This window comes from Phenylobacterium sp., assembly GCF_037968635.1.
Lineage (GTDB): Bacteria > Pseudomonadota > Alphaproteobacteria > Caulobacterales > Caulobacteraceae > Phenylobacterium.
The window spans coordinates 55486-111939 of the sequence record NZ_JBBKVV010000120.1 but is presented as its reverse complement, the minus strand read 5'-3'; the positions used below and the strand labels follow the sequence as shown (position 1 = coordinate 111939).

General features: G+C 67.7%; 49 protein-coding genes and 1 pseudogene (2 of these 50 cut by a window edge). 21 read left to right on the top strand and 29 right to left on the bottom strand.

Annotation, left to right across the window (positions count from 1 at the left end):
* A protein-coding gene (locus AAC997_RS14820; RefSeq protein ID WP_340646472.1) for a carboxylesterase family protein crosses the window boundary here: on the bottom strand, positions 1-1512 show its 5' portion. Its footprint begins 84 nt before the window's first position; only the first 1512 of its 1596 coding nucleotides appear in the window; it begins with the start codon at positions 1510-1512; its stop codon lies off the left edge, out of view.
* A gap of 101 nt (positions 1513-1613) precedes the next feature.
* Here AAC997_RS14820 and AAC997_RS14815 point away from each other — a divergent pair, with 101 nt between their 5' ends.
* From AAC997_RS14815 to AAC997_RS14805, 3 genes are read left to right on the top strand one after another with little or no spacing between them, the layout of a single operon-like run.
* On the top strand, positions 1614-2372 hold the full coding sequence (locus tag AAC997_RS14815; RefSeq protein WP_340646471.1) for an IclR family transcriptional regulator: 759 nt from the start codon (positions 1614-1616) through the stop codon (positions 2370-2372).
* Positions 2369-3763, top strand: a complete 1395-nt coding sequence (locus tag AAC997_RS14810; protein ID WP_340646470.1) for an MmgE/PrpD family protein — start codon at positions 2369-2371, stop codon at positions 3761-3763. The genes AAC997_RS14815 and AAC997_RS14810 overlap by 4 nt, the downstream gene beginning before the upstream one ends.
* A gap of 37 nt (positions 3764-3800) precedes the next feature.
* Entirely contained in the window at positions 3801-4577 is a 777-nt protein-coding gene (locus AAC997_RS14805; protein ID WP_340646469.1) for a hypothetical protein, read from the top strand.
* Here AAC997_RS14805 and glpK read toward each other — a convergent pair.
* The gene (glpK, locus tag AAC997_RS14800; protein ID WP_340646468.1) at positions 4574-6073 is read right to left on the bottom strand and encodes a glycerol kinase GlpK; all 1500 of its coding nucleotides are present in this window, start codon (positions 6071-6073) and stop codon (positions 4574-4576) included. The two genes, AAC997_RS14805 and glpK, sit on opposite strands and share 4 nt — an antisense overlap.
* 202 nt (positions 6074-6275) lie before the next feature.
* Between glpK and AAC997_RS14795 the strand changes: the two genes are divergently transcribed.
* The 3 genes from AAC997_RS14795 (at position 6276) to AAC997_RS14785 (ending at position 8811) form a co-directional block, all read left to right on the top strand.
* On the top strand, positions 6276-7403 hold the full coding sequence (locus AAC997_RS14795) for a DUF2336 domain-containing protein (RefSeq protein WP_340646467.1): 1128 nt from the start codon (positions 6276-6278) through the stop codon (positions 7401-7403).
* A gap of 31 nt (positions 7404-7434) precedes the next feature.
* Entirely contained in the window at positions 7435-8220 is a 786-nt protein-coding gene (locus AAC997_RS14790; protein ID WP_340646466.1) for an NAD kinase, read from the top strand.
* 108 nt (positions 8221-8328) lie between these two features.
* A complete protein-coding gene (locus AAC997_RS14785; protein ID WP_340646465.1) occupies positions 8329-8811 on the top strand; it encodes an Hpt domain-containing protein in 483 nt (160 codons plus the stop codon).
* A gap of 41 nt (positions 8812-8852) precedes the next feature.
* On the opposite strand, the gene AAC997_RS14780 is transcribed toward AAC997_RS14785, so the two are convergent.
* Both AAC997_RS14780 and spbR read right to left on the bottom strand, forming a co-directional pair.
* Positions 8853-9638 carry an NUDIX hydrolase gene (locus AAC997_RS14780; protein ID WP_340646464.1) on the bottom strand — a complete coding sequence of 262 codons (786 nt, stop codon included), beginning with the start codon at positions 9636-9638 and terminating at the stop codon, positions 8853-8855.
* A 42-nt stretch (positions 9639-9680) separates the two neighbouring features.
* Positions 9681-10829, bottom strand: a complete 1149-nt coding sequence (gene spbR, locus AAC997_RS14775) for a pole-localized protein SpbR (protein ID WP_340646463.1) — start codon at positions 10827-10829, stop codon at positions 9681-9683.
* A gap of 179 nt (positions 10830-11008) precedes the next feature.
* Between spbR and AAC997_RS14770 the strand changes: the two genes are divergently transcribed.
* The 3 genes from AAC997_RS14770 to AAC997_RS14760 all read left to right on the top strand — a co-directional run bounded on the left by AAC997_RS14770 (position 11009) and on the right by AAC997_RS14760 (position 14864).
* A complete protein-coding gene (locus AAC997_RS14770; protein ID WP_340646462.1) occupies positions 11009-12820 on the top strand; it encodes an ATP-binding protein in 1812 nt (603 codons plus the stop codon).
* Positions 12821-12961: 141 nt separating this feature from the next.
* On the top strand, positions 12962-14158 hold the full coding sequence (locus AAC997_RS14765) for a CoA transferase (protein ID WP_340646461.1): 1197 nt from the start codon (positions 12962-12964) through the stop codon (positions 14156-14158).
* Positions 14159-14186: 28 nt separating this feature from the next.
* Positions 14187-14864 (top strand): DNA alkylation repair protein, encoded by a 678-nt coding sequence (locus AAC997_RS14760; RefSeq protein ID WP_340646460.1) that lies wholly within the window; start codon positions 14187-14189, stop codon positions 14862-14864.
* Between the two features lie 26 nt (positions 14865-14890).
* Here the strand turns inward: AAC997_RS14760 and AAC997_RS14755 are convergent, their stop codons facing one another.
* Both AAC997_RS14755 and AAC997_RS14750 read right to left on the bottom strand, forming a co-directional pair.
* A complete protein-coding gene (locus AAC997_RS14755) occupies positions 14891-15715 on the bottom strand; it encodes a transglycosylase SLT domain-containing protein (RefSeq protein WP_340646459.1) in 825 nt (274 codons plus the stop codon).
* A gap of 63 nt (positions 15716-15778) precedes the next feature.
* Positions 15779-17569 (bottom strand): ATP-binding protein, encoded by a 1791-nt coding sequence (locus AAC997_RS14750; protein WP_340646458.1) that lies wholly within the window; start codon positions 17567-17569, stop codon positions 15779-15781.
* A 240-nt stretch (positions 17570-17809) separates the two neighbouring features.
* Here AAC997_RS14750 and AAC997_RS14745 point away from each other — a divergent pair, with 240 nt between their 5' ends.
* Entirely contained in the window at positions 17810-18496 is a 687-nt protein-coding gene (locus AAC997_RS14745; protein WP_340646457.1) for a TonB family protein, read from the top strand.
* Positions 18497-18510: 14 nt separating this feature from the next.
* Here AAC997_RS14745 and AAC997_RS14740 read toward each other — a convergent pair whose 3' ends face one another.
* The 7 genes from AAC997_RS14740 to AAC997_RS14710 form a co-directional block, all read right to left on the bottom strand.
* Positions 18511-19680, bottom strand: a complete 1170-nt coding sequence (locus AAC997_RS14740; protein ID WP_340646456.1) for an acyl-CoA dehydrogenase family protein — start codon at positions 19678-19680, stop codon at positions 18511-18513.
* A gap of 10 nt (positions 19681-19690) precedes the next feature.
* On the bottom strand, positions 19691-20722 hold the full coding sequence (locus tag AAC997_RS14735) for an FAD-dependent oxidoreductase (protein WP_340646455.1): 1032 nt from the start codon (positions 20720-20722) through the stop codon (positions 19691-19693).
* Between the two features lie 41 nt (positions 20723-20763).
* Positions 20764-21543: an ABC-2 family transporter protein gene (locus AAC997_RS14730; protein WP_340646454.1), complete on the bottom strand. Its 780-nt coding sequence runs from the start codon at positions 21541-21543 to the stop codon at positions 20764-20766.
* Entirely contained in the window at positions 21540-22337 is a 798-nt protein-coding gene (locus tag AAC997_RS14725) for an ABC-2 family transporter protein (RefSeq protein ID WP_340646453.1), read from the bottom strand. Before AAC997_RS14725 ends, AAC997_RS14730 begins: the two co-directional genes overlap by 4 nt.
* Positions 22327-23304 carry an ATP-binding cassette domain-containing protein gene (locus AAC997_RS14720; protein ID WP_340646452.1) on the bottom strand — a complete coding sequence of 326 codons (978 nt, stop codon included), beginning with the start codon at positions 23302-23304 and terminating at the stop codon, positions 22327-22329. Before AAC997_RS14720 ends, AAC997_RS14725 begins: the two co-directional genes overlap by 11 nt.
* Positions 23305-23537: 233 nt before the next feature.
* Positions 23538-24542 carry a hypothetical protein gene (locus tag AAC997_RS14715; protein WP_340646451.1) on the bottom strand — a complete coding sequence of 335 codons (1005 nt, stop codon included), beginning with the start codon at positions 24540-24542 and terminating at the stop codon, positions 23538-23540.
* A gap of 173 nt (positions 24543-24715) precedes the next feature.
* Positions 24716-25312, bottom strand: coding sequence for a TetR/AcrR family transcriptional regulator (locus tag AAC997_RS14710; RefSeq protein WP_340646450.1), 597 nt, complete (start codon positions 25310-25312; stop codon positions 24716-24718).
* Positions 25313-25460: 148 nt separating this feature from the next.
* On the opposite strand from AAC997_RS14710, the gene AAC997_RS14705 reads away from it, so the two are divergent.
* Together AAC997_RS14705 and AAC997_RS14700 are read left to right on the top strand one after the other, a co-directional pair.
* Complete coding sequence (locus AAC997_RS14705) at positions 25461-26252, top strand: enoyl-CoA hydratase (RefSeq protein WP_340646449.1); 792 nt, start codon at positions 25461-25463, stop codon at positions 26250-26252.
* 56 nt (positions 26253-26308) lie between these two features.
* The gene (locus AAC997_RS14700; RefSeq protein ID WP_340646448.1) at positions 26309-27772 is read left to right on the top strand and encodes an NAD(P)/FAD-dependent oxidoreductase; all 1464 of its coding nucleotides are present in this window, start codon (positions 26309-26311) and stop codon (positions 27770-27772) included.
* Here AAC997_RS14700 and AAC997_RS14695 read toward each other — a convergent pair.
* Both AAC997_RS14695 and AAC997_RS14690 read right to left on the bottom strand, forming a co-directional pair.
* Positions 27769-30216: an ATP-binding protein gene (locus AAC997_RS14695; RefSeq protein WP_340646447.1), complete on the bottom strand. Its 2448-nt coding sequence runs from the start codon at positions 30214-30216 to the stop codon at positions 27769-27771. The genes AAC997_RS14700 and AAC997_RS14695 overlap by 4 nt on opposite strands.
* Before the next feature lie 92 nt (positions 30217-30308).
* A complete protein-coding gene (locus AAC997_RS14690) occupies positions 30309-31286 on the bottom strand; it encodes a LysR family transcriptional regulator (RefSeq protein ID WP_340646446.1) in 978 nt (325 codons plus the stop codon).
* 104 nt (positions 31287-31390) lie between these two features.
* Between AAC997_RS14690 and AAC997_RS14685 the strand changes: the two genes are divergently transcribed.
* The 5 genes from AAC997_RS14685 to AAC997_RS14665 all read left to right on the top strand — a co-directional run bounded on the left by AAC997_RS14685 (position 31391) and on the right by AAC997_RS14665 (position 34004).
* Positions 31391-31951, top strand: coding sequence for a hypothetical protein (locus AAC997_RS14685; protein WP_340646445.1), 561 nt, complete (start codon positions 31391-31393; stop codon positions 31949-31951).
* Complete coding sequence (locus AAC997_RS14680; protein WP_340646444.1) at positions 31951-32583, top strand: GNAT family N-acetyltransferase; 633 nt, start codon at positions 31951-31953, stop codon at positions 32581-32583. Before AAC997_RS14685 ends, AAC997_RS14680 begins: the two co-directional genes overlap by 1 nt.
* Complete coding sequence (locus AAC997_RS14675; RefSeq protein WP_340646443.1) at positions 32580-33104, top strand: isochorismatase family protein; 525 nt, start codon at positions 32580-32582, stop codon at positions 33102-33104. The genes AAC997_RS14680 and AAC997_RS14675 overlap by 4 nt, the downstream gene beginning before the upstream one ends.
* A complete protein-coding gene (locus AAC997_RS14670) occupies positions 33101-33352 on the top strand; it encodes a hypothetical protein (RefSeq protein ID WP_340646442.1) in 252 nt (83 codons plus the stop codon). Before AAC997_RS14675 ends, AAC997_RS14670 begins: the two co-directional genes overlap by 4 nt.
* 241 nt (positions 33353-33593) lie before the next feature.
* The gene (locus AAC997_RS14665) at positions 33594-34004 is read left to right on the top strand and encodes a helix-turn-helix domain-containing protein (RefSeq protein WP_304829072.1); all 411 of its coding nucleotides are present in this window, start codon (positions 33594-33596) and stop codon (positions 34002-34004) included.
* Here the strand turns inward: AAC997_RS14665 and AAC997_RS14660 are convergent.
* From AAC997_RS14660 to AAC997_RS14620, 9 genes and pseudogenes are all read right to left on the bottom strand, one after another.
* Entirely contained in the window at positions 34001-34807 is an 807-nt protein-coding gene (locus tag AAC997_RS14660) for an RNA methyltransferase (RefSeq protein ID WP_340646441.1), read from the bottom strand. The two genes, AAC997_RS14665 and AAC997_RS14660, sit on opposite strands and share 4 nt — an antisense overlap.
* 9 nt (positions 34808-34816) lie before the next feature.
* A complete protein-coding gene (locus AAC997_RS14655; protein WP_340646440.1) occupies positions 34817-36928 on the bottom strand; it encodes a M13-type metalloendopeptidase in 2112 nt (703 codons plus the stop codon).
* A gap of 120 nt (positions 36929-37048) precedes the next feature.
* Positions 37049-38065 (bottom strand): sugar kinase, encoded by a 1017-nt coding sequence (locus AAC997_RS14650; RefSeq protein ID WP_340646439.1) that lies wholly within the window; start codon positions 38063-38065, stop codon positions 37049-37051.
* 104 nt (positions 38066-38169) lie between these two features.
* Complete coding sequence (locus AAC997_RS14645; RefSeq protein WP_340646438.1) at positions 38170-40950, bottom strand: TonB-dependent receptor; 2781 nt, start codon at positions 40948-40950, stop codon at positions 38170-38172.
* A 371-nt stretch (positions 40951-41321) separates the two neighbouring features.
* Positions 41322-42896, bottom strand: coding sequence for a L,D-transpeptidase family protein (locus tag AAC997_RS14640; protein ID WP_340646437.1), 1575 nt, complete (start codon positions 42894-42896; stop codon positions 41322-41324).
* 81 nt (positions 42897-42977) lie between these two features.
* Positions 42978-43733, bottom strand: coding sequence for a 2-dehydro-3-deoxy-D-gluconate 5-dehydrogenase KduD (gene kduD / locus AAC997_RS14635; protein ID WP_340646436.1), 756 nt, complete (start codon positions 43731-43733; stop codon positions 42978-42980).
* Between the two features lie 5 nt (positions 43734-43738).
* The gene (kduI, locus tag AAC997_RS14630) at positions 43739-44584 is read right to left on the bottom strand and encodes a 5-dehydro-4-deoxy-D-glucuronate isomerase (RefSeq protein WP_340646435.1); all 846 of its coding nucleotides are present in this window, start codon (positions 44582-44584) and stop codon (positions 43739-43741) included.
* A gap of 67 nt (positions 44585-44651) precedes the next feature.
* A pseudogene (locus AAC997_RS14625) lies at positions 44652-45128 on the bottom strand (glucuronate isomerase); the annotation flags it as partial.
* Between the two features lie 105 nt (positions 45129-45233).
* A complete protein-coding gene (locus tag AAC997_RS14620) occupies positions 45234-45608 on the bottom strand; it encodes a GFA family protein (RefSeq protein ID WP_340646434.1) in 375 nt (124 codons plus the stop codon).
* 65 nt (positions 45609-45673) lie between these two features.
* Here AAC997_RS14620 and AAC997_RS14615 point away from each other — a divergent pair, with 65 nt between their 5' ends.
* Together AAC997_RS14615 and AAC997_RS14610 are read left to right on the top strand one after the other, a co-directional pair.
* Positions 45674-45991, top strand: a complete 318-nt coding sequence (locus AAC997_RS14615) for a MazG nucleotide pyrophosphohydrolase domain-containing protein (protein WP_340646433.1) — start codon at positions 45674-45676, stop codon at positions 45989-45991.
* The gene (locus AAC997_RS14610; protein ID WP_340646432.1) at positions 45988-46488 is read left to right on the top strand and encodes a GNAT family N-acetyltransferase; all 501 of its coding nucleotides are present in this window, start codon (positions 45988-45990) and stop codon (positions 46486-46488) included. The genes AAC997_RS14615 and AAC997_RS14610 overlap by 4 nt, the downstream gene beginning before the upstream one ends.
* Here AAC997_RS14610 and AAC997_RS14605 read toward each other — a convergent pair.
* Complete coding sequence (locus AAC997_RS14605) at positions 46485-47969, bottom strand: NAD(P)/FAD-dependent oxidoreductase (RefSeq protein WP_340646431.1); 1485 nt, start codon at positions 47967-47969, stop codon at positions 46485-46487. The genes AAC997_RS14610 and AAC997_RS14605 overlap by 4 nt on opposite strands.
* 106 nt (positions 47970-48075) lie before the next feature.
* Between AAC997_RS14605 and AAC997_RS14600 the strand changes: the two genes are divergently transcribed.
* Positions 48076-48975 carry an aminoglycoside phosphotransferase family protein gene (locus AAC997_RS14600; RefSeq protein ID WP_340646430.1) on the top strand — a complete coding sequence of 300 codons (900 nt, stop codon included), beginning with the start codon at positions 48076-48078 and terminating at the stop codon, positions 48973-48975.
* Positions 48976-49008: 33 nt separating this feature from the next.
* On the opposite strand, the gene AAC997_RS14595 is transcribed toward AAC997_RS14600, so the two are convergent.
* Both AAC997_RS14595 and AAC997_RS14590 read right to left on the bottom strand, forming a co-directional pair.
* Positions 49009-51147, bottom strand: coding sequence for a malate synthase G (locus AAC997_RS14595; protein ID WP_340646429.1), 2139 nt, complete (start codon positions 51145-51147; stop codon positions 49009-49011).
* Positions 51148-51276: 129 nt separating this feature from the next.
* Positions 51277-52686, bottom strand: coding sequence for a short-chain fatty acyl-CoA regulator family protein (locus AAC997_RS14590; RefSeq protein WP_340646428.1), 1410 nt, complete (start codon positions 52684-52686; stop codon positions 51277-51279).
* A 145-nt stretch (positions 52687-52831) separates the two neighbouring features.
* Here AAC997_RS14590 and AAC997_RS14585 point away from each other — a divergent pair, with 145 nt between their 5' ends.
* Positions 52832-54424 carry an isocitrate lyase gene (locus tag AAC997_RS14585; RefSeq protein WP_340646427.1) on the top strand — a complete coding sequence of 531 codons (1593 nt, stop codon included), beginning with the start codon at positions 52832-52834 and terminating at the stop codon, positions 54422-54424.
* Positions 54425-54821: 397 nt separating this feature from the next.
* On the opposite strand, the gene AAC997_RS14580 is transcribed toward AAC997_RS14585, so the two are convergent.
* Both AAC997_RS14580 and AAC997_RS14575 read right to left on the bottom strand, forming a co-directional pair.
* Positions 54822-55445, bottom strand: a complete 624-nt coding sequence (locus AAC997_RS14580) for an NUDIX domain-containing protein (RefSeq protein ID WP_340646426.1) — start codon at positions 55443-55445, stop codon at positions 54822-54824.
* Between the two features lie 53 nt (positions 55446-55498).
* Positions 55499-56454: the 3' portion of a serine hydrolase domain-containing protein gene (locus AAC997_RS14575; protein WP_340646425.1), read on the bottom strand. 238 nt of this gene lie beyond the right edge of the window; only the last 956 of its 1194 coding nucleotides appear in the window; its start codon lies beyond the right edge, outside the window; its stop codon occupies positions 55499-55501.

Genomic DNA, 56454 nt, shown 5'->3' with positions numbered 1-56454 from the left:
TTGCCGATGCGGGTCACTTTCGGTGTGCGAGGTGGTGTCGAAGAGCATCACCGTGCGCTGGTCCAGGTCGTAGGGGCGCCAGGCCGGGATCGCCGAGGTGTTGGGATCGCCGGTGCGGGCGAAGGCCAGCCAGGCCTGGCTCATCTGGCGCGCCATCGCCGCCGTCTCGTCGCTGGCCTCGCCCACCATGTGGCGCGCCTTGGACACGTTGTCGAACATGAAGGGCAGGTCCAGCGAGTGCGGCGTGATGCGCCGTCCGCCCTCCACCGGCGTCCGCCACATCAGGCGGTAGGACCAGACCGGCCCGGCCCCCTGGGCGGCCTTCAACTCGGTCTGCAGGACGCTGTCGCGCCAGTAGCCCCGCGCCGTGGTGATCTTGAAGAACAACTCGGAGGGCGAGGCGCCGGGGCTCCCGGTCCGGAAAGTCTCGACCAGGCCCGCAATGTCGGCCTCCGGCACGTAGCTCTTGAGCCTCGTCACGAGCCCGGTCTCGTCGAGGCTGAAGGTGGACTCATCGGCGCTGCCCACCTGGTTCGACAGCTCGGTGCGGCAGGTGCCGATCATCATCGGGATCTGGGCGGATACGGCCGGAGCCGACGGGTCCCAGGGGTGGGCGTCAAAAACCACATCGTCGATAGTTGGTGAGAAGCGCGCGGGGTGCTCGCGCATCAGCGCGCGATTGCCCTTCACAAGGTCCACAAAGGGCAGGTCCTGTAGCTTGCGCGCGTCGACCCGGGCCAGGCCGAGATGGGCCAGCAGCCGATCCAGTTGCTCGTTGGCCCGGTCGCGCGGGGTCAGACGCAGGTGCGAGCCGCTCTGGACGATCCCCCGATGGAACAGCCCCTGGGCCCCCTTGGCCGCCATGGAGATGCTCACCTTCCGGCCGCCCCCCGACTGGCCGTAGATGGTGACATTGCCCGGGTCGCCACCGAACCTGGCGATGTTGTCGCGCACCCACTTCAGACCCGCAATGATGTCGAGATAACCGGCGTTCGCGGAACCGGCGAAGTCATCGCCCAAGGCGTCCTGCAGCATGAGGTGGCCGAAGACGTTCATGCGGTGGTTCAGGCTGACGCAGACCACGTCGCCCTTCGACGCCAGATTGACCCCATCATAGAGCATGGAGGAGCCGGACCCGGCCTCGAAGCCGCCCCCGTGCAGCCAGACCATGACCGGCCGGCGGGCTTCATCGGCGCCCGGCGTCCAGACATTGAGGACCAGGCAGTCCTCGCCCATCTCCGGCTTGTTGCCGGGATAACCGCCGTCGGACAGCGTGCTGCGGGTCTGGGGGGCGGTCTGGCCGTAGAGGGTCGCCTCGCGCACGCCGGCCCAGGGCGCGACCGGTTGCGGCGCGCGAAAGCGGTTGGCGGCCCCCGTGGGCGCGCCATAGGGAACGCCACGGAAGATCGACACGCCGCGGAACTGCTCCCCGCGAACCTTGCCGCGGGCCGTTTCGACCACGGCGCTCTGGCCGACGGCCGCGTCCACCCCAAGCGCCATATCGCTGTCCATGACTCACTCCCTCGACCTTAGTTCCGTCATACGGAACGATGTTCCATTGACAGAATGGTCGACCCCAGGGCAGATCATGTCAACCAAGGGAGAGGCGCACGATGAAGGCGGAGTTGGTCTCGGCGACGGACGGCGTGGTGCCACGAACCTTCGCGGTGCTTGAGACCCTGACCCGGTCGCCCGAGCCTATGCGGCTGTCGGCTCTGTCGCTCCGACTGGGGCTGCAGAAGAGCACGGTCCATCGCATCCTCGCCGGGCTCATCAGTCTCGACTATGCCCAGCAAAACGCTGAGACCGGCTGCTATTCCGCCACACTGAAGCTCTGGGAGCTCGGGGCCAATGTGATCACCGAGCACCCCATCAAGCGGGCCGCCTCCGGCTTTCTGCAGGAACTTCAGCGCGTCACCGGCGAGACCGTCAGCCTGATGATCCGGGCCGGAGATGATGTTCTCTATCTCGACAAGATGATCTCTCCGCGCCCCATACGCTTCACCACGCGCATCGGCAGCCGGGTCCCCGCGCCGCTGACGGCCGGTGGCAAGGCGATCCTGGCCCACGCCGGCGACGCCCAGGCCGTGCTGGAGCGCACCGCGGCCAGCCGACGGGACAAGCGCCCCCTCGATGTTCCGGCGGCGATGGTCGAGTTGGAGCAGGTTCGAGAGCGCGGCTACGCCATGGCCAGTTATCAGCCCGGCGTTGTGGGCTTCGCCGCGCCGATCATGACCAAGGGGCTTGAGGCCGCCGCCGCGATCTCGGTCTCCGCGCCCGCCGAACGGGTGGACGAGAAGGCTCGACGGGCGATCATCGAGCATCTGCTTTCCACATGCGCCAGCATGGCGGAACAGGTGGGACGGCTTTGAGCGCTCGCGAGGACGACATCGCGTCCGTGGGACCGGCGCTCAGCGCCTACATCGCCGGCAGTCAGACAGCCGCCATGCCAGAGGACTTCCTCAGCCTCGGGCGGCTGCACATCCTCGACACCCTGGCCTCCATCGTCGCCTGCCGCGACCTGGACCCGGCCCGGCTGGCGCGGAACTTCGCACTCAGCATGTCCGGCGACGCGCGGCGCAACGCGGCCACGATCCTCGGGACCTCCGAGGTCGCTGCGATCGGCGACGCGGCCTTCGCCAGCGCCATGGCCGCCCACGGCGCCGAGATCAACGACTTCATCCCCTCGGCCTTCGTGCAACCGGGACCGGCCGTGGTCAGCGTGGCCCTGGCGCTCGCCGAACAGCGCGGCCTGTCTGGCGAGGCGGTGCTGCGCGCCGTGATCACCGGCTATGAGCTGGCCGGCCGCGTGCCCAAGGCGCTGGGGATCGGCAATCTGCGGCGGGCCGGGATCGCCAATCATGGGGTCGGGCCGGTGTTCGGGGCCGGCGCCGCCGCGGCATCCCTCATTGGCCTGCCGGAAGACCGCATCGCCGACCTGATCACCTATTGCGCTCAGCAGGCGGGCGGGTCCTGGCAGTGGCTGCTGGACGTGGAGCACGTGGAGAAGTCCTTCGTGTTCGCCGGGATGGGCGCCCGGGCCGGTCTCAACGCCGCCCTGATGGTCGAGGCGGGCTTCACCGGCGTCCGCGACAGCCTGGACCACCCCGAGGGCTGGATGCGGTCGAAGATCTTCACCGGCGGCGACGCCGACCGGGCGGGCCTGATCGAGGGGCTGGGGGAACGCACCGAGCTGATCCACACCGCCTACAAGCGCTATCCGGTGGGCGGCCCCACCCAACCGGCGGTGAAGGGCCTGCTGGAGCTGTTGCCGGACCTTCCGGCCTCGGCGGTGGAAAGTGTGCGGATCGAGATGCCGGGACGCTGGCAGGCGTTCCGCGACGCCGCCATGCCGGCCCTGAACCTGCGCTACCTGACGGCCATCATGCTGATCGACCGGCGGCTCGACTTCGTCTCGGCGCAATCGCTGGAGCGGATGGGAGCAGACACCGCCGTCCACGCCCTGATGGCCAAGGTCGATGTCGTCCACGACCCCGCCCAGGAGACGCCGCCGGGACAGCCGCGCACGGAATCGGCCCGCGTCATCGTGCGCCTGACCGATGGGGTGATCCGGGAAGTCTATGTCCCCCATGTCACCGGCTTCCCGTCGCATCCGATGCGCGCGGACGAGGTCGAGGCCAAGGCCTTGGAGCTGATGGCGCCGAGCCTGGGGGCTGAACGGGCGAAGACCGTTATCGAGGCGATCGCCGGTATCGAGGCGCTGCCGCGCGCAGGGGTCCTGGCGCAATTGATCGCAATCTGACGGCCGCGAAGACGGCAAGGCTCACAAGGGGAACACCATGGAATTCATCGGCGAGAAGACTGAAGACGGCGTCACCCGGCGTGAGTTCCGGCTGAACGTGGACGGCGACACCGTACCTGGCGTCATCTGGGCGCCGGAAGGCGCCAAGGGGTCACGCCCCCTGATCCTGCTGGGTCACGGCGGCTCGCAGCACAAGAAGGTCGCCAACCTGACCGCCGCCGCCATCAGCCACGCTCAGACCTTGGGCTATGCGACGCTCGCCATCGACGCGCCGGGCCACGGCGACCGTATCACCCGAGAGCAGGCGCAGAAGGCTCTGGCCGCCGCCGCCGAGGCTGGCCGCAAGGCCCAGCAGGGCGAGCGCCCGCCGACGGCGGCGCGGCCCACCCGCGACGCCGGGGTGGCGGTGAAGCATGTGGCGGAATGGAAGGCGGCGCTGGACGCCGCCCAGGCCCTGGACTTCGTGGGTTCAGGCGGCCGGGTGGGCTATTGGGGCGTGTCCATGGGCACCCGCTTCGGCGTGCCCTTCGTCTCGCAGGAGCCGCGGATCACGGCGGCCATCTTCGGCCTGTTCGGCGCCTTCCCGGGCTTGGAGGACCACAAGGCCGCCGCCGAGGCGATCAAGATTCCGCTGACCTTCGTCTACCAGTGGGAGGACGAACTGATGACCCGCGAGCAAGGCCTGGCCCTCTTCAACGCCTTCGGGTCATCGGAGAAGACCATGCACATCAATCCGGGCCGGCACGTCGAAATCCCCGCCCACGAGCGTGACGGCTGGCTGGCCTTCTGGAAGCGCCACCTCGGGCAGGGCTAGCCCTCGGTTCGCACTCTGGCCACGGCGTCGAGCCAGCGGGCATAGGCCGCTTCGCGGCCGTGCCCGTCCAGCTTCGGGTCGTGGCGCTCGGTGGCGGGCCGCGCGGCGGCTGCCTCCTCGACGGTGGCGTAGACCCCTGCTCCCAGGCCCGCGAACAGGGCCGCGCCCAGCGCCGTGGTCTCCTGATAGGTCGCACGCCCCACCGGCACCCCGGTGAGGTCGGCCAGCCGCTGGCTGAACCAGGATGAGCGCGACATGCCCCCGTCGATGCGGATCTCGACCGCCGCGCCGAAGGCGTTCGGCGCGTCGGCGCGCATAGCCTCCACCAGGTCCCGGGTCTGCAGGGCGCAGGCGTCGAAAGCGGCCTGGGAAATCTCCGCCAGGGTGGTGTCGCGGGTCAGGCCAAACAGCGCTCCGCGCGCATCGGCGTCCCACCATGGCGCGCCCAGGCCGGTGAAGGCCGGGACCATGACCACGCCATGGTCTTCCTTGGCGCTCTGGGCCAGGGCCTCGATGGCCGAGCCGCCCCCAGGGACGTTCAGCCCCTCATTGATCCATTGCAGGGCGGCGCCGGCGATGAAGATCGAGCCCTCCAGGGCGTAGCTTGTCCTTCCGTTGATGCGGGCGGCCACCGTGGTCAGCAGCTTGGCCCGCGACAGGGGCGCGACCTCGCCGGTGTTGACCAGCATGAAGCAGCCGGTGCCGTAGGTGGCCTTCATCTCGCCGGGCCTGATGCACCCCTGCCCCATCAAGGCGGCCTGCTGGTCGCCGGCCACGCCGCGGATGGGGATGGCGCGGCCCAGCAGGGCGGCGTCGGTCTGCCCATAGTCGGCGGCGCAGTCGCGCACGTCGGGCAGCAGGGACGCGGGCACGTCCAGCAGGTCCATCATCTCCTCGGACCAGCGCTGCTTCTTGAGGTCGAACAGCAAGGTGCGCGAGGCGTTGGTGGCGTCGGTGGCGTGCACCTTGCCGCCGGTCAGCTTCCAGATCACCCAGGTGTCCATGGTGCCCACCAGCAGGTCGCCGGCCTGGGCCCTGGCCCGCGCGCCCGGCACATCCCCCAGCAGCCAGGCGATCTTGGTTCCAGAGAAGTAGGGGTCCAGCAGCAGGCCGGTGATCTCGGTGACCCGGGGCTCGTGCCCCGCGCGCCGAAGCTGTTCGCAGGTGGCCGCCGTGCGGCGGTCCTGCCAGACGATGGCCCGGTGGATCGGCTCGCCGGTGACCTTGTCCCAGATCACCACGGTCTCGCGCTGGTTGGTGATGCCGATGGCGGTGATGTCCTCGAGGGGACGGCCGGACTTTTCGATCGCCTCCTTCATCACCGCGACGCTGGTGGCGAAAATCTCATCGGCGTCATGCTCCACCCAGCCGTCGGCGGGATAGAACTGCTCCAGCGGACGCCCGGCCTCGGCCAGGGCCCGACCTTGAGCGTCAAACAGGATGGCTCGTGTGGAGGTGGTTCCCTGGTCCAGGGCCAGGATCAAAGGTTCGGCCATTTCGCCCCCCGGTACTCAACAAGCTGCGCCATTGCGCCACATTCATGGCCGCCACCCGAGCCCCTATGGGGCTCAAACTCTTAGAGTGAAAGCTTGGCAGCCAAAACCTGTTTCCACTTTTGGCCGCCACGCTTTTGTAACCATGTTTTCATACGGTTCTGAGCAGAATCAGCCCCGAGCTATTCCCAGCAAGGAAACGGGTTTGAGCGTAGCCGCCAAGACCGAAGAGATACTAGGTCTCGCCAGGAGCCGCGCCGTCCAGGATCGCGAGCGCCTGCTGCTGGCCATCGTCGACCTGTGCGACGCCGGAGAAGGCGCCGAAGTGGTGATGAGTTCACCGCCGGTCCAGGCCCTGCTTTCCTCCATCTTCATGAGCCTGGTGGTGGAGGCCGAGCGCGACATCCGCAAACGGCTGGCCGAGAAGCTGGCCACCGCCGAATGGGCGCCCGCCGCCCTGATCAACGTGCTGGCCCTGGACGACATCGAGATCGCCCGCCCGATCATCAGTTCCAGCCCGGTGCTGCAGGACCCCGACCTGGTGCGCCTGCTTACCGAGGCCACTATTGAGCACCAGATCGAGGTGGCGCGCCGCCCCAATCTTGGGCCCCCCGTGGTCGCGGCCATCCTGCAGCAGAACGAGCCGGCGGTGCTGACGGCGCTGGCCGGCAACCTCGCCGCCCAGATCGGAAACCCCGAACTGACCGCCCTGGTGCAGGCCTCGCGGCGGATCGTGTCCCTACGCTCGCCCTGCGCCCACCATCCGGGCCTGACCGACGACCTGGCGCGCGAACTCTATGTCTGGGTGGGCCAAGCCCTGCGCCAGGCGCTCACCGCCCGGTTCCGCCTCGACCCCGAGGCCATGGACGCCGCCATCGCCGACTCGGTGCGCGAGGCCCACGGCGGCGTCATCTCCGAGCATCCCGAACAGCCGGAGGTCTGGCAGCGCGAAGGTGAGAAAGAAGAGATGGAGCGTCGGCTGCTGGCCAAGCTCGACATCGCCGGCCAACTTCGCCCAGGCTACCTTCTCAGGGCCCTGCGGGAGAACAAGCTATCGCTGTTCATCGGCGGGCTGGCGACGCTCGGCCGCTTCGATCCCGAGCATGTGCGCCGCTCCGTCGATTCCGATCGTCCCGAACTGCTGGCCCTGGCCTGCGCCGCCGTGGGCATCGACCGCAGCGTCTTCCCCACCATCCTGGCCCTCGTCCGTGAGCTGAATGGTGGCAGGCCCGGCGGCGGCCAGGAGGGCGAACGTCGCGCCGTGGGCGCCTTCGGACCCTTCGCGCCGGACATCGCCAACGCCGCCTTCCGTCAGGCGGCCGGCAGGGTTTGACAAGACCCGCGTTTCTCGCGCACCTCGCGCCATGTTCAAGGCTGAGCCCTTCGTGACCCGCCTCGCCTTCCTGGCCAGCGACCGCCTCGAGGCCCAGGAAGCGCGCGAGGCCCTGATCGCCCGCTATGGCGACGCCACGCTGGACGAAGCCCAGGTCGTCGTGGCCCTGGGCGGGGACGGCTTCATGCTGGAAACCCTGCACGACCAGATGCGCGGCGGCCACAAGCCGATCTACGGCATGAACCGCGGCTCCGTCGGCTTCCTGATGAACGAGTACTGCGAGGACGGCCTTCTGGAGCGGATCAATGTCGCCGAGAAGGCGGTGATCCACCCCCTGACCATGACCGCGGTCGACACCCACGGAAGGCCGCACAAGGCCCTGGCGATCAACGAGGTTTCCCTGCTGCGCCAGACGCGTCAGACCGCCAAGCTTCGCGTCTCCGTCGACGGCAAGGTGCGGTTGAACGAGCTCTCCTGCGACGGCGCCATGGTGGCGACGCCGGCGGGATCGACGGCCTATAACCTCTCGGCCCACGGGCCCATCATTCCCCTGGACGCCAAGGTTCTGGCGCTGACGCCGATCAGCGCCTTCCGCCCCCGGCGCTGGCGCGGCGCCTTGCTTGCCCACACCGCCAGGGTCAGCTTCGACATCCTTGAGGCGGACAAGCGCCCGGTCAGCGCCGTGGCCGACAACCTGGAGGTCCGCGACGTCTTGGAGGTTCACATCGCCGAGGATCGCGAGATCAGCATGTACATGCTGTTCGACGCCGGACGCAGCCTGGAGGAACGCATGCTCGCCGAGCAATTCTCGGTCTGAGTATGGCCCATGAGCCAGGGCGACATGACCATTTGGTCGCACCCCCGCCTCATTCGTTGTTAACGCCTACGATCTAGGTTTCTGTGGACTAAGTTCAGGAGCCGAGTCGTGAGCCAAGAGAATTCCGGTCAGGTGATTCAGGTCCCCAACACGCTTCGTCTGAAGGTCGGGGGCCGGTTCGGCGCCATAGATCCCGGCGCCATCGCCAAGGCCGAAGCCGCGTTGAAGAGCCTGTCGGGCAACTTCGCTCAATGGTTGAACGACGAGGTTATCAAGCTCGAAGCCGCACGCCAGCGCGTGAAGGCTGAGGGCATGACCCCGGAAACCATGGAATTCCTCTACCTTCGCGCCCACGATCTGAAGGGCCTGGGCACCACCTACGAATTCCCGCTGATCACCCGCATTGGCGCCTCGCTGTGCCGGCTGATCGACGACAAGGACAAGCGCATGCAGGCGCCGATCGCCCTGATCGACGCCCACATCGACGCGATCAAGGCGGCCGTCCGCGACGACATCAAGACCGACGATCACCCGGTGGGCAAGATCCTGATCGAAGCCTTGGAATCCAAGGTCCGCGAAACCGGACTCTAAGGACGCTACGTCCCTCTCCCCTTGCGGGAGAAGGAACTCCGTCACATCACATTGGCCAGCGGTTCGGCGACGACGCCGTAACCGGCGTCGACCGGCAGGGTCAGCACGCGGCCCTCGGGGCGATCCTCGATCTTTGGCAGGACGGTGACCAGGGTCCGGCCCTGGGCGCGGGCCACGCAGTCGGCGGCGCTGTTCGCCTCGGCCAGCAGCTGCACGTTCATGCGGGTGGGGAAGATCACCTTGCGCGCGCCGGCGTCGGCCAGGCGCAGCACTTCCCTGGGCTCGATCCATTCTGCGTCGACGGTTTCGCGCCCGTCGCAGGCGGCCAGTTGGTCGGCGGGCGCCAGCGCCGCATAGAACCAGGTGTCGAAGCGCTTGGGGGTCAGCGGCGGAGTGATCCAGCGTGCGAAGATGGTCAGCGCACGCAGATCCAGCTTGGCGTCTAGCGCCTTGACGACATCCAGGAACGCGGTTTCGCCGCGGTCCACCGCCTGGCGCACCTCCAGCGGTGCGATCTGGTCGCCCATCGGCGAGCCGTCGGTGTGGGAGGCCAGCAGAATTCCTGCCTCTTCAAAAACTTCGCGGATGGCGGCGATCCGCAAGCCCCGCTGCTCGGCGTCGAAGTCGGCATGGCCCAGGGTGTGGTCGGCCCAGGCCGGGTCATGGTCGCCGGCGTGTGACTTCCCGCCCGGAAACACCAGGGCGCCCGAGGCGAAGTCGATCTGGTGGTGCCGCTTGACCATCAACACCTCGAAGGCGGGGTCGTCGCGCAACAGCAGGATGGTGGCGGCGGCTTTGATATCCGCGTCGGGGGCGATCTCGGTCATGCCCCAGCTTGAGAGCGCGGCCGCCCTCGCGCAAGCCCGAGGTTAGGCGCTCTCGGAAAGACGAACGGACTTCCGGGACTCGTGGGAGATGCGGTCCATCTTCTCCAGCAGGTATTCGACATCCTCGCGGGCGGCGTTGGCGGGCTGGGTGAGGAAGCGTTGCAGCATGCGCTCCTGGAACCGCTCGCGATCCTTGGCGCCGCCGTCGAATTCCATGGAGTGGAAGGTGTCCACCCCCGCGCGGAAGGCCGGGAACAGACGGGCCGGCAGCCCTGCCCGCTCGTAGATGGCGCGCAGGCCCAGCGGCCCCGCGTCATGAATCATCAGCCAGGTCCGGTGGTGCGGTACGCTGGCCAGCTCGGCGAGGCTCCACTCGAAGAAGGTCATGTGGCCGTGGGCCAACGACCTCAGCAGCAGAGACGCATTCAGCCGCTCGTGCTTGTGCAGGTGGCTGACGAAGCTCTTCACGTCGGGCGCGCGGCCGGCCTGGTCCACCAGGTCAATCGTCGCCCGCTCCTTGGCGCCCATGGCGATCTCAAGCGCGAGGTCGGGCGAGAGCGCATGGTGGTTCAGCAGGTGGTCACGGACCTCCTCACTGACCAGGTCGATCAGCTTCTCGGTCACCGCCAGGGGCAGGGCGGCGCGATAGGCGACAGCGGCCAGGACACGCTCGGACTTCTCGAAGCGTTCGATCACCTTGGCCAGCGCCCGATCGGCGAAGTCGGCGTTGTCGTTGGCGCAGGCGGCTTCCACCGCGCGCTCGACGCCATACTCAACGATAGCGTTGGTGACGGTCTGGGAAACCCGGGGACGTTTCGCGATCACCACCTGGCGCACGGGACCACCCAGGCGGACGATCTCGGCCAGATCCTCATCGGTAAACACCGGCGACGCCGACAGGATCGGCAGGGAAATGCTCTCGACGTCCTTGGCCAGGCGCAGGGCGACGTCGCGCGGAACAATGGTGGAATTCTTCAAGGTGACGGCCAACGCCCGGCGGACCAATTCACCGGCGTCAGCAGCCATGACCCGCAGGATTTCCTGGGCCTGAATCCGTTCCTCGTCCGTCAGTTCGTAACGGTCGATGTTCCGGCACAGCTTGTGGGCCGCCACGGCCCGCTCGTCCGGAGTCGCGCCCTTGACCAGAGTGCGAATGTCTTCGTCCGTCAGCGCCGCCCGCGTGGTCGCCATACCTGCACCTGTCCCCGCCCCGGAATCATCGGAGTCCGTCCCCCGTTATAATGACTGGTTAGGCTTAATGATCGGTTGCCTGGCGCCGATCACCGGAAGCTGTGGATTAACGCTACGCGGTAACCTCGCGCCAACCCTGAACCACTACCTTACGTGGCGATATCTTCCCGAGGCGCCCCATGGCCACGACCACAGATGATCGGACGGCCGAACCCCTGCGGGGCGGCCAATCGGCGACACAGCAGGCTTTGGAGGCCCAGACGGCTCTCCTGCCTTATGCGCTGGCGGTCTTCGCCGTCAGCCTGCCGGCCTACGTCTGGGCCGGCAGCCACGCGGTGAACGCCGCCTGGATGACCGGAACCTTTGCGATTTTCGCCGCCGCCTGGGGCGCTTTCTATGGCGTGGTCAACTGGCTTAAGGACCCCGAGGCCGCCAACAACACGGTGAAGCGCGGCCGTGTGCAGATTCTGTCGGCCCTGATCTGGGCGCTGGCGGTGGCTCAGATCGCCGCTTTCTCCAACGGCGCCGGCGCCGCCCGCGAGCCGCTGTTGATGACGGCCCTGGCTGCGTCTGTCGTGATCATCTTCTTCGCCTCCCCCTGGCTTCCCAGCCTGCTGATCGTGGGGCCCGCCGCCGCCGCGGGTCCGCTGATCGCTCTGTTTTCCCGCCCTGAGGATCATGCATTGGCCAACAACGCCTGGGGCGCCATCGCGCTGGCCATGGCGCTGGCCTTGATCCTCAACCGCATCCTGCGCCGGCAGTTCTCCATGGCTGCGGAGCGCGAGATCCTGATCGCCGACCGGGCGGGCAAGGTCGAGGAGGCGCGCCGCCTGGCCCAATCGAAGTCCGACCTGGTGGCGACCCTCAGCCACGAGATCCGCAATGGCCTGACCGGGGTGGCCCACGTGCTGGCCGCCGCCGCTGGGCGAAACGGCCGCGGCGCGCCGTCCCGCGAGCAGCTTACCGCCGCCCTGGACGCCGCCAATGACCTGATCGCGGTGCTGAACACCACCCTCGATTCCGAGACCGCCGAGGCCGGCCGCCTGTCGGTGGACACCAAGCCCTTCGATCCCGTCGCCCTGCTGCGCGACCTGGTGCTGCTGAACCGCCCCAACGCCTCGGCGAAAGGTCTGGAGCTGACCCTGCACGTGCCGGCTGAACTTGAGATCGGCCACACCGGCGCCGCCCTGGCGGACGCCCATCGGGCCCGCCAGATCATCGCCAACCTGATCGGCAACGCTGTGAAGTTCTCAGTCCGTGGCCGGGTTGAGGCCCGCGTCGAGATCACGGCCACCGGACGCCTGGCGGTCGAGATCGCCGATACCGGCCCGGGTCTGACCGCCGACGAACTGGATCGCGCCTTTGAACCCTTCGCCCGCGTGGAGCGGACCAGCGCCGGCACCTCGGGCGCGGGGCTGGGCCTGTCGCTGGCCCGCCAGCTGGCCCGCCTGATGGGGGGCGACCTGACCGCCCATAGCGCCGTGGGCGTCGGCTCCTGCTTCCGCCTTGAACTGCCCTATGACGCGCAGGCCGTGGCCGAGCGCGTTCTCGAGGCCGTGGAAGCCGCGCCTCCTGAGCCCGCTGAGCGCCGCACCCTGAAGGTGCTGATCGCCGAGGACGACGCGCTCAACGCCGCCATGCTGCGCGCGGTGATCGAGCAGCTGGGCCACCAGGTGGTTCACGCCGTCGACGGCCGCCGCGCCTTCGAGCTGGCCAAGATCTGTGAATTCGACCTGGTGATGATCGACGGGCGTATGCCCAACATGGACGGCCCCGAGACCATCGCGGCGCTGCGCGGCCTGGAGGGCGCCGCCGCTGGCGTTCCCATCGTCGCGGTGATCGGCGGTGACGCAGAGGAAGCCAAGGAATGCACCGAGGCCGGCGCCGATGCGGTGCTGCGCAAGCCGGTCAGCGTGGCGGCCGTGGCCCGCGCCGTGGCCGACGCCGTCGCCGTGACCCGTAAGGACACCCCTGCGCGCCTCACCGCTTGAGCCATGAACAGCGAACCGATCCGATGACATCGGATCGGTTCGATTCTTGTTTGGTCGCGCAATTTTCCTACGAACCGGCATCCACTTCGTTGGATTGCGCTCCGCGCCCGGTATGATCCCCAAAACAGGTGGGGAAGACGCGTGCTGCTCAAGGGTCTGAAGGTCGTCGAATTCGCCTCCTATATCGCCGCGCCCGGCGCGGCGGGCATCCTGGCCGACTGGGGCGCGGAGGTGATCAAGGTGGAACGGCCGCAGGGCGATCCGATGCGGCACGTCTTCGCCGACGCCAAGAGCGAGCTGACCGGCAATCCCACCTTCGGCATGGACAACCGCGGCAAGCGCGCCGTGGTGCTGGACATCGCCAAGCCGCAGGGCCGCGACGCCCTGGCCCGCCTGGCCGCCGAGGCTGACGTCTTCCTGACCAATGTCCGACCCGCCTCGCTGAAGAAGTACAGGCTGGACGAACAGACCCTGCGGGCCGCCAATCCCCGGCTGATCTACGCCGTGGTCACCGGCTATGGGCTGGAAGGCCCCGACGCCCACCTGCCCGGCTTCGACGTCACCGCCTTCTGGTCGCGGGCCGGGGTCGCCCGCATGCACGCCCCAAAGGGCTCCGACCCCTTCATCCTGCGCACCGGGGTCGGCGACCACACCACCTCGCTCGCCACCACCTCGGCGATCCTGGCGGCCCTCTACGAGCGGGAGAAGACCGGCGAGGGCCGGTTGGTGGCCACATCGCTGCTGGCGACGGGGACCTATGTGGTGGGCTCGGACCTGGCGGTGCAACTGGTGTTCGGCAAGCTGGCCTCCAACCGCGCCCGCACCGACCCCTTCGATCCCCTGGCCAACTTCTACAAGAGCCGCGACGAGCGTTGGTTCGTGCTGAACCCGCGTGGCGGCGGCGGCGATTGGCCGGCCCTGGCCAAGGCCTGCGGGCGCCCCGAACTGCTGGAGGACGAGCGCTTCAAGGGCGGCAAGGCGCGCAAGGCCAACAACCGCGACCTGGTGTCAGAACTCGAGGCGGCCTTCGGGGCTTTCGATTTCGAGGAGATCGCCCGGCGGCTGGACGAGGCCGACCTGGTCTGGGCGCCCGTCCAGACCCCCGCCGAAGTCGCCGCCGATCCGCAGGTGGAGGCCGCCGGCGCGCTAATCGCAGTGGAGGACGGCCACGGCGGAACCTATCGCTCGCCCAACTCTCCCGCCCAATTCCCCGGCGTGGCCACGATGCAGCGGCCGGCGGCTCCGGGCCTCGGAGAGCATACCCGCGTGGTGCTGGGTGAGATCGGCTATTCCGAGGCCGAGATCGACTCGATGATGGAAAGCGGCGCTGCGGCCTGAAGATGGTCGCCGACTGGAGGACAGGCGCATGACGCCAAGTGAGGTGCTGAAGAAGCTCGAGGCCCTGGGCAATGACAGGGTGCGCACGCTCAACATCCGCAGCGGCGCCGACGAGAACCAGTACGGCGTCAAACTCGGCGACATCCGCGTCCTCGCCAAGGCCATCAAGACCGACCATCACCTGGCCCTGGAACTATGGGAAACCGGCAACCTCGACGCCCGACTGCTGGCGATTCTGCTGATGAAGCCCAAGCTGCTGTCGGCGGACGCGCTTGACCGCCTCGTCCGCTCCAACGCCGTGCCGCAAGTATCGGACTGGCTCAACGCCTACATCGTCAAGGCGCACCCGGAGAAGGAGGCGCTGCGCCGCCGCTGGATGGACAGCGACCATCCCATGGCGGCGCGGGCAGGCTGGAGCCTCACGGCCGAGCGGATCTCCAAGGCCTCCGACGGGCTCGACATGCCAGCGCTGCTGGATCGGATCGAGGTCGAGCTGCCGGTCGCCGGCCCCCTACCCCAGTGGACCATGAACAACACTCTTGCGGCCATCGGCATCCATCACGCCGACTATCGCGATCGCGCCCTGGCGATCGGCGAGGCGCTGGGGGTCTATCGCGACTATCCGACCTCGCCAGGATGCACATCGCCCTTCGCGCCGATCTGGATCAACGAGATCGTCAAACGGCAAAATGCAAAGACCAAATAGGCGAGAAGTCCTTCCTCAGGAGGTCTTTAGCTCTTGCCGTCGCGGGCGTCCGACAGCACTCGCAGCATTTCGCTTGAGAAGATGGAACCGGTCAGGCGCGAGCTTGAGCCGTCGCGGTCGGGACTCTGGCTGCCGCGCAGGATCAGGTCCACCAGGGCGTCCTGCTCCTTCAGACGCTCGGTTCGGCGGGCCGAGGCGTACTCGATGAAGCCGTCGTCGGCGGGGGCGGGCCGGCCGGAGGTCGCCGCGCCGACGCCGCCAGTCCGGGTAAGGTTGGCATAGACCTCTGCCACCGTGGCCGGCCGACCCTCGCGGTAGAAGATGGAGCGGTTGGCTTGGGCCGCCTCTGGGAACAGGCTGGCGGCCGATGCGCCGGGGCGGCTGTTGGCGGCCTCGATTAGCCGAGCCGACCCCTGCGGGCCCAGGAAGTGGGCGGCGTAGAGTTCACCCGCCGTAGGGGTGCGCCCCGTCCGGCCCTTCAGATACGAGGCGTGGTCGGAGGCTAGCTCGCCGGCCATCAGGGACGAGGCATGGGCGTCCAGCCGCAGGTCCATCACCGCCTTGCGCGCCTCGGCCCCGCTGACCGAATAGCGGCCGTCGGAACCCTTGCGGATCAGGTCAGCGTAGCGGGCATAGCCGTACTTGGAACCGTGCTGCTTGAGGGTGGAGAGCCATGTCTGTTCAACGAACTGAAACAGGCCGGCGGCCGACGATGACGACGCCTTGGCGCTGGGATTGTATCCGCTCTCGCGGTTGGCGGTCTTCATGAGGAACGTGAAGTCCACGCCCGTCGCATTGGACGCACGTTGGATGGCGGCTTCGACCGCGCCCCTCAGACCCTGGATCGCCATGGATCCTGGTTTGAACCGACATGGTTAACGTCGCGCTAACCATAGCGCGACCGACCCGCGCAGTCAGGCGGTGGCGGCCTTTGGGTCGCTGTCAGCGGCCTGGTTCAGGCAATCCTCGAGAATCGCCAACAGCCGCGGCAATTCGATGGGCTTGGCGATGAAGTCATCCATGCCGGCGGCGAAATAGGCGTCGGTCTCGTGGCTCAGCACGCTGGCGGTCACGGCGATCATCGGGGTGCGCGCCCGGCCGCCGGTCTGCTCCCGCGTACGGATTTCCCGGGTGGCCTCCAGGCCGTCCATGCCCGGCATGTGGATGTCCATCAGGATGGCCGACCAGGCGCCGGCGTCCCAGGCTTCGATGGCCGCGGTCCCGCTATCGACGGTCACGGTATCTATTCCGAACTGCTCCAGCAGGGTGCGGATCACGAGACGGTTGGTGGGATTGTCATCGACCACCAGCACCCGCAGGGCATCGTCAAAGCTGGGCTCGGCGTCGGGCTTATCGAGCGTCGTTGGGGTTTCCGCACGGGCCAGGTGGACGGTGAAGCTGAAGCAGGAGCCCTCCCCCAACTCGCTGGTGAAGTCGATCTCCCCGCCCATCAGGGCGAGAATCTCGCGGCAGATGGAGAGGCCCAGCCCCGTGCCCCCGAACCGACGCGTGGTGGAGGCGTCGGCCTGGACGAACTTCTCGAACAACTGCGGCGCGCGCTCGGGCGCGATCCCCGTGCCGGTGTCGGTGACGCTGACCTTCAGGAAGTCGCCGTCGGCATCGATCAGGGCGGTGACCGCGCCGGCCTCGGTGAACTTCAACGCATTGGCCAGCAGGTTGGAGATCACCTGTCGCAGCCGCACCTCGTCGCCGCGCCGCCACCCCTTGGCGTCCGGCGTGATCTCAAGGCTGAACGCCAGGCCGCGCTCCCGGGCCAGGCCCCCATAGAGGGCGGCGAGGTCCTCGGCGAAGCCCGTCATGTTGAACACCGACGGCGACAGCTCCAGCCGACCGGCCTCGATCTTCGAGATGTCGAGGACGTCGTTGATGATCCCCAGCAGGGCGCGGCCGGAGTCCTGGATGGTCACCAGGCGGGCCCGTTGCGGTTTGGACAAGGGATCGGCGGTCATCGCCTGGGCCATGCCCAGCACCCCGTTCAGGGGCGTGCGCAGCTCGTGGCTCATGGTGGCCAGGAACTCGGTCTTGCTGCGGTTGGCGGTGTCGGCGATCCGGGCCAGGTCCTGGGCCTGGATACGCAGGGCCTGATTGGTGGCCAGCTCCTGCTCGATCTGGCGGTTCAGGGCCTCGGCGGCCAGACGCGCGCGCAGTTCGCGCATGACCACGCCCCGGGTCATTGTCGAAAGGCCGATGGCGCCGAAGGCCCCGGCCAGACCAACAAAAGCGTACTGACCGGCGGCGCCCGGACCGGCTTGCCCCGCGAACATCACCAGCGCCGTCAGCGCCAGGACGACAGACGGCGCAAGAATGCGGACGCTAGGCCCCACGGTGGCGAAACCCAGGGCCATGATGACAAAATAGACCAGCTTCGGCGCTTCAAAGTGGATGGCCAGATAGGCCACCACATTGGCCAGCATCAGCGCATTGGTGGCCAGCGCCCCCAACTCCAGGGTCAGGTGCGATGGGCCGGGATTGCGGAGCAGGCGATGCACGCCAAGGCAGACCACCGCCGAGACCGCCGACAGGCCCATCAGGATCGCGAGCGACGACCCCGTCTCGTAGAACGGATGGCTGGCGGTGATGATCACATAGTAGATCCCCACCGCGATCATATAGCCGCGAACCACCGGTCGATAGACGGCCGCCAACTCCTGCGATGGCAGCGGCTCGACGGCTCTTGAGAACATCTGTGATTCGCGTCCTAGATTTCAGAAGACCTTAAGTCCAAGGCGTTGCGGCGTCATTAATGCTTTGCGGGCCCCATTTTGGTTACCAGCGAATACTTGCGACGAAGCGTCGCACTTGCTTGGTTGTGAGAGCCCGACCTGACCTTCAAGAAGACACGGTTTAGCTTCCCCAAGGTCAAGCCTCCGCCACGATCGGCGCGCGACCCTGTTGTTGGTGACGATAACAAAAGGGAGGTCGCCATGGTCGTCCAACAAACGTTCCCCGCAGGCCGCGCGGGCAGTCCCAAGGCCCGCCGCGCCATGACTGCGGCGATCGGAGTCTCCATCGCGGCCCATATGGCCCTGGTGGGCTATCTCGCCGTCCAGCGGTTCCAGGCGCCGCCGTCCGAACTCGCACCTGTCGAAGACCCCGGCTTCGTCGTGCAACTGTACAAGCCAGACCCGAAGCCCACCCCCGAGACCAAACCGGAACTGCACCTGCGCGACACACCGATCGCGATCAACAAGCCGGACCTGAGCATAGCCGCGCCGCCGACACCGACCCCCGACAGGGTCGTCGGGGGCCCGCCGCCCACCACAATCGCCCAAACCGCGACGCCAAAGCTGATCGAGGTCCCGCAGGCCCCGCCTGTGATCAGCTCCCCCAATTGGCTGAGAAAGCCCGGCGCCCGCGAGTTCGCGCGGTTCTATCCCGACGGCGCCATGCGTCGGAACCTCGAGGGCGGCGCGACGCTGGCCTGCCTCGTGGGGGGTGATGGCGCGGTCAGCGCCTGCCAGGTGGTGGCCGAAAGCCCCGACAATGCCGGCTTCGGCCAGGCGGCGCTCAAGCTCGCGCCCTATTTCCGCATGAGCCCCCAGACCCGTGATGGCCAACCGGTGGACGGCGCCATCGTGCGCATACCGATCCGGTTCAACCTGGGGAACTAGCCGCTCGGGCCTGCTCAGTAGCTCTTGGGCAGGCCCAGCACGCGCTCGGCGATGTAGTTGAGCACCATCTCGCGGCTGATGGGCGCGATGCGGGCGATCATCACTTCGCGGAAGTAGCGTTCGACGTCGTATTCCTTGGCGTAGCCCATGCCGCCATGGGCCAGGACCGCGGCCTCGCAGGCATTGAAGCCGGCCTCCCCGCCCAGGTACTTGGCCGCATTGGCCTCGGCCCCGCAGTCGCGACCAGCGTCGTAGAGGGCCGCAGCCTTGAACGCCATCAGGTTGGCGGCCTCAAGTTCGGCCCAGGATCGCGCCAGGGGATGGGCCACCCCCTGGTTCTGGCCGATGGGCCGGCCGAACACGATGCGCTCCTTGGCGTAGGTCGCCGCCTTGGCCAGGGCCGCGCGGCCCAGGCCAACGGCCTCGGCGCCGAACAGCACCCGCTCGGGATTCAGTCCCTCCAGCAGGTAGTAGAAGCCTCGCCCCTCCTCGCCGATCAGGTCGCCCGCGGGGACCTCCAGGTTGTCGATGAAGACGCTGTTGGACTCCACCGCCTTGCGGCCCATCTTCGGGATCACCGTGGCCGAGATCTTCGAGCGGTCGAAGTCGGTGTAGAACAGGCTCAGTCCCTCGGTGGCCTTCCTCACCTGATCCTTCGGCGTCGTGCGCGCGATGATCAGCATCTTGTTGGCCCGCTGAGCCATGGTCGTCCACACCTTGCGGCCCGAGATCACATAGCCGTCCTTCGTGCGCACCGCCCGGGTGGTCAGGCTGGTGGTGTCGAGTCCCGAGTCTGGCTCGGTGATGCCGATGCAGATCTTGTCCTCGCCGGAGATCAGCCGGGGGATGGCGCTCTGCTTCAAGGCTTCGGACCCGAACTTGGCGATGGGCATGGGCCCGAAGATGTTCAGATGCATGGCGCTGGCGCCGGAGAAGCCCGCGCCAGACTCCGCCACCGCCTGCATCATGATGGCCGCCTCGGTGAGGCCCAGGCCCGCGCCACCAAGCTCAGTCGGCATGGCTGTCCCCAGCCACCCGCCGGCGGCCATGGCGGCCACGAAGGCTTCGGGGAAATCGCCTGTCTCGTCAGTGCGCCGCCAGTACTCGGCGTCGAAATCGGCGCAGACCCGGGCGACGCTGTCGCGGATCGCCTGCTGTTCGTCGCTCAGCCAGAACGCGCTCATGATCACCGTCCTATTTGTTCTCGAACCGCCCCGGATCGAGCCGAGCGGCATAGGGACCAAGGTCCCCCTCCGTCACGCAAGCCACGATGATCTTCGCCACCAGCGGCGCCAGCAGCCATCCGTTGCGCCGCGCGCCCACCGCCAGCAGCACCCCGTGGTGACGGCCACGCCCAACCATCGGCAGGCCGTCCGGGGTGGCGGCCCGGACACCGGTCTGGGCGGTGATCCTGGCGTCCCTCACAGAGGGGAAGAGGCGCGCGCCGGCCTCCTGCAATCCAGCCACCTGATCTGCCTCGATAGCCAGGTCTCCCGCGCCAACCTGCATGGTGGCGCCCAGGGTCAGGCCGCCCGGCGCGCGGGTGACATAGGCGCCTTCGCCCCGAACGACGATGCCGTCATAGGGTGCTCCGTCGGTGCGCAGGATGTGGCCCTTGATGGGGGCGAGCCGTCCCAGCAAGGGGGCCATGACCGCCAGGTCGCGCCCCAGGCCGGTGGCGATCACCAGCCGCTCGGCGCCTTCGAAGCCGTCGGCGGCGCGGGGGTGGAAGCTGACACCTGCGGCTTCGGCGGCCTTGCGCAGCGCCACCAGGGCGGCGCCGGCGTCGATGCGCCAGTCTTCGCGGGTCAGCAGGCCGTGTCCCAGGCCCGGCGCGAGCCCAGGCGCCAACCCCACCATGGCGGTGCGCGACAGCTCGGTGGGATGCAGGCCCAGCTTGCGGATGCCGGCGTCTGCGGCGTGCAGGAAGGCGGCGTCACCCACGGCCATCGCGCCGGCCCGATCCACCGTGATCCCGATCCGCGCCTCCAGAGCCGGCCACAGGTCGCGGGCCGCCAGCATCAGATCGAAGTGCGCTCGCGTCTCGGCGTCCAGCACAGCCTCGAACACCGGGGCCAGCATGCCGGCGGCGACGGCCGAGGCGTTTACGCCCTGCGGGAACGGATCATAGACCGCCACCAGCGCCCCGGCGTCGGCCAGGGCGAGGGCCGTCGTCAAACCGAGCGCGCCGGCGCCCGCGACCGTGATCCTCGGCTTGCGGCTCATGGGTCTAACCAGCGGGCTTCGGTCGCGAAATCAAGTCATTCTCATATCGAAGGCGAGGCGCCGCGCCGGTAGCGGGCGACGCCCAGGTGGAACAGACCGACCGCGATCGCGGTGTAGACCACCGCTCCGAACACCACCACCGCCAGGGCCTGGCCGCTGGGATGGCGCACCATGCCCATGGGCGCCAGCACCACGAAGCCGGCGGGCAGGATGGTGAAGGCGATGGTCTTCACCGCGCCGCGATAGATCGAGCCCGGATAGCTGGAGAACAGCAGCATGAAGTCGGTGAGCTCGCGGGCGAAGCTGCGGGCGCCTGCCGCCCAGAAGGCCAGGCTGGCGAAGCTGATGCTGGCGCAGACATAGACGGTGGTCCCCGCCGCGATGGCCAGCAGCAAGGCGGGCAGATCGGCCCATTCCAGCTTCGCGAAGACCCCCAGCACGAAGATCGCCCCCGCCAGGTCGCCCCAGGCCGTGGCGATGCTTTCCCGGGCCAGCAGGCGCGGGATCAGGGCCTTCGGCTGGGTCAGCAGGGCGTCCAGTTCGCCGCGCAGCAGGGTGGCGGCCAGGTCGCGATAGCCGCCGAAGAACACCCCGGAAATCCCCACCACCGACATGGTCAGGCCAAACAGCAGGGCCATGTCCTGCAGCCGCCAGCCGCCGATCGAGCGGAACCCTGCGAAGAACAGCACCCACAGGGTCAGGAAGAAGATGTCGTTGACGATCATGCCCCCCACCTGGATCGCGAAGTTGCCCCGGTCAGAGAAGGAGGTGCGGATCGCCGCGGCTGACTGGGCGGCGTAGAGGCGCAAGCTGCCGATCATACCCCGCCCTCCCGCAATACCTTGGCCAACCCCGCGCGCCACAGCGCCAGGCACAGCAGGCTGAGCAGCACGATCCACAGCGCCTGCCAGGCCGCCGCCTGCAGGAACATGGCGCCTGACGGATGCAGCGCCTGGACACCGGCCCAATAGAGGTGGGCGGCGAAGGGCGTGGCCTCGGCGATCTTCCGCAGCCAGTCGGGATAGAGAGTGATGGGGGCGAATAACCCGCCCAGCAGGAACATCAGCTTCTGGATCACCAGCATCACGGGCAGGATCCGCCGGGTCCAGAAGGCGCAAAGCCCGGCCACCGCGTAGAGCAGCATGCCCACGGTCACGGCCAGGACGCCCAGGACGAACAGATAGGGATAGGTCGCGGCAGGCGGTCCCTGCCGGCCGGTCACCAGCAACCAGGCCACCGCTGTGACGCCCAGCGCCGCCAGCCGCACCAGGGTCCCGCCCAGACTCTGGGCCAGGCTCTGCAGCAGGTAGAACTTGGGCCGCAGAAGGTGGGGCTCAAGCCCTCCCGAACGGATGTCGTCCTCGAACCTCAGGTGAACGGAGGGCAGCGACAAGGTGATCCACTCGGTGGCCAGGACATAGAGCACAAGGCCGCCGGCCGGCAGGGCGATGGCCCCGGCCACGCGCTCGTCCGCAACCTTGTCCCACAGGGCCGAGAGCACGGTCATGATCAGGATGTAGAACAGGCAGCGCCCGGCCAGCACCGTCCAGCCGGCCATGGCCTGGCCCGCCCCGATCCTCAGAGCCACCGCCGCGGCGATCAGGTCACGCCGCATGGGTCGAGGCGTAGATCTCGGCGATCACCTCCTCCATGGGGGGATCCTCGATGGTGACGTCCTCGATGCCACCATCGGCCAGGGCCGCGGCGATCACCTGCTCCACACGGGTGAGCTTGGTGTCCACCTCCAGGATGGTGGCGTGGGCCTCCGAGGCGCGGCGCGTGACGCCCGGCAGATTGAGCGACACACCCTGCCCCGCCGACTGGAAGGTGATGATCTTGCGCCCCAGGAACCGGCGGCGAAGCTGGTCCGTCGGCTGGTCGACCACGATGCGGCCCTGGTTGACGACGATCACCCGGTCGCAGACCAGCTCGATATCCCGGGTGTCATGGCTGGTGAGCAGCACCGTCTGGCCGTGGTCGCGGGCGTGCTCGCGGATGAAGTCGCGGATCGCGGCCTTGGCCGTCACGTCCAGGCCGATGGTCGGCTCATCCAGGAACAGCAGGTTGGGACCGTGCAGCAGGCTGGCGGTGATCTCGCACCTCATCCGCTGGCCAAGCGACATGCGGTGGACGGGCTGGTCCAGCAGGTCGGCCAGGGCGAACCGCTCCGTCAGTTCCCCCAGCCGCCTGGCGAAGGGCGCGGCTTCCTGGTCGTAGATGTGGCGCAGCAGGGCGAAGCTCTCGCGGGCCGGCAGTTCGCCCCACAGTTGGGAGCGTTGACCGAACACCACGCCGATCTTGTAGGCCAGGGCCTTGCGCTGCTTCCAGGGCGTCAGGCCCAGCACGCTGGCCTCGCCCGAGGACGGCTCCAGGATGCCCGACAGCATCTTCAGGGTCGTGGACTTGCCCGCGCCGTTGGGGCCGATGATGGCGACGCGCTCGCCCACCCCGATCTCGAAATCGATGCCGGCGACGGCCTCGACCGTCACATGTTCAGGGGAGAAGGCCTCGAAGAAGCCGCCGCGCCGCTTAGCGTAGCGATAGGCCTTGGAGAGTGACTTGACGGTGATGACGGCGGACATGGCGGGCTTCGATTTCTGAGAGGGTCGATGGGTCTGGCGGAGAGCACGTAAGCGGCGTCGGAGCCCAATTGAGCTCTTTGCCGCACGGCATCTGGCCAAACAGATTGGTCATCGTCTCAGGTCGTTGAAGCGCGCGAACAGGTTCGCGGAACGGCGTCATGCATAGACGGCGATTCTGGAATTCACAACCGGGGCGCAACGAAAGCTGCAACCTGTGTGGCTTTCACGCACGCCTATGCCTCAGGCGCCGGTTCCAGCGCCCGCAGCATCGCGATCTGCGCGCCCCAGCCGAAGGGCGTAACCGCTAGGAAGATGAGCGCCAAGACAGCCTCCGCTGGACTCGGGGCCCATTTCCCCATGGGCAGGATCGCATTCAACCCCTCGCTCAATGGAAGTGTCATCACATGCGGGACCAGCACCACCACCGCCAGCGGCAGCAATGCCGCGCGGGTCAGACGCCAACTCACCAGGGGCGCAATCCCTCGTCCTAGTCCGGCGCGCGGCGCAAGCAACATCAGCCGGCCAAACACGTAGAGCATCGCGCAGGCGAGCAGGGCGAAGAAAGCCGCCATCGCGGTGACGCTGTCGGTCATGTTGATTGCGCGGCTGCCGACGAAGGAGACCAGCTCGAAGGCCAGTTCGACAACGACGAGCAGGAGCATAGCCCCCAACACCCTGATTTCCACTGCGCCGAACTGAATACCAAGGGGTCCAAGCGCAAGGTCCGTCCGCCCAGGCTCAAGTGTCTGCCCGCCCAGCCTCCACGCGGCGCCCATGGCCACGACCATCAGCAGGAACAGACCTGCCAGACCCAGGAGGTTGAGGAACCCCATCTCCGTCCGAAAGCTCATCACGGTCACCCCGGCCACGAGGACCAGGAGGACAGCCGGCCCTGGCGCGCGACGCCAATAGCGGCCCCAAAATCCCCACGACTGCCGCAGCATCGGCCCGAGCGGAACGCGCCGGGCCGCGCGTCCTGCGGTAAGGTCATGCAGCGCCGCGCCGCCCACCAGAAGCGCGATCGCGAAAATCACCGTCAGCGGCTTAGGTATGTACGTCTCCATAACCAGAGACTCCAGCCCCAGCCGCCCGGTGTTCTTCATCTGCGGCGGAGCAGCCGGCACCTCGGCAAGTGCCGGTTCGACCGGCGACGTCCCGGCGACGGGGGAAGCTTCTGGCTGAGCCAGGGCCGAGCCAGGCGCAAGGCACAGGGCTATCGCCAGCAGGATCGCGCGCATGGATCGCCCCGTTCGTTTCCCCGCCGTGACGATGGCAGGCGCCGGATCGCGCCGCAACCGCCGGTTAGGTGGCTGAGCAAGCCACCCGGCCTTGCGCTACGAGCGTATGGTGGGCGGGAGACGCCGCTCATGGCGGCGAGGTCCTGCTGGCGCAGGCGGATGATCAAGGTCGCCTAGCGGCGGCGGAACAGGGCCTCCAGGCCCTGGATCACGTCCTCCATCAGCCCGCCCTCGGTGTCGGCGGGGTCGGCCAGCATCATCGAGGCCGCGCCGTGGCCGCAGGCCCAGACGGCGAGCGCCACCTTGTGGATCAGGTCGGGGTCGCGCTCCTGCTGGTTCGGAGAATTGGCGATGGCGGTCTCGATGACCGCGAAGGCCTTGTCGCGGGCGGCGGCCACCTCGGGATCGGCCAGGGCGGCGGGGTCGAACATCAGGGCGTAGAGCGCCGGCTGGGCGCGGGCGAAGCCGAAATAGGCGAGCGCCGTGGCGCGGATCGGAGCCTCTGCGGCGGCCGTGGCGGCGGCGCGCAGGGCGGCTTCGAACTCACCAAACCCCTCGGCCGCCAGTCCCGCCAGCAAGGCCTGCTTGGAGGTGTAGTGGTGATAGACCGAGCCGGGTGCGATCCCGGCCCGGGCGGCCAGGGCCCGCAGGTTCAACTTGCCGATCCCGCCGCTCTCCAGCAAGGCGCGGGCCTCGTCCAGCAGTTGGGCCCGCAGGTTGCCGACGTGATAACCCCGGCGCCGCGTCGCGCCCACGGACGGCCACGGCATCAGCGGCCCCTCCCCTGGCGCAGGTCGGCGGAACGATGGCGCATACGGACTCCCAAGAATAGGTGATCATTGTTCATCGCGTTTCACGCGATTGTCGAGGCACGATAGCCGTCGCAGTTTGCGGCAGCGGTTCTGGGAGGAGACGGCCATGTCGGGCGAGGTGCGGATCGAGATCGAAGCGCGGGCCGGCGGCGCGTGCGTGGCCCACGTCACACTGGACAATACGGGCAAGCTGAACACCCTGAACAGTGCGCTGATGAAGGAATTCGCCGCGCGGATCGGGGCCTTGGCCAAGGACGAACACCTGCGCGCCGTGGTGCTGACCGGGGCCGGAGACCGGGCCTTCATCGGTGGGGCCGACATCGACGAGATGGCGGGTCTGGACGCCGGCACGGCGCGCGCGTTCATCACCCGTGTCCACCGATGCTGCGAGGTTCTGCGCGATCTGCCGGTCCCGGTGATCGGGAAGATCAATGGCTATGCCCTGGGTGCGGGGATGGAGGTGGCCGCGGCCTGCGATCTGCGGGTCGCCGCCGACAGCGCCGTTTTCGGCATGCCAGAGGTGAAACTGGGCATCCCCTCGGTGGTGGAAGCCGCCCTGCTCCCGTCCCTGGTGGGCTGGGGCCGCACCCGACAGATGCTGTTGCTGGGCGAGACCTTCAGCGCCGCCGAGGCGCAGGCCTGGGGCCTGGTGGAGGCCGTGGTCCCCGCCGCCGGCCTCGACGTCCAGGTCGAAGCCTGGATCGAGAGCCTGCTCGCCGCCGAACCCGCCGCGGTTCGCTTGCAGAAGGCGCTGATCCGCCGCTGGGAGGACCTGCCGATGAGGGACGCCATCGCCGCCGGGATCGACGCCTTCGAGGCCGCCTGGACCACCGCAGCGCCGGCCAAGTCGATGGCTGATTTCCAGGCCGCCCGCGCGGCGAGACGAACTAACCGTTGATCACCTAGGGCGCCGCCGCTAGCCTTTCCCTAACGACAGGTCGGGAAACGGAACAGATGGGCGCGGACTTCAAGGTCGCCATATTGGGCGCGGGCTTCGCAGGCCTCTGCATGGGGCTGAAGCTGCAGACCAAGGGCGAGGCGTCCTTCGTGATCCTGGAGAAGGCCGGCGGCGTCGGCGGCACCTGGCGGGAGAACATCTATCCCGGCAGCGGATGCGATATTCCCAGCCACCTCTATTCCTATTCCTTCGAGCCCAATCCCGATTGGCCGGAGATCTTTTCCGCCCAGCCCGACATCCTCGGCTACATCGAGGACGTGGTGCAAAAGCACCAGCTTTCCAAACACCTGAAGTTCAATGCTGAAGTGACTTCAGCGGCCTGGGACGATGACGAGTCGCACTGGCGGATCGGCCTTGGCGACGGGTCCACCCTCACCGCCGAAACCTTCGTCACCGCCTGGGGCCAACTCAACCGGCCCAAGGTTCCGCCCATTCCCGGCCGCGACGATTTCGCCGGCGCCGTCTTCCATTCCGCGGAATGGGACGCCACCGTGGACCTGACCGGCAAGCGCGTCGCGGTGATCGGCAACGGCGCCAGCGCGGTGCAGTTCGTGCCGGAGGTGGCCAAGGTCGCAGGGTCGCTCACCCTCTTCCAGCGGTCACCCAACTGGATCGTGCCGCGCATGAACCGGCCCTATACGCGGGAGGAAAAGGCCCGCTTCCGCGCCGAACCCGCCTACATGGCCAAGGTGCGCGGCGACATCTTCGAGATGGCGGAGGCGAGGCTGGAGGCCAAGCGCGCTGGGACCCTTCCCGTGGAGGAGGTTCCGATCCCGCTGGCCCACCTGCACGCCCAGGTCGCTGACCCCGACCTGCGGGCCAAGCTGACCCCAGACTACGAGATCGGCTGCAAACGCGTGCTGATCTCCAACGACTTCTACCCGGCGCTGACCCGACCCAATGTGAAGCTGGTGACCCAGGCCATCGCCCGCATGACCCCGCGCGGCGTCGTGGACTCGAACGGCCTGGAACACGAGGTCGACGTGGTGATCTACGCCACCGGCTTCGAGACCCGGTCCTTCGTCGGCGACACCGGCATCACCGGTGTGAACGGTCTGCGCCTGAGCGACGTCTGGATCGACGGGCCGGAGGCCTATCTTGGCCTGTCCGTCACCGGGTTCCCCAATCTTTTCATGCTGTACGGCCCAAATACCAACCTGGGCCACAACTCGATCATCTTCATGCTCGAGGCGCAGGCCGACTATGTGTTGCAGGCGCTCGACGCCATCGCGCAGGCGGGGCCGCTGTCGGTGAAGCAGGAGGTGGCCGACGCCTATAACGTCGACCTGCAGAAGGCGTTGGCGGTCACGCCCTGGGCCGGGACCTGCACCAGTTGGTACAAGACCGCCGACGGTCGCATTCTCAACAACTGGCCCCACACGGCGCGGGCCTATGCCCAGGCGGTGGAGCGGTTCGATGCCGAGGTCTATGAGGTGATGCGGGCGGTGGAGCCGGCCTAGGCGGCCACCGAAGCTCCGCCTTCGACCTCGGGCCCCGCATCGACCTCCAGCACCGCTTGCAGCGCCGCGAACAGGCGTCCGACCTCGATGGGCTTGGCGACGAAGCCATCCATGCCGGCGGCGGCGTACTCGGCCACCTGGTGGGCCATGGCGTTGGCGGTCAGCGCAATGATGGGCGTGCGCGTCCGTCCTTCGGCGACCTCGCGGGCGCGGATGACCGCCGTGGCGGTGGGGCCGTCCATCTCCGGCATCTGCACGTCCATCAGGATCACGTCCCAGTCCTGGCGCGCCCAGGCCTCGACGGCCAGCCGGCCGTTCGCGACGATCACCGGGTCGACACCGGCCTGGTGCAGCAGGGTCTTGAGGACCAGCTGGTTGACGGTGTTGTCCTCGGCGGCCAGCACCCGCAACGCGCCGACCTCCATCTCGATGGTCTCGACCTCACCCGCATCCGGCGCGGGCAGGACGCGGTCAGCCGCGCTCTTGGTCAGCGGCAGGGTCACGGTGAACACGGTCCCCTCGCCCGGCTTGCTGTCGGCGCGGATAGCCCCGCCCATCAGTTGAGCCAGCTCCCGGCAGATGGCCAGGCCCAGGCCCGTGCCGCCATAGCGGCGGGTGGTCGAGGCGTCCGCCTGCTCGAATTTCTGGAACAGGCTGGCCAGCCGATCGGGGGGAATTCCGATGCCCGTATCGGCCACGGTCAGGCGCAGACCGTCTGCGGAAAGGGCGACGCAGACGCGAACCTCGCCGGACTCAGTGAACTTCAGGGCGTTGGAGACCAGGTTGTAGAGGATCTGCCGCACACGGGTTGAATCGCCCACATAGACGCCGCGCGCGTCGGCCTCGACGGCGAGGTCGAAGGACAGGCCCTTCTTGTTGGCGATGGCGGTGAAGGCGGCGTGCGCACCTCGGGCCAGGTCGCTGATATCGAACTCGGCTTCCTCGAGCTCCAGCTTGCCCGCCTCGATCTTGGAGAGGTCCAGGACATCATTGAGGATGTGCAAAAGAGTCTCGCCCGACTGGCGCACCACGTCCAGGCGATCACGCTGCACCGGGCTGAGTTCATCGGCGGCCATGGCCTGGGCCATGCCCAACACCCCGTTCAGCGGGGTTCGGATCTCGTGGCTCATGGTGGCCAGGAAGGTGGACTTGGCCCGGTTGGCGGTCTCGGCGTCTTCCTTGGCCTGCATCAGGGCGTGTTCGGCCTCCTTGCGCCCGGTGATATTCTGCATGGCGCCGATGAGGCGCTGCGGACGGCCTTCCTCATCGGTCACCAGGCGGCAGGCGCCGCTTGTCCAGACCACTCGATCATCAGCACGGAGAATGCGGTACTCTGGCCGATAGGGCACGCCCTCCTCCTGGTGCCGCTTCCAGGCGGCCTCGGCGGCCGGGCGGTCACGGGGATCGATGGTGGAGTAGATGTCGCGGTACAGTTCTTCGTAGGTCTTGGCCTCGGTGAAGAAGGTGTCTTCGGCGCCGGCCTTGATCAACTCGCGGCGGACATAGTCCATTTCGTAGACATGGATGTCGGCGATCTCCATAGCCAGCGACAGGCGCTGCTCGGAGCGCTCCGTGCGCTCCAGCGCGTCAACCATGCTGGTGATGTCGTGGCTGGCGGCAACCATGCCTCCCACCTCTCCGCGGGCGTTCCGCCAGGGCGCCAGCTCGATGTTTGTCCACACCGGGCGCCCCTCTGCGTCCCGGCTCGCCAGGCGTTCCTTGCGGATCGTCTCCCCACCCAGGCAGCTGTCGTAGGCGAACCGCCACTTCTCGGCCCAAGGCGTGACCTCGAACAGGGTCAGGCCGACGACCTCCTCCGGCGTCCTGTTCACGCGCGCCGCCCAACGAGGGCTGCAGACCAAAATCCGGTGTTCGCGATCAGTCAGCACCACCGTGCCCGGGAGGGCGGCGATCACCGCCGAAAGCGTCGCCGACACGGCGTCGCGTTCGCGCAGGCTTTCCTCGCGATCGCAGGCCGCTTGAGCGCGCGCCCAGTCGTCGGCCACGAAGGCCCCCAGATCGGCTAGCCGTCCGGCCAGGTCGGGATCATAGGCGCGAACCTCCGCGCCAGCGACCGCCAGAACCCCAGGGGTCGCGCCATCTTCCAGGCAGATGGGGACCGCAGCGTAGAAGCGCAGGTTCAGAGGACCCGCAACCCACTCGGTTTCGGCAAAGCGCGGATCATCGCGGCCGTCCGCCACCCACAGCGGCTTGCCGGTCTCCAGCACGATCTGCGCGCCTGGATCGATGGGGTGTTCGCCGTTGGGATCGCGGCTGCGCCAGGCACGTCCGTCCTGGGTCAGGACGATCTGGGCGTCGACAGGACCAAACAGGGCCTTCGCCAGACGCGTGGCGCGGTCGCAGACCTCCTGGCTGATGTCCAGGCCGAAGGGGCGGACGACTCCCGCGCCGTGCAACGTCTCCCGCGCGTCTTCGCCAGTCATCAATCCCCCCGAACTTTCCGACTATTTTCAGGGAGATAAGTGTCAGATCGAGGTTAAGATGGGATTTATCCACCCCGCTAAACGCCAGACTCTCAGCCGGTTGCGCTGGCCGCCGGCCAGGACCAGCCCTCGAACTCAGCGGGGTGGATGAACTCCTTGCGGTACCAGGGTCGCTCGCGGGCGTCGAAGATCGAGACCAGCCACTCGGCGACCCGGGCGACGCGGGGCGACTTCGGGGCGTCGCGATGGTGGCACAGCCACAGGGTCCCGCTGGCGAGCGGCGGGATGTCCAGCATCACCAGGTCGGAGGTCAGGCGCAGGATGGCGGTGGGGATCGGACCGATGCCGGCGCCCCGCTCAATGGCGTGCAGCATGGCGGTCGAGGAGTTGACCACCAGGGACGGCGCGGCCAGCTCCATGAAGGCGCCGGTCTTGGCGTGCCACTGCCCCTTCTCGCTGACCTGGGCGGAGTGGGCGATGAAGCGGTGGCCGACGGCGGCCTCCAGGCGCGTGGGGGCCCCATACGTATCGATGTAGTCCTGCGAGGCGAACAGGGCGTAGTGCAGGGTGGCCAGTTCCGTGGCCGCCACATCCGGCTGGCCGCCCGGTGAGGTGAGCTGGATGGACAGGTCGACGTGGCCGTCCACGGGGTTCTCGGGATAGAATCCGCAGTCAAGAGCCAGGCGTATGCCTGGGTTTTCCTTCATGAAATCTGCGAGCTTGACCCCCAGCAGGAAGCCCCCAATTCCCTCCGGCGCGGCGATGGTCACCTCGCCGCTGTCGTGGCGGTCGGACTCCAGGGCCATGCGCTCGATGTCCACCGAGGCCCGCTGCATGGAGAGAGCCCGGTCATAGATGCGCTCACCGGCCCGCGTCAGGCTGACGCCGCGCAGACCACGGTCGAATAGCCGCACCCCCAGCCGTGTCTCCAGGTCGTCGATGCGGCGGGTGATCGTGGGCTGGCTGGTCCGCAGGCGGCGCGCGGCCGCGCCGAAGCTGCCGGCCTGGGCCGCCGCGACGAAGGTCTTGATGTCGTCCCAGTCGGCGCGTCCGCCGTCGTGATTGTCCATGCCACCCAACCCGTATCGTGGCGCCCCCATACGAACTTGGCGGCTGCACCCAGACAGTTTGACGCTCTACCAAAAGGGCAGTTCGCACAAGTCAGGTGACCAGGATGCCGAGCGCCGCCGATGCCACGATCCGCCCGCGAGAACATCTTGCGCGGCTGGGCCTGACGCTGGCGACGCCTGATGAAATCGTCGAGGGCCGCGATATCGCCGCCCGCACCGTCGGTCCCGCCGTCGCGACCGTGGAAACCCTGCAGGCCGTCCAGGACCGCAGCCGCTGCTCGGCCTTCAGCTACCGCGACGCCGATGGCCGACTGGCCGGCGTCCTCTGCATCATTCCTCTCAATCCGGCCGCCGCCCCCACCCTGGCCGCCGGCGTGTTCGACGGCGTCACACCCCCCATGCGGATGGTCGCCCGGCCCGCCGACCGGGTCATCGCGGTCTATGGCTGGGGCATGGCCGGGGTCACCTGGCGCGGCCGCGCCGTCGTGATGGCCGCGGCCTTGGCGATCCATCGCGAGATCTACGACACCGTCCCGCTCTATGGCCGCGCCGCCACGCCCGGCGGGGAGCGCACCCTGCTGCGCCGTATGGGGGCTAGGGCCGTGCCCGGCCCTGGCGGCCTCGTCGTCTGCCCCACCTGGACCGCCCAACGGAAGGTCGCCTGATGAACGCCAACGTCCGCATGCCGCTGGAGGCCCGGCCCCGAGCCGAGGTCGACGAGGGCCAGTTGGAGGTCGTGGTCTGCCGCACCCTGCCCGACCTGATGCAGGCCATGGCGGTCCGCGCCCTGGTCTATATGGGCGAGCAGGCCTGCCCCTATGACGAAGAGTACGACGGCAACGACTTCTCCGGCGCCACCCACCTGATCCTGCGACGCGACGGAGAGCCGATCGGGACCCTGCGCATTCGCTGGTTCGCCGACTTCGCCAAGGTGGAGCGGGTGGCGGTGCGCAAGGAGTTCCGCCGCGGCCGCGCCACTCTGATGCTGATCCTGGCCGCCAAGAAGCTGGCGGAGAAGAAGAACTACCGGAAAATCCTTGGCTACGGGCAGGTGCGGCTGATCCCCTTCTGGGAGCAGTACTTCAACGCCTATGTCCGACCCAGGCGCGACGGCTTTGTCGTTTCCGACCACGACTATGTGGAGATGGTGGTGGAGGGGGTGCCGCCGCACGACGCCTTGACCCTGGACTCCGATCCCTACGAACTGCTGCGTCCGGAGGGCGCCTGGACCGAACCGGGCGTGCTCGACAAGTCCGCCGAACGACTGGCCAGTAATCCCGGCAGGTTGTCGCGATGAGGAATTACCCGCCCGACGCCTCGGCCCTGGTCTGCCTCGACCTGCAGCACGAACGCCTCTCCACCGAGGGCGCGGCCGCGACGGCCGCTGTCTGCCGCACCGTCCTGGAGCAGGCCCGCCGCCGCCGCTGGCCAGTGCTGCATGTGCACGCCCGACACGGCGCCATGCCGGAGGGCCGGCCGATCACAGGACTGGAACCCCTGCCCTCCGAGGCGGTGTTTGTCCGCCAGGGGCCCTCGGCCTTCACAAACCGCACCTTCAGCCAGACCGCCCAGATCCTGGGCGGTCCCCTGGTGCTGATCGGCTTCTCCATGGCCGACACAGTGCTCGCCACCGCCTTCGCCGCAGCCGACCGCGACCTGGCCGTCGAGGTGATCGACGACGCCGTGGGTGGCGACCCCGCCAACCGAAAGATCCTGCTCAAGCCGCTGGCCGCCCTCGCCCCCCGGGCGCGCGTAACCAGTTCCCGCGAGCTTTTCTTCGAGGACGCCTCGCGGTTCGCCGCGGCGAACATGCCATGACCGATTTCAAAATCCCCTACAGCTTCCTGTCCGTCGAGCCGCCGCGCCAGCCATCCGAAATGGACCTCGACGACCAGACCGCCGAACTGCTGGAAATGGCCAGCCTGCTAAGTCCCAGGGACATGGCGACCCTCTCGGTGATCGTCCGCCGAGCCGCGGAAATCTCGGAGTCTGAGGGCGAGGAGGTAGCCATCGCCGTCCTCGATCAGATCCATGGCATCCTGGAGGGTCGTGTTTCAGACGCCTGACCACAATCAGGAATTGCAGCTACAGCATAGGTTACTATTTCCACACATCCCCGCTTTGGGGGTAATTCGCGTCTCAAGATAGTCATACTGCGGAATATGACGCTGCAATATTCGCGGGAGGCGAAATTTAACTCTAAGGTGCGGCCCTATGTCTTAGGTCGGACAAATTGGTGGTGGTGCGGCTTTTACGCGTGCAGAAAGACGCTGCGTACTGGAGCGTGCGCGCCAGAAGGACATGTCCGTGAGCGAGAATATTGACGACGCGGGGCCCGACCCCATCGACGTCGCTGTCGGCCACCGAATTCGCGTGCGCCGCAAGTGGCTGGGCATCTCCCAGTCCACCCTGGCCGATCACCTGGGGGTCAGCTTCCAGCAGGTCCAGAAGTACGAACGCGGCGCCAACCGCACCTCGGCCTCCATGCTTGTGCGCATCGCCGAGAAGCTGGAGACCACGGTCGGCGAACTGGTGGGCGAGAACGACCGCCCCACCGGCGACGAGAGCCTGTTCGAAAAGCTGGCCGTGCCGGGCGCCGTCCAGCTCCTGGAGGCCTTCGCCAGCGTCCAGCAGCCCTCGCTGCGCACCGCGATCCTCAACCTGACGCGATCCCTGATCGAAGAGACTGAAGAGCCCGCGCCCAAGCGCGCGCGCTAATCCCGTCCGGCCGCAAAGGCCAGGTGGTGCAGGACGATTCCCCCGGTCGTCGCCACGTTCAGCGAGTCGAAGCCGGTGGCCATGGGAATGGCCACCGTCGTCGTGCGGGCCAGGACCGAGGCGGCCAGGCCCGGCCCCTCGGCCCCCAGCAGCACGGCGGTCTTTGACGGACGCCTGAGATCCGCCAGGCGCGTGGCCCCGCCGGGGCTCAAGGCCACAGTCTGGAATCCGGCGGCGCCCAGGGTGTCGAGCAGGTCCCCCCGCGCCGTCGCGAACGGCGTCGCCAGCACCGCCCCCACGGAAACCCTGATAGCCTTGCGGTAGAGCGGGTCGCAGCAGTCTGTGTCCAAGAGCACGGCGTCCACCCCGAAGGCCGCCGCGTTGCGGAACAGCCCCCCCATGTTGTCGTGGTTGGCGATCCCCGACAGCGCCAGCACCAGCGCGCCCTCCCTCAGGCCGGCCAGAATCTCTGTCGCGCTCGGGGAGACGCGCCGACGGCCCAGGGCCAGGATTCCGCGATGAATGTGGAATCCCACCACCGCGTCCATCGCCTCCTGGCTGGCCGAATAGACCGGAACATCTTCAGGTATCTGGGCGATCAGGTGGGCCAGCCCCGCCACCCGCTTGCGGGCGATCATCAGCGAGACCGGCTCGCACAGCGTCGAGCGGGCCAGCACATTGAGCACCACCTCGCCCTCGGCCACGAACAGGCCCTCGCGGCCGACGAGATCGCGCTCGCGCACGTCGCGATAGGCGGCGACGCGCGGATCGGCGGGGTCGTCGATCAGGATGATCTCAGGCACGAAGCTCGGCTACCAGATCTTCACCCGATCCGTCGGGGCCAGGTAGAGTTTCTCGCCCGGCTTGACGCCAAAGGCCGCGTACCAGGCGTCCAGGTTGCGCACCGTATCCGCGCGGTATTCGGCGGGCGCGTGTCCGTCGGTCAACAGCGTCCGGCGCAAGGCGGCCTCCCGGTATTTGCCCCGGTAGTTCTGGGCCCAGCCGAGGAAGAACCGCTGGTCGGCGGTGACCCCGTCGATCACCGGCGCAGGCGCGCCCTTCAGCGACAGGTGATAGGCGTCATAGGCCGTGGCCAGGCCCGCCAGGTCGGCGATGTTCTCGCCCAGGGTCAGGTCGCCGTTCACCGCCAGATCCGGCAGCGGCTTGTAGGCGTCGTACTGCGCCGAGAGCTGGGTGGCCGAGGCCTTGAAGTGCGCCATGTCGGCGTCGGTCCACCAGTTGCGCACATTGCCCCGGGCGTCGAACAGCGCGCCGGCGTCGTCGAAGCCGTGGGTGATCTCATGGCCGATCACCCCGCCGATCGCACCGTAGTTCACCGCCGGGTCGGCGTTCGGGTCGAAGAACGGCGGCTCCAGGATGGCGGCGGGGAAGCTGATGGAGTTCTGCATTGGCGCGTTCAGCGCATTGACCGTCTGCGGCGTCATGTACCACTCACCACGGTCCACGGGCTGGGAGAGCTTGCCGAGCGTGCGGCGGTATTCGAAGAGCTCGCCGCGCTGCCAGTTTCCATAGGCGTCGCCGGCCTCGATCCTCAATCCGGAATAGTCACGCCACCGGTCGGGATAGCCGACGCCGACTTGGAAGTTGGCGAGCTTCTCGTGGGCCTTGGCCTTGGTGGCCGGGTCCATCCAGTCGAGCCGGTCGATGCGGTGACCGAAAGCGGTCAGCACGTTCTTCACCATGGTCTCGACTTCCGCCTTCGATTCCGGCGGGAAGTATTTGGCGACATAGAGTTTTCCGATCGCTTCCCCCAATGCCTCGCCGGTGAAGTCCACGCCGCGCTTCCAGCGGGCCGATTGCTGCGGCGTGCCCGACAGGGCGGTCCCGTTAAAGGCGAAACTCTCGTCGACGAAGGCCTTGGACAGGTAGGGCGAGCCCCGCTCCACGGCGTGGAAGGCCAGGTAGTCCTTCCACGCAGCGATCGGTTCTGACGCCACCAGCCTGGCCTCGCCGCTGATGGCGGTGGACTGCCAGGCGCCGAACAGCGGCTGGTCGGCCAGGCCGGCGGCGGTCAGGAAGGCGTCCCAGTCCATCCCCGGCGCCTTGTTGGACAGGTCGGCGCGGGTCCACTGGACGTTGGCCTTGGCGATGTCGAAAGTGTCGGACGCCGTCCAGTGGGTGGCCGCGATCTTGGTCTCCAGGGCCAGGATCCGGGTGGCGCGGGCCTCCACGTCGCTGAAGCCGGCCAGCCGCAGTTGGTTGGCGACGTGGGCCTTGTACCTGGCGCGCAGGTCCACGTACTTCGCGCCGGCGTCGAGATAGTAGACCCGGTCGGGCATGCCGAGCCCGCCCTGGATGATGTAGGGCAGGTAGCGGCTGGTATCGTTCAGGTTTTCCACCACCCACAGGCCGAAGAGCCGGTCGGTCTTGGTGCTGGTGGCGTTCATGATGTCCACGTCAGCGCGCATCGACGCGCCCAGATGGGCCGAGAGCTCCTTGCGGGTCTTGATGGCCGCGATCAGCGCCAGCTCCGGCGCAAGCGGGGTCGCGCCTTTCGCCTCGACGGCGGCCTCGTCCATGAAGCTGGCATAGTAGTCGCCGATCATCCGGGCCTCGGACCCGGCCGGCCCCTGCGTTTTCGCCGCCGCCTCAATCAGCTCGACGGTGCGCTTTGAGGCCACGTCGCGCAGGACGGCGAAGGTGTTGTAGCTGGACCGGTCGGCAGGGATTTCGGTGGTCCTGATCCAGGTCCCGTTGGCGTAGCTGAAGAAATCGTCGCCCGGCTTCACCGAGGCGTCCATGCCGGCGGCGTCGAAGCCGTAGGTCCCGTAGGCGGGCTTGGGCGCCTCGGCGACAGGGGCTGGGGCCGGGATCGGCGCGGACGGCGCAGCGCCCATGCTGGCGCAGGCCGACAGGATCACCGGCGCGCAGGCGGCCAGCAGCAAGGTTTTCAGATTGGTCATTTTTAGAAGGCTCCCATGGGACCGGGCGCGTCACGGCGCGCTCTCAGCGTTTGAGCCTTCATACACCGGCGCCGCGATTTGCGCCCCGGCGGCGGATTAATCTTCCGTCATGTGAGAAGGCTAGCGTCGCACATCCAGGCTGTGGCTGGACCGCACCGCCTCGACATCGGCCAGGGTCGCCAGGTTGAAGTCTCCCGGCGTGGCGTGCTTCAGCACCGCCGCGGCCACCGCGAAGTCCAGCAGCTCGGCCTCGGCCATCCCGGTCAGCAGACCGTGGATCACCCCGGCGGCGAAGGCGTCGCCGCCGCCGATGCGGTCAATGATGGGATCCATGGTCCGGCTTGCGGTGCGCCAGGCGCCCTCGCGGGAAAACAGGAATCCCGCCAGGTCGTGGTGGTTCACCGTGTGCTGCACCCGGTCGGTGCAGGCCAGGCGCTTAAGGTTCGGCCAAGCCTTGAAAGCCATGTCGGCGGCCCAGCGGCGCAGGCCGTCGGCCCCCTCGCCGCTCTCGAAGGAAGTCCCCAGCACGAGGGCGATGTCGCGATGGTCGCCGAACACCAGGTCGGCCTGGGATAGCATCTCGCCCAGGATGGCCGGGGCGTCGCCGTCCCAGGCCTGCCACAGGGTCGCGCGGTAATTGCAGTCCATGGAGACGGTCAGACCCAACCGCCGCGCCGCCCGTACCGCGTCGACGGCCGCCTTGGCGGTGTCGGCGCCGATGGCGGCGGTGACGCCGGAGACGTGCAGCCATCCCGCGCCCGCCAGCGCGGCGTCCCAGTCGACGGCCGAAACCCCGCGGCTGAAGGCTGAATCCGCGCGGTCATAGAGCACCTGGGACGCGCGCTGCGCCGCACCAGGGGTCAGGAAGTAGAGGCCCATCCGTCCGGCGGCGAAGCTGACGCCGGACGTGTCGACGCCATAGCGGCGCAGTTCATCGACCGCCGCGTGGCCCAGGCCATTGTCGGGCAGCACGCTGAGCATCCGGGCGGCATGGCCCAGGCGGGCCAGCGAGACCGCCACATTGGCCTCCGCCCCGCCGAAGCTGACCTTCAGGGTCGGCGACTGCAGGAGCAGCTCGTTGTCGGGCGCGGCCAGGCGGACCAGGACCTCGCCGAAACAGACCACATCAGGGGCCACGTGCGTCTCCAGACTGGCGGCGAATCGAACACCCGCCCTAACCTAAACAAAGCGGCGCGCCGGGGAACCGGCGCGCCGTAAGTCTCTCCTCGGGGGATCTAGGCTTAGTAGGTGTAGCGCACCCCCAGCAGGTATTCCCGGCCGGTGTGGTGGTAGAAGTTCACCAGGTTGTTCTGTCCGTTGAACTGGTCCTGGAATTCGTCCGTCAGGTTCACACCCTCGAGCGTGAACTTCAGGTGGTCGTTGAAGGTATAGGTGAACGACGCGTCTACATTGAAGGTCTTGTTGGTGCCGTCATAAGGCACCGGCAGGGCGGCGGTGTTTTCCTGACCCAGAACGCGGGTCAGGTACTTGTCGCGGTGGCTGGCCGAGACCCGGGCGCTGACCTTCTCGTCCTCATAGTAGAGCGTCACGTTGTAGGCCTTGCGCGACAGGCCGGTCAGGTCGGTCGTGGCCACGGTGGCGCCGGCCGCGTTCAAGTAGTTGATGGACGACTTCACGCTCGTGTAGTTGGCCAGAATGCCGGTGTTGGCCAGCGGTCCGGGCAGGAAGCTGAAGGGCTGCTGGAAGCTGATTTCATAGCCCGTCACGTCACCGCCTGGGGTGTTGATCGGGGTGGTGAAGTTCCAGGTGGCCGAGGGGCTGCAGCCGACGGTCGCGCCGCAGGCGGCGGTGGCGACGCTATCGGGAATGCCGAAGCTGTTGCCGGTGAACACCTGCTGGGTGGAGAGCGTCTGGACGAAGGTGTCCACCTTCTTCTTGAAGAAGGCGATGCTGATCAGGGCTTCCGGTTGGTAGTACCACTCGAAGGACAGGTCGTAGGCCTTCGCCCGGAACGGATCGAGGACGGGGTTGCCGGCCGTCACCGTCCGCGAAGACCCCGAGACGCTGACGCTGGCGCCCGGCGTCAGGCTGCCGAGGTTGGGACGCGACATGGTCTGGGCCGCGCCGACCCGGATCAGGAAGTTGTCGAAGGGTTCGATCACCGCGTTTACCGACGGCAGGGTGTCGTCATATTCCCGAGCAACGGTGATCGGCACGGCCACGCCGCCCGAGAAGGTGAAGCCCGACGCCGTCTGCTGAGTCTTCACGTAGCGGACGCCCACATTGCCGCGGAACGGCATGCCGGCGAGTTCGGTGTTCCAATCGGCCTGGATGAAGCCGCCCTTGTCCTTCTCACCGACGGAATTGTTGTTGGAGAGCGACGGTTCCTTGCCCAACCGCCAGGCCGCGCCAAAGGCGGTGGGGTCGTTCAGTTGGAACAGGGTCAAAGCGTCGAAATAGTTGGGCGAGATCCAGGCGGTCGGCGTCCCGGCGGGCACACCGAGTCCCTGGGTCGGAAGGGTCACGGTCTTGGCGTAGGTCGAGTTGGCGATCGCGGCCACGCCGGCCGGGATCGTGGTTTCCCGGTTCGATGAGGTGCCGTTGGTGCGGCGCATTTCGGTCGAGACGAAGTCATACTTCTTCCAGGACAACCCGCCCTTGAAGGTCAGGATGTCGTTGGCGTCCCACTGGCCGTCGACGGACACGGTGTCATAGGTGTTCACCGCCGACTGCGGGCGCATCCGCACCTGGGTCAGAGTCCAGGCGTTGGGGTTGGTAAGATCGGCGGTGCCGTAGCTGAGCAGCGGCGCGCGGCTCTGCCCGTAGTCGAACTTGTAGCCATCGACGTTGAACTGATCCCAGATGATCGTCGTCTGGATCGGGTTGTCGTGGTCGGATTTGGAATGCCCCGCAACCGCATGGATCTTCAGGCTGTCAGACAGCGAATGGGTGAAGTCCAGGGAGTACTGGGTGAAGGTGGTCGACAGTTCGTCGTAGCGGTCTTCGACCCGCAGATCGACGTCGTCGAAGGTGCCGGCGGTCATGATGCCGTTCGTGATCGTGGAAGAGATCACGTTGGTGTCGGCGATGCCGCAGGAGGTGTTGACGTTGGCCGCGGTGCAGGCGCCGCCGACGCTGAAGGACGGGGCCTCCAGGAACTGCTCCTCACGATTACCGTCCAGCTTGGCGTAGAGGTAGTCGAAGGTCAGCTCAGTGGCGTCCGTCGGCTTCCACTGCAGCGAGAGCGTCGCGCCCAGGCGATCCTGTTCCTGGTCGTAGCGGTCATACCGCGGGAAGCGCGGGTGGAAGGCGGCGTTGTTGGCCGCGGCCGCCGGATTGACCGTGGTGGGCAGGCCCGCGCCGTTCGGCAGGGCGTCGAAGCCCGGCGAGAACGAGGTGCCCGGCGCCCAGCGGACGGTCGAGGCGCCGACGTCCAGCAGGGACCGCTTGGTGTAGGCGACGCTGGCCAGGGCCCCGAAGGCGCCGTCCGCCCAGGTGTTGGAGATCATGGCCGCGGCGCGCGGCGAGGCGTCCTCCGACAGCGCATTGTAGCTGGCCTGGGCCGAGGCGACGAACTTGAAGCCGTTGTAGTCCAGCGGGCGTCCGGTACGCAGGTCCACGGTCGCGCCCAGCGAGCCTTCTTCGGTCTCCGCCGAGGAGGTCTTCTGCACGGTGATCGAGTTGAACAGGTCCGAGGCGAAGATGTTGAAGTCGAAGTTCCGGCCGCGGTTGGTGCCGCCCGAGGCGTCGGTGCCGCCGGCGGTGGAGAGCGCTTCCATCCCGTTGATGCGGACCCGGGTGAACTGCGGCCCAAGGCCGCGCACGGTGATCTGGCGACCCTCGCCGCCGTCACGGGTGATGGAGACGCCGGAGATGCGCTGGATGGATTCCGAGAGGTTCAGGTCGGGGAACTTGCCGATGTCCTCAGCCAGGATGGTGTCACTGGCCGTCGCGCTGCCGCGCTTCAGTTCCAGGGCCTGTTGCAGGCTGCCCCGGAAGCCGGTGACGATCAGTTCCTCGACTTCGTTCTGCTGTGCGAAGGCCGGTGCGGCGACAGCCATGGTCAGCGCCGCGAGCGACGCACCACTGAACAGCGCGCGCGTTTTCGTCCAAGACCGAGTGCGGACCATTTGTCCCTCCCTGTGCGGAGCCACCTGCGACGTAAGGCCGTCAGGTGGAGGGCGCCAATCCGACGCTCCCCGCGTTTCCCCATTTATGACACCGGTGTCATTACCCTCGAAAGGCCTCTGACACCGGTGGCAATTAGAATAGCCATGGTTCTGTCTCATTCGCAAGACCGGTCGCTTCAAACGCGAGCGAAGGCTGCACGAAAGCTGGGCAATGCGTCAAAAACGTAAATGGGGACAGGGATAGCGCTTCCGGCGGAACCGGAAGACGCCGTCCCGCCACCTCGCCGATGGATGGATAGACCCTACGGTCCGAGCGGCGCGGTCTCGGGATCGGGCGCGGCTTCTTCAGGGTTCAGGGTCGAGCGCGGACGATCCAGACCAAGCGCGGTGGCGAGCGTGATATCCCAGCCATAGGGGTCGGAGCGGTAAACCACCTTGCCCTGATCACCGACGAAGGCGGTGTGATAGAGCAGCCGCACGGGGATCGAGGTCCCCAGCTGCACGACGCCGGTATCGCCCGAGGCCAGCACCGCCTCGAACCGCTCGGCCGCCCCATATTGATCGGCCAGATGGCGCGCGAACTCGACGGCGTTCTCCACCCGCACGCAGCCGTGGCTGCGGTGACGGGCGGCGCGGGCGAACAGGGCCTTGGACGGTGTGTCGTGCAGATAGATGGCGTAGGGATTCTGCATGTCGAATTTCACCAGGCCGAGCGCCGCGTTCGGCCCCGCACGCTGCACGACACGCCCATTGGTGACGTACATGTTCTGGCGGCGCAGATAGGCCGCGCCACGCGGCAGAATCTCGGCGCGGGCGATGCTGGCCGGCACGTTCCAGGGCGGATTGAGCACGAGCTGGCTGAAGGCCGACTGCAGGCTGGGCGTCGCGCGGTTGGCGCTGCCCACCACGGTTCGCGCCGACCAATCCAGGGCGCCGTCGCGGTAGTAGGTCAGGAAGGCGGCGGCCGTATTGACGTCGATCCGGGTCGCGGGCGCCTCGCGGCGCAGCCAACGGCGGCGCTCAAGGTTCAGCACCAGTTGCCGCGCATGATCGGTGGGCCCGGCGTTCAGGACGCCGATCGTGGTGTTGCCCACCCGGCCGGTCGGCTGCATGCCGTTCTCGGCCTGGATGATCTTCAGGGCCTCCGAGATGGGGCCTGACAGCGTTTGAGACGCCATGGGTGAACCGGTGAGGTAGCCCAGGTCATAGAGCCGCTGGGCGATCAACGGCACGCGGTAGTCCTGGCCACCGGGCTGGATCGCGCCGCCCTCAGGGATGGACGAGCCCCCTGCCCGGCCGATCTGTGCTCGCAGCGCCACATAGGCCGCCGACAGGGCCTTGTATTCGGCGTCTCGGGGCGCGAGGCGGTCCAGCCAGGCGCCGATCTCACGGCGATCCAGCGCCTGGGACAACCCCGGCGCCACATCCACGACCTGGCGCTCCAGGGTGAACAGCTTGAAGAGTTTGGTCGGGTCCACCAGACCGCGCGCCAGGGCGTCGGCATAGGTCAGGGCCGCCAGGGTCAGGCCCGCCTCGCGGCTGGCCGGATCGTTGGCCGGCGCCGGCCGGAAGGCGTCGCCGTCCAGGCCATGACGGATTGCGCCCTCGAGGGCCTGGGAGAATTGTCGCGCCTGATCGTCGGTCCAGGCCGGTGTCCAGTTGCGCAGGGCGTAGAACCGGCGCAGTCGCGGATCGACCGCCACCGACTGCAGGACACGTGGATCGATCAGCGGGCTGGAAAGGATCTGGGCGCCGGCGATGGCCGGGACAGCGAGCCCAACACCCAGCACCCACGCGCCGAGTTGCCGGCGCGTCGCCCGCGCCGCATCGACCTCATCCCCCGGACGTCCTGTGGCGTCGCCGCCCCCAAAAGTCATCAAAGCCGATCCGCACCTTTACCCGCCAGCTATGGGGCAACGCGCGAAGCGCGGCTAGGTGGCTCGCGTTTGGGGATATGTTCAGCGGGCGAGCCAGCCCCCGTCCACGGCCAGCAGGGTTCCGTGTACGTAGTCGGCCGCGGAGGACGACAGGAAGACCGCCGCCCCGCCAATGTCGGCCGGCGTGCCCCAGCGTCCGGCGGGGATGCGGGCCAGGATATCGCGCGAGCGGTCCTCATCGGCCCGCAGGGCGGTGGTGTTGTTGGTGGAGAAATAGCCCGGGGCGATGGCGTTGACGTTGATCCCCTTGCCCGCCCACTCGTTGGCCAGGGCCTTGGTGATCCCGGCCAGGCCGCTCTTGGAGGCCGCATAGGACGGCACCCGGATGCCGCCCTGATAGGACAGCATCGAGGCGATGTTGACGATCTTGCCGCCCCGGCCCTGGGCGATCATCTGCCGCCCCACCGCCTGGGTGAGGAAGAAGGTGGTCTTCAGGTTGACGTCCATCACCGCGTCCCAGTCGTCTTCGGTGAAGTCGACGGCGTCGTTGCGGCGGATGATCCCGGCGTTGTTCACCAGGATGTCGATCCCGCCGAAGTGCTCGACGGTCTCGGCCACGACGCGGCCGATGGGCTCCATCGTGGCGAGGTCGGCCGAAATGTCGTGGAAGCGGCGCCCCAGGGCCTCGACGGCGAACCGGGTGTCCACCGGCGGGGTGCGGCCAACGGCCACGATGTCGGCGCCGGCGTTCGCCAGGGCCTCGGCGATGGCCTGGCCCAGGCCGGTGTTGGCGCCGGTGACGACGGCCACCTTGCCCGTCAGATCGAAGGGAGACATGAGCCCTACTTCAGCTGGCAGATGTCGAGGACGTTCATGTCGGTATAGTCGAGGTTCTCCCCGCCCATGGCCCAGATGAACCCGTAGTTCGAGGTCCCGGCCCCCATGTGGATCGACCAGGGCGGGCTGATCACCGCCTCATTGGCGCCGACCACGATGTGACGCATGGCGTCGGGCTCGCCCATGAAGTGGAAGACCTTATTGTCGCCGGCCAGGTCGAAGTAGAAATAGATCTCCGAGCGGCGGTCGTGCAGGTGCGGCGGCATGGTGTTCCACACGCTGCCGGGCTTCAGGAAGGTCACCCCCAGCAGCAGTTGGGCCGACTCGCAGACGCCGGGGATGATGTACTGATAGATGGTCCGCTCGTTCGACGTCGCCGCCTCGCCGCGCTCCAGGGGATTGGCCTGGCTGATGGCGATGTGCTGGACCTTGCAGACCTTATGGGCCGGGGTTGAGGCCAGGTAGAACTTGGCTGGATTGGCGCTGTCCTTGCTCTCGAAGGTCACGTCCGCCACGCCCATCGGGATGTAGAGCCCGTCTCGCGGGGCCATGTCGAAGCTCTGGCCGTCGACGGTGATCTTGCCGGCCCCGCCCACATTGACCACGCCCAGTTCGCGACGCTCGAGGAAGGAATGGCCGGCGGCCGAGGCGGGCTCGGATTGCTCGGGCAGCTTCACCGGCTTCGACACCGGGGCAGCGCCACCGATCACGAAGCGTTCGTTGTGACTGTAGTTCAGGCTGACGGTGTCGGCCGCGAACAGATCCTGCACCAGATAGCGGTCGCGCAAGTCGTCATTGCCGGCGCCCTTCATCATGTCCGGGTGGGTGGCGTGATAGGTTTTCTTGAACATGATCAGGTCCTTAGGGAGCAATAGAGTCCTTCTCCCCTTGCGGGAGAAGGTGGCCCCGCAGCGCGGGGTCGAACAGGGCGCGCGGCCGGAAGGCGTCGGTGGCCAGCTTGGCGTTGATGGCGTCGAAATAGCTGTCGGCCGTCTCGGCGCTCAGGCGCTGCGTGAACCCGAACACCTCGGCGATGGCGTGGTTGAGCCAGAGGGCCGAGGGCGTGCCGCGGAACAGGCCCTGGGCGCCGGCGAACAACGGCCAGGCCTCACGCGGATCGGCCTCGGACGGCCCCGCCTTGGAGGCGATGCCCAGCTTCTCCAGCGGGACGCCTTGCGAATAGAGCATCCGGTAGAGGTAGCGGCCGGGCGCCAGCAGCAGTTCTGTGGCGTTGGGGAAGGCGTCGTTGGTGGCGAACCACTCCGGGTCGGTATGGCCGTGGGGCGAGATGATCGGCAGCCCCCTCACCTCGCGGTAAAGCCTGCGCGCGATGTCCCGCACCCCGGCCTCGGCGGGAAACAGCCGGTCGTCGTTGAGGATCAGCGGCTTGGGCATCTGAGGGTTCGAAGGCGTTTCCGGGGGCGCGGGCCGACCGCCCGTCTGAACGCAAGGTAACCGGTGTCATTGGCCTGCGCAATGGCTCCAGACGCGGTTTCCGCCCTAGGCCAGGGGCGCCACCCAGGCGTGGCGGTGCTGTTCATAGACCTCCTGAGACGGCGCCGGGAAGGCCGGGTCAGCGAAGGCGCCGATCGCCACGGCCACCGCCTCCGGTTTGCGGCTCGGATACCAGAACACCGTCGAACCGCAGGTCGCGCAGAAGTGAAAGGTTATGGGGAAGCCAGAGTCAGCGTCGCGGGCGTAGGCTGTCGACTCGCCGGTGATCGTCGTCGCGCCCGCGTCGTAGAACACCGCCACCCCGAACGGCCCACCCGTTCGCCGCTGGCAGTCCAGACAGTGGCACAGGGACACCTTGTTGGGCTCGCCCTCGCAGTCGATCCCAAGCTGGCCGCAGCCGCAACGCGCCGTCCTCATCATGTCGCCACTCCACTGGACTCAGCGCTAACCTGATCCGAGAAACGGCGAACGGATAGGCTCGCGAGATGGCGGACTTCAAGGACCTCGATGAACGCGCCTGGGCGATCCGCCGGCTCTATGCCGAAATGGAAACCCAACGCTACGGGCGTCCCTGGACGGCTGAGGAAGTCGCCCTGGGCTTCATGGGCGACGTCGGCGATCTGGCCAAGCTGGTTCAGGCCGCCGAGGGCGTCCGCGCCATCCCCGACGCAAAGGCCAAGTTGGCCCACGAACTGGCCGACTGCCTGTGGAGCGTGATGACCCTGGCGCGGCTCTACGAGGTGGACCTGGAGGCCAGTTTCCTCAGCACGATGAACGCGTTGGAGGCGCGGCTGAAACCGTGATCACCTTCCGCACGCTGGCGGCCGCCGACTTTTCGATGCTGACCGACTGGCTGGCGGAACCGCACGTCCGGCGCTTCGTCCAGAAGACGCCGATGAGCCTTGAAGAGGTCACGGCCAAGTACGGGCCAAGGGTCCGAGGCGAGCAGCCGCTGATCTGCCACATCGCCTCTCTGGACGGCGCGCCTTTCGGCTACCTCCAGGCCTACCGAAATCGCGATTGGGCCGACTATGCGCAGATCATGGGCCATGCTGACGGCGTCAGCCTCGACCTGCACATCGGCGATCCGGCGTTCGTGGGCAGGGGCCTCGGTCGCGCCATGCTCGGCGGCTATGTGGGCGAGGTCGCCCTGCCCCACTACGCCGAGCGCCGCGCCTACATCGCCCACGATCTCGACAATGCCGCGGCCCTGGCCTGCTCCAGGTCGGTCGGGTTCAAACCCCTGGCGCAGTTCCTTGAGGACGGAGAGGTCAAGCAGCTGTTGCGGCTCGAGCTTTAGGCCGCCTCCAACCGCCGCGCCTTGCTGCCCACCTTGTTGGAGAACGCCAGCACCCCGTCCTCGATCTTCGTGAAACGCAGGTTCATCAGGTCCAGCGCGTAGTTCTGGTGCAGTTTCCAGGGCGCCTTGGTCCCCTGCTTGGGGAAGCTGGCCATGGCGCGCTGGACGTAGCCCGACGAGAAGTCGAGCCACGGGACCTCACCGATATTCGGATCGTCGTTGCGCGGCGTGACCTGGCGATTACCGGTCTTCTTCATGTGGTTCAGCAGGCGGCAGACATACTCGCACGTCAGGTCGCACTTCAGCGTCCACGACGCATTGGTATAGCCGAAGGCCGAGGCCAGGTTCGGCACGTCGGAATACATCATGCCCTTGTAGGAGAGCGTCTTTCCGGGATCGATGGCCCGGCCGTCGACGACGAGCTTCAGGCCGTTCATGGCCTGCAGGACCAGGCCGGTGGCCGAGACCACGATGTCGGCCTCCAGCACCTTGCCGGACTTCAGCTGGATACCGGTCTCCGTGAAGGTCTCGATATGGTCGGTGACAACCTCGGCCTTGCCGCTCTTCAGCGAGGTGAAAAGATCCGCGTCCGGCACCAGGCAGATGCGCTGATCCCAGGGGTTGTAGGTGGGGGTGAAGTGGGTGGCGACGTCGTAGTCCGGGCCCATCTCCTTGCGGACCATCTCGATGATCCCGGCCTTCACCTTGGCCGGCTGCCGGCGGGCGTAGTTGTAGAAGAACATCCCAAACAGCACCTTGCGCCAGCGGGTGATGGCGTAGGCGAGCTTGGCGGGCAGCTTGGTGCGCAGCCAGTTGGCGGCCTTGTCCTCACCGGGCGCGGCGACGACGAAGGTGGGCGAGCGCTGCAGCATGGTGACATGGGCGGCGGTCTTGGCCATCTCCGGCACCAGGGTCACGGCCGTGGCGCCCGAGCCGATCACCACCACCCGCTTGCCGGCATGGTCGATGTCGGGCGTCCACTTCTGCGGATGGACCAGCTGGCCCTTGAAGCTCGCAACCCCCGGGAACTCCGGGGTGTAACCGCCCGCGTAGCTGTAATAGCCGCCGCACAGGAACAGGAAGTTGGCGGTGACGTGCGCGACCTTGCCGTCCTTCATCACCTCGACGCTCCAGGCCGCGTCCTCCGTGGACCAGGACGCGCCTTTCACCTGGTTGCCGAAGCGGATGTGCTGGTCGATCCCGTGCTCGCGGGCGGTCTCGCGCACATAGTTGAGGATCGAGGGCCCGTCGGCGATGGCCTTGGCCTGCGTCCACGGCTTGAAGGCGTAGCCCAGGGTGAACATGTCGCTGTCGGACCGGATGCCCGGATAGCGGAACAGGTCCCAGGTGCCGCCGATGGCGTCGCGGCCCTCCAGGATCACATAGGAGCGGTCAGGGCAGTTGGTCTGCAGGTGATAACCCGCGCCGATGCCCGACAGGCCCGCGCCCACGATCACGACGTCGAAATGTTCGGTGGCCATACCTGATCCTCGATAAGTTAGACCGACTTAGCCTCAGCCGCCGCCCGAAGGAAACCCCTGTTCCGTCGGGGTGGCGAAGCTGAAGCTTTCGGGAAATACTGCCCCGATGTCCCCCGCCCAGCCCAGCCGCCGCGTCGTGCCCGACGCCGCCCTCGTCGCCCGCTTGATCGCCGCCCAGTTCCCGCAGTGGGCCGGTCTGCCGGTCCGGCCGGTGACCTTCGGCGGCCGCAACAACACCACCTTCCACCTCGGCGAGACGATGAGCGTGCGCCTGCCCGCCGCCAAGGCCTATGTCGCCCAGGTGGAGAAGGAGCAGCGCTGGTTGCCGGTCCTTGCGCCCCACCTGCCGCTGCCGATCCCGACGCCGCTGGGTCTCGGCCTGCCGGGCGAAGGTTTCCCGGCGCCCTGGTCTGTCTTTGGTTGGATCGAGGGCGAGACCGCCGCCCTGGACCGCATCGGCGACCTGCCCCAGTTCGCCCGCGACCTGGCCGGGTTCCTGACCGCGCTGCAGGCGATCGACGTCACGGACGGCCCGGTGGCCGGCCAGCACAACTTCTTCCGCGGCGGCGCGCTCGCCACCTATGACGACCAGACCCGCCAGGCCATCACCGCCCTGGGCGACAGCATCGACGGCGCGGTGGCGCTCGCCATTTGGGAACAGGCCCTGGCGGCGGACTGGACCAACCCACCCGTCTGGCTGCACGGCGACGTGGCGGCGGGCAACCTGCTGGTGAAGGACGGCGCCCTGAGCGCCGTCATCGACTTCGGCATCCTCGGCGTCGGCGACCCTGCCTGTGACCTGGCCATCGCCTGGACCCTGCTGCATGGCGAGGCGCGCGCGGCGTTCCGCGAGGCCCTGCCGCTGGACGCCGCAACCTGGGCCCGGGCCCGTGGCTGGACGATCTGGAAGGCGCTGATCATCGTGGCCGGGATGTCAGGGGCGAGCGACGAGGAATTGGCGAAGAGCTGGCTGATCATCGCCGACCTGGTGGGCGAGCACGGGTAACAATCCTTCTCCCCTTGCGGGAGAAGGACACTCTTACCCCAACTGCGCCTTACGTTCCCGGCGGCGGCGCGACAGGATGTGCTCGGTGTAGCCGTTCGGCTGGGCGCGGCCCTCGAACACCAGTTCCAGCGCCGCCTGATAGGCCACGCTGTCGGGGTTCCCCGCCATCGGCTGGTAAAGCGCGTCGCCGGCGTTCTGGCCATCCACCACCTTGGCCATCCGGGCGAAGGTCTCGCGGACCTGCGTTTCGGTGCAGACCCCGTGGTGCAGCCAGTTGGCGATGTGCTGGCTGGAGATTCGCAGGGTGGCGCGGTCTTCCATCAGGCCCACGTCGTGGATGTCGGGCACCTTGGAGCAGCCGACCCCCTGGTCGATCCAGCGCACGACGTAGCCAAGGATGCCCTGGGCGTTGTTGTCCAGCTCCTGGGTGATGTCCTCGGCGTTCCAGTTGGAGCGCGCCAGCGGCGGGGTCAGCAAATCATCCAGGCCGGTGACCGACTTGGCCGCCGCCATGGAGGCCTGCAGGCCGGGCACATCCACCTCGTGATAGTGCAGGGCGTGCAGCACGGCCGCCGTCGGCGACGGCACCCAGGCGGTGTTGGCGCCGGCCTTGGGGTGGCCGACCTTGGTGGCCAGCATGTTCGCCATCTGGTCCGGCGCCGCCCACATGCCCTTGCCGATCTGCGCCTTGCCGGGGAAGCCGGTGGCCAGGCCGATCTCGACATTGCGCTTCTCATAGGCCGGCAGCCAGGGCTCGGCCTTGATGGCGTCCTTGCGGACCACGGGGCCGGCTTCCATGGCGGTGTGGATCTCGTCGCCGGTGCGGTCGAGGAAGCCGGTGTTGATGAACACGATGCGCTCGCGGGCGGCGTGGATGCAGGCGGCCAGGTTGGCGCTGGTGCGGCGCTCCTCGTCCATGATGCCCAGCTTGACGGTGTTGCGGTCCAGGCCCAGCGCGTCCTCCACCAGGTCGAACAGGCGAACCGCCAGAGCAACCTCGTCAGGCCCGTGCATCTTGGGCTTCACGACATAGACCGAGCCCGCCGGGCTGTTGAGGCGCTTGCCCTTGAGGTCGTGCATCGCGGCGGTGACGGTGATCAGAGCGTCCACCACCGTCTCGAACACGGGTTGGCCGTTGAAGCGCACGGCGTCCAGCAGCATGTGGTGGCCGACATTGCGCACCAGCATCAGGCTGCGGCCGCGCAGGGTCAGGTCGCCGCCCGCGGGCGAAGCATAGGTGCGGTCGGCGTCGAGGCGCCGGGTCTCGGTCTGACCGCCCTTCATGAAACTGGCCGTGAGGTCGCCGCGCATCAGGCCCAGCCAGTTGCGGTAGACCTGGGCCTTGTCCTCGGCGTCCACGGCGGCGACGGAATCTTCGCAGTCCTGGATGGCGGTCAGCGCGGCCTCCACCAGCACGTCGGAGACGCCCGCGGCGTCATCCTTGCCGATGTTGTGGGCGCGGTCGATCTGGATCTCCAGGTGCAGGCTGTTGTGGGCCAGCAGCACGCCGTCGGGCGCCTCGGCGGCGCCGCGCCAACCGGCGAACTGGGCGGCGTCCTTCAGGCCGGTGATCGAGCCATCCTTCAGGCTGATGACCAGCGTCTTGTCGGTCACGACATAGCTGGCGGCGTCGGCATGTGAGCCGCTGGCCAGGGGCGCGACGCGGTCCAGCAGGCCGCGCGCGAAGGCCACAACCTTGCCGCCGCGCACCGGATCATAGCCCTTGGTTCCGGTCGGCGGCTCCAGGGCGTCGGTGCCGTAGAGGGCGTCATAGAGGCTGCCCCAGCGGGCGTTGGCGGCGTTCAGAGCAAACCGCCCGTTCGAAACCGGAACCACCAACTGCGGTCCCGCCACCTTGGCAATCTCCGGATCGACGTTGACGGTGCTGATCTCGAAGGGGGCCGGCTCGGGCAGCAGGTAGCCGATCTCGCGCAGGAAGGCGATCTCCTCGGTGACGCTGAAATCCTTGCCCTTGCGCGACTTCCACCAGGCGTCGATCTGTTCCTGCAAGGAGTCGCGGCGGGCCAGCAGCTCGGCGTTGCGCGGGGTGAAGTCGGCCAGGATCGACTCCAGAGCCGCCCAGAACTTGGCGGCGTCCACCCCGGTCCCCGGAAGCAGCTCCTGCTCTACAAAGCTCTGCAGGATGTCGTCGACGGTCAGGGCGGTGTCCATGTGCGTACCGGGCTCTCGAATTGGGCGTCCAAGGGCATGCCGCACCGGCGGCGAACCCCACTCATCGGGGGCTTTACTGCACGGAAGCGCGCGGCTTTGAAGCCCCCAATTTTCGCATGACCCGAAGTTTCAGCTGTCAGAGAAGCCGAACGGCAGGCTGCTGCGGCGCATATCGTCCGACAGGATCTGACGGCCGATCGGCGGCGCGGAGCGGGCCGTGCATTCGGTGCGGTGACACAGCCGGCAGGTCACGCCGATGGGGGTGGCGGCCTCCGCCGGCTGGTCCTGGATATAGATCAGCTTGCCCGCATGCTCGGCGGCGCAGCCCAGCGCGATGGCCCGCTCCACCCGGGGACTGCCGAATCCGCCGCCGCCCGCCGTCACGGTGCGGGCGATGGAGAAGAACCGGTGGCCGTCGGGCAGTTCCAGCCACTGGGTGACGATCTCGCGCGGCGTCTTGAACACCTGGTGCACCGACCACAACGGACAGCCACCGCCGTGCCGAGCGAAGGGGAAGCCCGCGCCGTCCAGCCGCTTGGAGACGTTGCCGGCCGGATCGACCCGGATGAAGAAGAACGGCACCCGCTCCTGCCCCGGCTTCTGCAGGGTGGTCAGGCGGTGGGCGGTCTGTTCGAAACTGGCCCCGAACTGCCGGGCCAGGGCCTCGACGTCGTAGCGCCGGGCCTCCACGGCGCGGGCGAAGGCCGAATAGGGCATGATCACCGCCGCCGCCGCATAGCTGGCCAGGGCGCGGCGCGTCAGCCGCTCGCCGCTGTCGGTGACGAAGGTCCCCTCGGAGAGCACCGCGTCCACCTCCTCGCGCATCTCCAGATAGGCCAGTTGCAGGGCGAGCTGGAACATCTGGCTGGCGGTATCCAGACCGTCGTCCAGCAGGATCTCCTTGCGGTGCCAGTCCAGCCGGCGGATCGAGCCGACCATGACGTTCGAAGGCAGCCGCCGGACCTTCAGCCCGTGCCGCGCCTTCAGGTAGCCCACCAGGTTGTCGTGCCCCGCGACGTCGTGGGCGATGCGCTCGGCGGCGTCGTCCAGGGTCGGGAAGCTGTTGCGCCGGGCGGCCAGGAAGCGGCGGGACTCGGCCACCGGGTCCGTCGCATCGCCGCCCTCCCCCCCGGTCTCATGGGTCTCGGCGCCCCGGTCGGCCAGGGCCAGCTGCTCCTCGCGATAGGTGGTGTAGAGCCGAAGCAAAGCCTCGGTGATGCCGGGGAAATTGCCCGCGAGATCGGCGGTCTCCAGGGCCGGCAGGTCGATGTCGGCGAACATCGGGTCCTTCAGCACCGCCTGCAGCCGCGCGGTCTCGTCGGCCCCGCTGGTCCCGGCCAGGGTCGACATGTCCAGCTTGTAGGTCTGGGCCAGGCGCAGCAGCATCTCGGCTGACAGCGGCCGGTGATTGCGCTCCAGCAGGGCGACATAGGAGGCCGAGACCTCCAGGTCCCCGGCCATGTCGGCCTGGGTCAACCCCAGGTCCCGGCGCAGGCGGCGCAGACTGGGGCCCACATAGAGGCGGCGCTCTGCGGCCATGTTGATTACAACTCCGCTTGTCACAACATTACATCATGACAAGAACCGGCTGTAAAGTTTGACAGCTAGACCTCGAAGCGACTCCACAAGTCGCGAGCGCCTCTGCTACCCCCCGGTCAAATTCACTCCGGGCATCGAGGCGACCATGGCGTACCAAGATCATATCATTCAGATGGGCCAGCTCATCACCAGCAAGAAGGGTCCGTGGGAGGCGATCGACGCCGAAGCCGTGGCCCGCATGCGCGTCCAGAACCGCTTCAAGACCGGCCTGGAAATCGCCCGCTACACCGCCGGCATCATGCGCAAGGACATGGCGGCCTATGACGCCGATAGCTCGCAGTACACCCAGTCCCTGGGCTGCTGGCACGGCTTCATCGGCCAGCAGAAGCTGATCTCCATCAAGAAGCACTTCGGCACCACCGACCGCCGCTACCTCTACCTGTCGGGCTGGATGGTCGCCGCCCTGCGCTCCGAGTTCGGCCCCCTGCCCGACCAGTCGATGCACGAGAAGACCTCGGTGCCGGCCCTGATCGAAGAGCTCTACACCTTCCTGCGCCAGGCCGACGCCCGTGAGCTGGGCGGCATGTTCCGCGACCTCGACGCCGCCCGCGCGGCCGGCGACAAGGCCAAGGAAAAGGCCATCATCGACGCCGTCGACAACTACCAGACCCACGTCGTGCCGGTCATCGCCGACATCGACGCCGGGTTCGGCAACGCCGAAGCCACCTACCTGCTGGCCAAGAAGATGATCGAGGCCGGCGCCTGCGCCCTGCAGATCGAAAACCAGGTCTCCGACGAAAAGCAGTGCGGTCACCAGGACGGCAAGGTCACCGTGCCGCACGAGGACTTCCTGCAGAAGGTCCGCGCCTGCCGCTACGCCTTCCTCGAGCTCGGCGTTGAAGACGGCGTCATCGTCACCCGCACCGACTCGCTCGGCGCCGGCCTGACCAAGCAGATCGCCGTCTCCACCACCCCGGGCGACCTGGGCGACCAGTACAACAGCTTCCTCGACTGCGAAGAAGTGGCCCAGGGCGACCTGAAGAACGGCGACGTCATCCTCAACCGCGATGGCAAGCTGCTGCGTCCGAAGCGTCTGCCTTCGAACCTGTTCCAGTTCCGCGAAGGCACCGGTGAAGACCGTTGCGTCCTCGACTCGATCACCTCGCTGCAGAACGGCGCCGACCTGCTGGGGATCGAAACCGATATGCCCCACGTCGAGCAGATCGCGGGCATGATGGACCGCGTCCGCGCGGTGATCCCCAACGCCAAGCTGGTCTACAACAACAGCCCGTCCTTCAACTGGACCCTGAACTTCCGCCAGCAGGTCTATGACTCGATGAAGGCGGCCGGTAAGGACGTCTCGGCCTATGACCGCGACAAGCTGATGAGCGTGGACTACGACACCAGCGAACTGGCCGTGGAAGCCGACGAACGCATCCGCACCTTCCAGGCCGATGGCGCCAAGCGCGCGGGCATCTTCCACCACCTGATCACCCTGCCGACCTACCACACGGCCGCGCTGTCCACGGACAACCTGGCCAAGGAATACTTCGGTTCGCAGGGCATGCTGGGCTACGTGAAGAACGTCCAGCGCAAGGAGATCCGCGAAGGGATCGCCTGCGTGAAGCACCAGAACATGTCGGGCTCCGACCTGGGCGACGACCACAAGGAATACTTCGCCGGCGAAGCGGCCCTGAAGGCCGGCGGCGTCCACAACACCATGGGCCAGTTCGCCTAAGCCGCGACCTGATCTACGGACGACAACAGGACGGCCCGGAGCTCACGCTCCGGGCCGTTTTTGTTTGGCCCTCGGTTGGGGCGGCCTTTGACCCAGAGGGCGAAGCTGGCTTTCGACCCGGTCCGGATCTGCCACGCAACCTCTGCTACGGGCTCCAGTGAGTAATGTCGCAGGTGCCGTCCGGTCTAAGCTTCACGCTGATATCTAAGGTATTGGCGACTTCCGCACAGACCCGCACATCCTCTTCGCGACGTGTCTCGCCATAACGCGGTGGCCCATGGGCGCACCCCGGGAGAAGCAGGGTTCAATTCGGTGACAGTGCACTTAATTCGGGCGAAAACGGAGACTTGGCATTCTGTTTGAATGCACTGTCACCGGAATTACGCTCACGGTGGGCTCAACCGATGACCCGCCCTCCCAAAGCCACTCTTCTGGCCGACAGGGCCGCCGTGAGGATCGAGCGATGACGATCCGTAACCGCGTCAAACGCCGCCCTCGCAGACATCAGCCGCGAGCGCACCTTGCCCTGGGTGGCGTCAAGGCTTCGCCGGTCGTAACGGGAGCCTTCCGTGAGATAGATGAGGTTCGTGAAGTCGCACCAGTCGGGCGGGGGCGCGGGGCCTGGATGTTGGAAATGCAGGAAGGCGAACGGCCGAAGCTCGCTCACGTGCCACCCGCACTCCTCCAGAAGCTCGCGCCGAACTGTCGTTTCTAGACTTTCGCCCAACTCGCGACGACCGCCCGGCATGACGTGGTGCGTGCCGTCGGACTCGCTCAGAACCACCACCTTCGGACCCTTGAAGACCACGGCTCGGACCGCCGAAATCATTACGTCCGGCACGGGAATGGCCGCAGCGTAGCCTCGCACACGCAGCCGTCCCTGCGGCCGTTGGACCTCATGGTCGAAGAACGCCTCGTGGGCGGCGAGCAAGTGCGCGAACGCAGCGGCGGCCTCGGCTTGGCTGATGGCGGCCGCTGAGCGGGCATCGAAAGAGGGCGTCGAGATCGGCCGATCAGTCATCCGATCATTCTAGGCAAAGTTGTTGCCGCATCCAGCAGATGTCTGGCCGCACTCTACCCCGTCGCCAGGGCGTGAAAGTCCATGATCGCGCCGTAGCCGCCCAGGCCGTAGCCGGCGGTGAGCTGTTCCAGTTCGAGCATGTTGTGCATCAGCAGGATGGCCACCGAGCCGTTGGTGGGATCGGCCTGCCACCAGCCGCCATAGGCGCCGGGCCAGCCCACCGTGCCGACCCCGCCCTTGCCGCGCATCACCGAGGCGGTGGCGGGATCCAGCGCGACAGAGACCCCCAGGCCGAAGCCCGAGCCGGTCCCGAAGGTCGGCATGCCGAACATGCTGGCCCCCAGCCGCTGGGCGTCGGTGAGCCGGTTGGTGGTCATCAGGCCCAGGGTCTCTGGCGACAGTAGCTTCACGGACGGGTCCACGAACAAGCGCGCGAAGGCCAGGTAGTCGTCCACCGTCGACCAGAGGCCCGCCCCACCCGAGGCGAATATCATGTCGTCGGGCCGTTCGGCGAGGGCCGCGCCGCCGGGCACGGTGGGCAGCTTTTTCAGCTTGCCGGTCATGTCGAAGCCGTAGAACCCCGCCCGGCGATGGCGCTTCTCCGGCGGCACGGAAAAGCCGGTGTCGGTCATGCCCAGGGGCTCAAACACCCGGTGGCGCAGCACCTCCTCCAAGGGCGCGCCCTCCATCCGGGCGATCAGCAGGCCCAGCAGGTCGGTGGACCGGCCGTAGGTGAAGGCGGCCCCCGGCTGGCCCACCAGCGGCAGGGACGCCAGGGCCGCGATCCAGGCGTCGGGCGACAGCGGACTGTCGAGGTCGGGGCCCAGGGCCTCGCGATGCGCCGCATCGATGGGGCCGGCATAGAACCCCGCCTGGGTCAGGCCCGCGCGGTGGGTCAGCAGGTCATCGAAGGTGATCTGGCGGTCGGCGGGGACGGTGTCCTCCAGCGGCCCATCGGGGTCGCGCAGCACCCGCATCCTCATGAACTCCGGCGCCACGCGGGAGATCG

Excerpts from the sequence above, each read along its gene's own strand:
- AAC997_RS14685 (WP_340646445.1), top strand. The coding sequence starts at position 31,391 with ATGCCGAGCGCCGCCGATGCCACGATCCGCCCGCGAGAACATCTTGCG.
- AAC997_RS14670 (WP_340646442.1), top strand. The coding sequence starts at position 33,101 with ATGACCGATTTCAAAATCCCCTACAGCTTCCTGTCCGTCGAGCCGCCG.
- AAC997_RS14580 (WP_340646426.1), bottom strand. The coding sequence starts at position 55,445 with ATGACTGATCGGCCGATCTCGACGCCCTCTTTCGATGCCCGCTCAGCG.
- AAC997_RS14640 (WP_340646437.1), bottom strand. The coding sequence starts at position 42,896 with ATGACTTTTGGGGGCGGCGACGCCACAGGACGTCCGGGGGATGAGGTC.
- AAC997_RS14780 (WP_340646464.1), bottom strand. The coding sequence starts at position 9,638 with ATGACCGAGATCGCCCCCGACGCGGATATCAAAGCCGCCGCCACCATC.
- AAC997_RS14680 (WP_340646444.1), top strand. The coding sequence starts at position 31,951 with ATGAACGCCAACGTCCGCATGCCGCTGGAGGCCCGGCCCCGAGCCGAG.
- AAC997_RS14655 (WP_340646440.1), bottom strand. The coding sequence starts at position 36,928 with ATGACCAATCTGAAAACCTTGCTGCTGGCCGCCTGCGCGCCGGTGATC.
- AAC997_RS14715 (WP_340646451.1), bottom strand. The coding sequence starts at position 24,542 with ATGCGCGCGATCCTGCTGGCGATAGCCCTGTGCCTTGCGCCTGGCTCG.
- AAC997_RS14730 (WP_340646454.1), bottom strand. The coding sequence starts at position 21,543 with ATGATCGGCAGCTTGCGCCTCTACGCCGCCCAGTCAGCCGCGGCGATC.
- kduI (WP_340646435.1), bottom strand. The coding sequence starts at position 44,584 with ATGTTCAAGAAAACCTATCACGCCACCCACCCGGACATGATGAAGGGC.
- AAC997_RS14690 (WP_340646446.1), bottom strand. The coding sequence starts at position 31,286 with ATGGACAATCACGACGGCGGACGCGCCGACTGGGACGACATCAAGACC.
- AAC997_RS14815 (WP_340646471.1), top strand. The coding sequence starts at position 1,614 with ATGAAGGCGGAGTTGGTCTCGGCGACGGACGGCGTGGTGCCACGAACC.
- AAC997_RS14620 (WP_340646434.1), bottom strand. The coding sequence starts at position 45,608 with ATGATGAGGACGGCGCGTTGCGGCTGCGGCCAGCTTGGGATCGACTGC.
- AAC997_RS14790 (WP_340646466.1), top strand. The coding sequence starts at position 7,435 with ATGTTCAAGGCTGAGCCCTTCGTGACCCGCCTCGCCTTCCTGGCCAGC.
- spbR (WP_340646463.1), bottom strand. The coding sequence starts at position 10,829 with ATGGCGACCACGCGGGCGGCGCTGACGGACGAAGACATTCGCACTCTG.
- AAC997_RS14740 (WP_340646456.1), bottom strand. The coding sequence starts at position 19,680 with ATGAGCGCGTTCTGGCTGAGCGACGAACAGCAGGCGATCCGCGACAGC.
- kduD (WP_340646436.1), bottom strand. The coding sequence starts at position 43,733 with ATGTCTCCCTTCGATCTGACGGGCAAGGTGGCCGTCGTCACCGGCGCC.
- AAC997_RS14705 (WP_340646449.1), top strand. The coding sequence starts at position 25,461 with ATGTCGGGCGAGGTGCGGATCGAGATCGAAGCGCGGGCCGGCGGCGCG.
- AAC997_RS14750 (WP_340646458.1), bottom strand. The coding sequence starts at position 17,569 with ATGTTCTCAAGAGCCGTCGAGCCGCTGCCATCGCAGGAGTTGGCGGCC.
- AAC997_RS14720 (WP_340646452.1), bottom strand. The coding sequence starts at position 23,304 with ATGTCCGCCGTCATCACCGTCAAGTCACTCTCCAAGGCCTATCGCTAC.
- AAC997_RS14700 (WP_340646448.1), top strand. The coding sequence starts at position 26,309 with ATGGGCGCGGACTTCAAGGTCGCCATATTGGGCGCGGGCTTCGCAGGC.
- AAC997_RS14595 (WP_340646429.1), bottom strand. The coding sequence starts at position 51,147 with ATGGACACCGCCCTGACCGTCGACGACATCCTGCAGAGCTTTGTAGAG.
- AAC997_RS14675 (WP_340646443.1), top strand. The coding sequence starts at position 32,580 with ATGAGGAATTACCCGCCCGACGCCTCGGCCCTGGTCTGCCTCGACCTG.
- AAC997_RS14805 (WP_340646469.1), top strand. The coding sequence starts at position 3,801 with ATGGAATTCATCGGCGAGAAGACTGAAGACGGCGTCACCCGGCGTGAG.
- AAC997_RS14605 (WP_340646431.1), bottom strand. The coding sequence starts at position 47,969 with ATGGCCACCGAACATTTCGACGTCGTGATCGTGGGCGCGGGCCTGTCG.
- AAC997_RS14755 (WP_340646459.1), bottom strand. The coding sequence starts at position 15,715 with ATGGCGATCCAGGGTCTGAGGGGCGCGGTCGAAGCCGCCATCCAACGT.
- AAC997_RS14760 (WP_340646460.1), top strand. The coding sequence starts at position 14,187 with ATGACGCCAAGTGAGGTGCTGAAGAAGCTCGAGGCCCTGGGCAATGAC.
- AAC997_RS14585 (WP_340646427.1), top strand. The coding sequence starts at position 52,832 with ATGGCGTACCAAGATCATATCATTCAGATGGGCCAGCTCATCACCAGC.
- AAC997_RS14615 (WP_340646433.1), top strand. The coding sequence starts at position 45,674 with ATGGCGGACTTCAAGGACCTCGATGAACGCGCCTGGGCGATCCGCCGG.
- AAC997_RS14745 (WP_340646457.1), top strand. The coding sequence starts at position 17,810 with ATGGTCGTCCAACAAACGTTCCCCGCAGGCCGCGCGGGCAGTCCCAAG.
- AAC997_RS14590 (WP_340646428.1), bottom strand. The coding sequence starts at position 52,686 with ATGGCCGCAGAGCGCCGCCTCTATGTGGGCCCCAGTCTGCGCCGCCTG.
- AAC997_RS14645 (WP_340646438.1), bottom strand. The coding sequence starts at position 40,950 with ATGGCTGTCGCCGCACCGGCCTTCGCACAGCAGAACGAAGTCGAGGAA.
- AAC997_RS14770 (WP_340646462.1), top strand. The coding sequence starts at position 11,009 with ATGGCCACGACCACAGATGATCGGACGGCCGAACCCCTGCGGGGCGGC.
- glpK (WP_340646468.1), bottom strand. The coding sequence starts at position 6,073 with ATGGCCGAACCTTTGATCCTGGCCCTGGACCAGGGAACCACCTCCACA.
- AAC997_RS14695 (WP_340646447.1), bottom strand. The coding sequence starts at position 30,216 with ATGACTGGCGAAGACGCGCGGGAGACGTTGCACGGCGCGGGAGTCGTC.
- AAC997_RS14710 (WP_340646450.1), bottom strand. The coding sequence starts at position 25,312 with ATGCCGTGGCCGTCCGTGGGCGCGACGCGGCGCCGGGGTTATCACGTC.
- AAC997_RS14735 (WP_340646455.1), bottom strand. The coding sequence starts at position 20,722 with ATGAGCCGCAAGCCGAGGATCACGGTCGCGGGCGCCGGCGCGCTCGGT.
- AAC997_RS14725 (WP_340646453.1), bottom strand. The coding sequence starts at position 22,337 with ATGCGGCGTGACCTGATCGCCGCGGCGGTGGCTCTGAGGATCGGGGCG.
- AAC997_RS14600 (WP_340646430.1), top strand. The coding sequence starts at position 48,076 with ATGTCCCCCGCCCAGCCCAGCCGCCGCGTCGTGCCCGACGCCGCCCTC.